Raw genomic sequence first — 57,671 nt, forward strand, 5'->3', positions numbered from 1 at the left:
AGTTTCGCCATCACCTCAAATCCGGTAATAAACGCGAGCAGCACGTTCTCTTCATCAACCGGATACGCCTGCGCCATCGCCAGCGCGGTAGACCAGCACGGTCCGCCCGGGTGTCCTGCACCGGCTGGGTGTGTGTCGTCGTAATCCGCCGCATGCGCCATGGTGGCATTCACCAGCGCAGCAAGCGCAGGGGTCGTGGTTCCCGACAGGAAGATGCGCGCATCACCGGCGGCGTTCCAGGTTTTTGCTACCTGGCGAACCGCGTGTACGGCATCGTCGTTGACCGCGCCAATCGCCACGCCGAGATAATCGATCAGGGCGCGTTTTGCTTCATGGCGTACGGCGGGGGGGACGGTGAGTTGATGAGCCTGGCTGATAAACTGGCTGAGCTGTTCTCCACGGGTTAATGCAACTTCTCTTTTTTTAGTCATCGTAAAACGAAGATCCCTGGTGTTGGCCTACAAATAAAAAAGCAGAAACTGTGTTTGTGTTTATTTGAATTCATTTGTATACAATGAATATAAAATAAACATAGCAGCCATTCCGTAAACGTCAAAAGATGTTTTTTAGATAAGCTAAGAACAAAAAAAGCATAGACGTAACCTATCCTGTGGCAAGATGTGCGACGGCAGGGTGCCAGCCTTTATCAGGGTCATCACACAGACAAACGGAGCTTAAACGTGAAATCGACGGGTCGCGACACAGGCTTAACGCCTTTTGAAATCTTGCTTTCCGCCATTGAAGCGGGGGAACTGCAGCCAGGGGAACGTTTGCAGGAAACACGACTGGCGGAACAGTTTGGAATTAGCCGTACACCTATCCGTGAAGCCCTTCACCGGCTGGAGACCCTCGGGCTTGCCGAGCCAGGCCCACAGCGTGGGCTGATCATTGCCCATATCAGTTATGAGCGGCTGCGCCAGCTGTTTGACGTTCGCGAAGGTCTGGAGCGTCTGGCTATGGATCTGGCGGTCACCGCCGCCTCCACCGAGGAGATTGCGCTGTTACAGGAGATGGTGGATATCGAAGCCACGCTGACCGACAGTAAAGCGCTGCACGACCATAACCGTGTGTTCCATCGTCAGATTTACCGCGCCACACACAACCCCTATCTGAATGAAATGCTGGATAACTTGCGTATTCACCTGTCGCTGCTGCGCAACACTACCTACGAGTTGCCGGAGCGCACCCTTGAAGCCAAACGTGAACACCAGGCGATTGTCGATGCGCTTACCCGTCGCGATCGTGCGGCGGCCCAGGACGCCGCCAGCCAGCATATTCGCAATGGCTATCGCGCACGGTTGAGTATTTTAAGCCAACGAGAACGCTAAAAGAATGGCCCTTAATTGACGGACGAGATTTTAACATTCTTGCTAGACTGGCGTGATGGCAGCATCTATGTAGATTTTGTGTGGGCATTCTGAGGGCAGCATTTCGTGTTAGCGACTTTGATTTACCGTAGCCGACTGAATCGAACAGTAGATCCCTCTCAACTGACTAACCTTGTCGAGCGAGCAAGCCTGCGTAATTCACAACTGCAGGTAACGGGCATCTTACTGTTCGACGGCGATCATTTTTTGCAGGTTCTTGAAGGGCCGCTGGCGTCTGTTAACGCCGTTTTTGAACGAATTAAACGGGATCATCGCCACGGTAATGTGGTGGAGCTCTTACGCGATTTCGCGCCACGCCGTCGCTTTGTCGATCGCGGCATGGTGCTGTTTGATTTACGCGTAATGAAGCCGGCAGCGGCGCTGCGCGCTATCCTGCGGTTTGGCACGCTGCGCTACCAGCTGGCCAGTATCGACCGGGTCTACAAATTTATCCGTAATTTTATCGCTTCGCAGAATAACAATGATCGGGTACGCAGTACGTCGCCGGAACACTGGTGCTTTGTCTGTAAGACTCCGCCGTTCACCAGCACTCACGCGCCGGTCTCCGGCGATCAACCGTGCCAGTTTGCGTTTCAGCCGATCATTGAGCCGCTGCGCGGGAATATTTCGTCTATCGAAGCGCTGATCCGCGGCCCAAACGGCGGCAGTCCGCTGGAGTATTTCTCCAGCATCGCGCCGGATAAACTGCATGAAGCCGATCTGGCGTCCAAAGCCTGGGCGCTGGCGATGGCCAGTCGTATGGGGATCGGCAACCATAAAGTGGCGATAAACCTGTTACCCATGTCGCTGGTCAAAATCCCCGGCGCGGTGGATATTTTGCTCAGTCAGATTACGCGTAACAATCTCAATCCCGGGCAGATTATCGTTGAAGTGACGGAAGACGAAGTGATCTCGGGTTACGAAGAGTTTACCTGGGCTATTCGCCAGCTTCGCGCAGCCGGTATTGGCCTGGCGATTGACGACTTCGGTTCCGGTTTCGCCGGGCTGTCGCTACTGGCGAAGTTCCAGCCGGACAAACTGAAAATCGACCGCACGATCGTGACCGATATCCATCTGCACGGCCCGAAACAGGCGATTGTCAAAGCCATCATTGACTGCTGCGCAGAGCTGCAAATCACCGTGGTGGCGGAAGGGGTCGAAAAAGTGGAAGAGTGGTGCTGGCTGGAAGCAGTCGGCATTGAACGTTTCCAGGGCTTTCTGTTCGCCCGCCCGGTGCTCAATGGTATCTCGCCGATTAACTGGCCGCTCAGAGTCACACGCTGACAGCGAAGTCATGCGCCCGTGTTGTCCGTTCGCACTTCCCCTGTGTAAGCAGGGGACATCCCCCCCCGCTTAACGCCGGTCCGGTGCAAATAACGCGCTTATTTGGCTTATAAATCATCGTGCTTCTATGCTTAACAGAATAACAGCGGATGTGGTTCCGGAGGGATAATGAAATTCAAGAAGAATGTGGCGCGTGCACTCGCGCTCAATTCATCTCTTGGCCGCAGTATCACTTTTTTTATGGCAGGGCTGCTGTTGGCTGGCATTGTCACCTGCGTCTGGACGCTGACGCGATCGTGGGACAAGACAGTACAGGACGCGGAGCGCAGCGCCATTAACCTCTCTGTCGCGCAGGCACGCCAGGCGGAAGACACCTTTTTGCAGGCGGAACTGGTCCTGCGTGAAGTACGCCGCAACATTCCGCAGGAGGGGCTGGCGTCGATCAATATTCCATCTTTCAACACCTATCTGGCCGAACTGAAAGACAGGGTCCCGCAGTTGCACGGGGTGATGGTTTTTGACACCCAGGGGACGATGCTGGCCACCTCGCTCGACAAACGCCCGCTGATGACCAACTACAGCGATCGCGAATACTTTATTTATCATCGCCGCAACAATCATGGCAGCCTGCATATTGGTCATGTGATCCGCAGCCGCTCCACCGGGGACATGGTGATTCCGGTCTCGTTACGTATCAACGATGCGGCAGGCGGTTTTGCCGGAGTAGCGCTGGCCACGGTAAAAGTGGAGTATTTCCGCCATTTCTATGGCTATTTCGAGCTTCAGGATCGTGACCTGCTGGCGTTATTGACCACCGACGGCACCACCTTATATGTGCGCCCATATGGCGATGAGACCATCAACCAAAATCTCTCATCCAGCCCCTTGTTCACCCGCGAATTGTCGCAAAAAGATCGCGGCCACGGCACCTGGGTGTCCACGCTGGATAACATCGAGCGTATTTATGGTTTTGCCCGCTCGGAGCGCTACCCGCTGGTGGTTGCCGCAGGCTACGATAAATCCGCCCTGTGGAATAGCTGGTTACGCGGCAGCCTGCCGGATATTGTGTTAAACGCCATGCTGCTGCTCGGCACGCTGCTCATGGGCGCAATCATTTTCCGTCAGGTCCGGCTTAACGTACGGAATCAGACGCAACTGGCGACGCTGCGGGATGAGCTGACCAGTATTAACCATACGCTGCAACTGATGGCGCTGGCCGATGGCCTGACCGGGCTCGCCAACCGCCGCCAGTTCGATCTGTTCTTGTCGCAAAGCCTGAAAAACTCGGCGCAAACGCAAAAACCGGTGTCGCTCATCATGATCGATATCGACTACTTCAAGCGGTATAACGATTTTTACGGCCATGTGGCCGGAGATAACTGTTTACGTCTGGTGGGCGATATTCTGCAAAAACTGCAACTGAACAAGAACGACCTGATTGCCCGTTACGGCGGTGAGGAGTTTGCCATCATCCTGCCGGATACCGGGCCAGAAGCGGCACTGTTTGTGGCGCGCCGCGCCGTCAGTATGGTGAGAGGGGCGAAAATCCCGCACTCACAGGCGGGCGGGCAACATGCGGTGGTAACCATCAGCGCGGGCTGTTACAGCGTGGTCGCCGATGCCGATTTTGACGATGCCATTCGCCTGAAGGAGGGCGCGGATAAAGCGCTGTATCAGGCGAAGATAGAAGGGCGTGACCGTGCGATGGCGACCAGCGATAGCTAAACCATCAGGTCGCTCCTTTAAAACGTTAAGTCCAGGCATCTTAATAAAAAAAAGCCCGATAACGCTACGGCTATCGGGCCTTCGCCAGGCAACAGTTTAGCGGCGTGCTTACAGTGTCTTCAGAAACGCCAGCAAATCGTCGTTCAACTGATCCTGATGGGTGACCGCAAAACCGTGCGGGCCGTTGTCATACACTTTCAGCTCCGCCCCGGCGATCAGCTCCGCCGACAGTTTGCCCGTCGCTTCAAACGGCACAATCTGGTCATTACTGCCATGAATAACCAGTGTGGGCACATCCACTTTCGCCACATCCGGACGGAAGTCGGTTTCAGAAAATGCAGTAACGCAGTCGAGCGTCCCTTTTAGCGATGCCAGCAGGGCAATATTCAGCGTTTGCGTCAGCACGCCGTCAGAAACCTTCTGCCCGGCGTTCAGACCATAGAACGGGGTGGCGAAATCGCTGATAAACTGCGCGCGATCTTTACGTAACCCCGCCAGGATACCGTCGAATACGCTCTTGTCCACGCCCTGCGGATGATCGGCGGTTTTGCCGAAAATCGGCGTCACCGCGCCCAGCAACACCAGGCCTGCAACGCGTGCGCTACCGTAACGGCCGATATAACGGGTCACATCGCCACCGCCCATCGAGAAGCCCACCAGGGTCACCTCATTGAGATCGAGCGTCGTGATCAGATCGTTAATGTCCGAGGCGAAAGTATCGTAGTTATAGCCGTTCCACGGCTGATCGGAACGCCCAAAACCACGGCGGTCAAAGGCAATAACGCGGTAACCACGCTCGGCGAGGAAATTGAGCTGGCTGTCCCACATGTCACCATCCAGCGGCCAGCCATGGCTGAACAGCACCGGCTTACCCGCGCCCCAGTCTTTGTAATAAATCTGAGTACCATCCTGCGTTTTAAATGTGCTCATCTGCTTACCTCATCGTTAAGTAGTGGGTGATTGCCATAAACTTACCGCTCACCGGGTGCTATCAGATAACGCATGACCGGCGAGACGCCGCCCCGGTGGAACGCCAGCACACGCTCCTGAATCAAACGGTCATTGACCGTATGACGCTCATGCTGACGCAAATGCTCAATCCACGATCCCATCAGCCAGGTTTCCACAAACACCCCCGGCTGACGGATATCCTCATACACCGCCCAACCCATCGCGCCAGTGCGTCGCCGCACGCGCCGCATCTCCTGGACGGCCAGCATAAAGTGCTGCGCCTCCTGCGGTTCAATCTGGTATTCGCAACTCACCAGCACCGGCCCGCGTTCATGGGCCACGGCCATCTCAACGATGCCGTCCGGTGGCCCGATAAGATCGAGGTTCAGCGCCGCATCTTTTTCCAGCCGCCAGCGTAAAACTGTAGCAGTCCCCAGCAACATTCCCATTGTCGCTGCACACAGCGCCCATGAAATGCCATACGCCGAGGCGAGTTTTCCCCAGAGAGCGCTGCCCAGCGTCATCGAACCGAAAAACACCGTCAGATAGACCGCCAGCGCCCGCGCTTTCACCCAGCGAGCCGCACTTCGCTGTGCGCCAACATTGAGCGTCGACAGCACGGCTATCCATGCAAATCCGGTGAAAAACTCAAACAGATTCAGTAGCCAGAAATAGCGGACAAAAGCCAGTGCCAGCATGGTCAGGGCAAACAACAAACTGGCCGACACCATCATCTGGTCGGCATTCAGCCGCTTACGCAGTGTCGGCAGCACCACCGCACCGCAAATCGCCCCCAGACCAATGCAGGCAAGCATAGTGCCGTAGCCGCCAGGTCCGAGCCCCAGCTCGCGACGCGCCACCAGCGGCAGCATTGCCCATCCGGCGCTGCCAAACAGGAAAAAAGCCACGGTGCGCGCCAGTACATTGCGCAACACCGGCGCGGCATGCACATAGCGCAGCCCGCCGCGAATAGCGGTAAAGAAGTGTTCAGGCGGCAGGCGTTGCAGTGTCGTTTGCGGTTTCCAGCGGTGCAGCACATAGCCGACGCCCAGCACGGACAGGGCGTTGAGCATAAACACCATCCACGGCCCGGCAAACGAGAGGATCAAACCGCCTAACGCGGGGCCGATGGCACGACTGATATTGATCCCCAGCGAATTGAGGGCAATCGCCGGGCTGAGCGCCTGTTTTTCCACCAGATCCGGCACGATGGCCTGAAAAGCAGGGGAACTGAGCGCCGCGCCGGTACTGAGTAAAAACGTGGCGGCCAGCAAAACTTCCGGCGTGACATTGCCGGTAAACGACAGCAGCGCCAGCCCTGCGGCGGCGCAGAACGTCCACACCTGCGAAAAAAGCAGGATCTTGCGACGCTCGACAATATCTGCGAGCACCCCGGCAGGCAGGACAAACAGGAACATCGGCAGACTGCTGGCAGCCTGTACCAGCGCCACCGCCAGCGGATCCGCACTCAGGGAGAGCATCGTCCAGTTCACGCCAATGTCGCTCATCCATGAGCCGATATTGGACACCACCGTCGCAATCCATAGCATGCGAAACACGCGCTGACGCAGCGGTTGCCAGGCCGATCCAGAGGGTTCCCCCGCAGAAGGTGGTAACACTGTCACTGCTGCATGCAGTTCGTTTTGTTGCGTCATGCAAGGGCTCCTCTGGCAGGCAGGCTGACGCGCCAGCGACCCGGCCCGGTCAGCAACAGGGTGGTAAAGATAATCAGCAACAACCAGCCGAATTGCCCCTCTGCCAGCGACCAGTCCGCATGCACCACCAGCATCGCCACCAGTAACACAACGATGATCGGCACACATGCCAGCCGCGTCCAGAGACCGGCAATGATGAACAGCGGGCAGACCACCTCGGCAAAAATGGCCGGTAACAGACTCATCCACGGACCAAAACCGAACGGATCTTCGATGTGCGCCAGTTGGTCGCTGAAATGGACGATTTTCGGCAGACCGTGCACATACAACAGCAGCAGGCTGCCCGTCAGGCGCAGGAATAACAGCCCCGTATCAATACGGGGCGCAGAGAGCGGAAACGTTGATGTTTTCATGATGTCAGAACGCAAAGCAGCTACAGCCAAGAACACCCCAGAACGCGTTCTCATCCGCTACCGGCACGGCGGATCCGCGAGCGATATCGTGCTGATGAACGTGAACCCCACACGGCCCGGAACAGTGATGCACGCCCGCTGCCTGACCCACACGCGCCGCCTGTGGCGGCGCGCTGCGGTAATGCCCGGGCACGTTCACCACCGGAGACCACTCCGGCAACACCGGGATCGCCGGCGGTGCTAACGGTCCGAAACGGCCTGCGGCATACACAATCTCGCCGCCCACCACCGTCAGTACCGACTCAATGCCTTTGATCTCTTCTTCCGGCACGCGGAAATAGTCTTTACTCAGCACCACGAGGTCTGCCAGTTGACCGGCTTTGATCTGGCCTTTTTTCCCCTGTTCACTGGAGAACCAGGCGCTGCCTTGCGTCCACAGCAACAGGGCGGTATCGCGATCGAGTCGCGCACTGCTTTCGTACATTTGCATACCGCCGACGGTACGCCCGGAGACCAGCCAGTAAAGCGCCGTCCACGGGTTATAGCTGGCCACGCGGGTGGCATCGGTGCCCAGACCCACCGGCAAACCCGCTGCCAGCATGCGCGCTACCGGCGGGGTGTGTTTCGTGGCTTGCTGACCGTAGCGCTCAGCGAAATACTCGCCCTGAAACGCCATCCGGTGTTGTACGGCAATGCCACCGCCCAGCGCTTTGACACGATCAATATTGGCTTCGGTAATGGTTTCCGCGTGGTCGAAGAACCAGTGCAGGCCATCAAAGGGGATTTCGCGGTTCACTTTTTCGAACACATCCAGCATCCGGCTGATGGATTCGTTATAGGTGGCATGCAGGCGGAACGGCCAACGGTGTTCGACCAGATGGCGCACCACGCGTTCCAGTTCCTCTTCCATACCTGGCGCCAGATCCGGGCGCGGTTCAAGGAAATCTTCAAAATCCGCCGCAGAGAACACCAGCATTTCACCCGCGCCATTATGGCGGAAGAAATCACTGCCCTGACCGGGCGTCAGCATGTCGGTCCATTTTTCAAAGTCTTCCAGCTCATGCCCCGGACGCTGGGTAAACAGGTTATAGGCAATACGCACCGTCATCTGTTTTTTGGCGTGCAGTTCGGCAATCACCTCGTAATCGTCCGGGTAGTTCTGGAAACCGCCGCCTGCATCAATGGCGCTGGTCAGGCCGAGGCGGTTCAGTTCGCGCATAAACTGGCGCGTGGAGTTAACCTGCTGCTCCAGCGGCAGTTTCGGGCCTTTCGCCAGCGTGGCGTAGAGGATCATCGCGTTCGGGCGGGCGATCAACATGCCGGTGGGGTTGCCATTGCTGTCACGCTGGATCTCGCCGCCGGGCGGGTTAGGGGTATCGCGGGTGTAACCAACTACCTTCAGCGCAGCGCGGTTAAGCAGGGCACGATCGTAAAGATGGAGGATAAAAACCGGGGTATCAGGTGCGGCCTCGTTGATCTCATCCAGCGTCGGCATGCGCCGCTCGGCAAACTGGAACTCTGTCCAGCCGCCCACCACGCGCACCCACTGCGGCGACGGCGTACGCAGCGCCTGTTCTTTCAGCATACGCAGCGCATCCGCCAGTGAAGGCACGCCTTCCCAGCGCAGTTCCAGGTTGTAGTTCAGCCCGCCACGAATCAGGTGCAGGTGCGAGTCATTAAGACCCGGAATCGCGGTCTGGCCCTGCAAATCGACCACCTTCGTGCGCTCGCCCTGCCAGGCCATCACCTCTGCGGCGCTGCCAACTTTGACAAATTTTCCGTCACGGATGGCAACAGCGTCGGCAAACGGGTTTTCGCGATCGACCGTGTGAAACTGGCCATTAAGCAATATCAGTTCTGCGTGTGTGAGCGAATCCATCATTCCTCCAGTCTGGGGCGGCGCATAGCGGCCGGTAAGCATCGGGAGGGATTATGGCGACGGGAATAAAGCGCAGGATAGTTGTACCAAAGTATAGGTATACGAAAGGATAGTTATACCATCAGATAATGGTTTTGCCGGGGCGGGATACCTACCATGCAGCCAACGATAGCGATGACCCGTCGTTTGCTGTCTGAACGTAGCGATCTTCACTTTAACCTCTATGGGTACTGATATGACAACCTCGAAGCTTGAAGTCCTGACCCCGGCTAACTGTCAGTTAATCTTTATCGATCACCAGCCACAGATGGCGTTCGGCGTGCAGTCCATTGACCGCCAGGTGCTGAAAAACAATACCGTCGCGCTGGCAAAAGCCGCGAAGGTCTTCACTATCCCGACAATCATTACCACCGTGGAAACCGAAAGCTTCTCCGGCAACACCTATCCTGAACTGCTGGATGTGTTCCCGGAGCAGGATATTCTGGAACGCACCTCCATGAACTCCTGGGACGACCAGAAAGTGCGCGATGCGCTGGCGGCTAACGGCAAACGCAAAGTGGTGGTCTCCGGATTGTGGACAGAAGTGTGCAACAACACCTTCTCACTGTGCGCCATGCTGGAAGGCGACTACGAAATCTATATGGTGGCGGACGCCTCTGGCGGTACGTCAAAAGAAGCGCACGACTACGCGATGCAGCGCATGATCCAGGCGGGCGTCATCCCGGTGACCTGGCAGCAGGTCATGCTGGAGTGGCAGCGCGACTGGGCGCACCGCGAAACCTACGACGCGGTCATGGCGATTGTGAAAGAGCACTCGGGCGCGTATGGCATGGGTGTGGATTACGCCTACACCATGGTGCACAAAGCGCCGTCCAGAGCCAAAGCCGGTCACCGCACGCTGGCCCCGGTTCCGGCGCGTTAAGCGCCTCGCTGGCCGGTACCCGCCGGTCAGCGCTCTTCGTTCGTTTATTCCCGGCAGGAGAAAATCATGAATATCGGCCTGATATCGTTCGCCGCAGGCGTGCTGATTGGTGTGATCTACGCGCTGCTGAAAGTGCGCTCTCCCGCACCGCCCGCTATTGCACTGGTCGGTTTGCTCGGCATGCTGCTGGGTGAGCAACTGATTGCCACGCTGATAACACACTCAAGCGCAGGGTAACTCTATGAAATCCTGGATTGTCTCACTCCTTGTCGGTGTTCTGGCAGGGGGGATTTATGCTTTACTGAAGGTTCACTCGCCCGCACCACCGGTGGTGGCGCTGTTCGGCTTGTTTGGCATGCTGGTGGGGGAGCAACTGGTTCCGGCCATTCGCAGGCTGATCGCCCGCGAACCCTTAACTCTGGCGTGGTTTCGCCATGAGTGCGTGCCCAAAATCAGCGGCGCGCCGCAGCCTGAACGTTCAGACTCGCCGCCGCATTAGCGATGCCCGATGCCCGAGGATAACGAATGACGCTTACACAGCGTGTTGCCATTGTTGATGATGAACCCTCCGTACGCAGCGGTTTGAGCAATTTGCTGCAATCCGATGGCTACGCCACGCTGACATTCGCTTCTGCCGAGGCATTTCTCAACGACATGCCGGCGCGTAACGACACCGCGCTGGTGATTGTCGACATAAAACTGAAAGGCATGAGCGGGGCGGCGCTGTTCGAGGCATTGCAGCAAAGCCCGACGCCGCCGCCGGTGATTTTTATCTCCGGTCATGACGAGGAAACCTGGCCACGGTACGCGGGACGCGCGGGTGCCGTGGCTTTTTTGCGCAAACCCATCGATATCGATATCCTGCTGGAACATATTCAGCGCGTGCTGACGCCGGGCGAGGATAAACCATGAGCGGGAAAGATCGGCTGCACCGGCAACCCACGGCGGGCGAAACCGACGAGGGCCAGCCGTTTACGCTTCAGGATGACGCCATCTACACGCCGCTGGCGCAGGAGGGATGCATTGTCTGGATGAACGTGCGCCAGCCACAGGCCGATGAGACATTTATTCTTGCCACTGCCGTCAGCGACGAGACGGAACCCCGCGCCAGCCAGCTCCTCAAAAATGAATTTGCCCTGCGCCCGTATCTCGACAGCCGCTGGGCGGTCAAACCCATCGCCAGCACGCAATACCATGGCCGTTATGCGCTGGTGTATCCCGCGTTCCCCTTTAAGCCGTTAAGCCGCATGGCGACCCAACCCCTGGTCCCGGTTGCCGACTGGCTGGCGCTGGCGGTACAGCTTTGCGCGCCGCTGCGCCAGATGCATCAACACCACCTGATCCACGGCGATATTAAGCCCGGTAATCTTTTTCTCGACGACGACGGCTGCCGGTTAGGCGGCTTCGGCCTGACCACGAGTCCTGCCGGAGAACTGGCCCAGAGCTGGTTGCCGCTTTCCGGCGGGACGCTGGCCTATATGTCGCCAGAGCACACCACCCGCACGCACCACGCGGTGGACAGCCGCAGCGACCTCTACAGTCTCGGCATTGTCTTTTATGCGCTGCTCACCGGCGTATTGCCCTTTGATCTCAGCGAAGGCGGGCAGGCGGAGTGGACATTGCACCATATTGCTTCCGAGCCCTCGCCGCCGCATACGGTGCGCGAAGACGTGCCGGAGATGCTGTCGCGGATTGTGTTGAAATTGCTCGCCAAATCGCCGGAAAAACGCTACCAGAGCATCGACGGGTTAATTGCCGATCTGCGCCGTTGCCAGGCGACGCTCACCGCCGATCACCGCATCGCACTGTTTACACCTGCTTTACAGGATCGCTCCCCGGCGCTGCACTTTGCCGACACGCTGTACCGTGACCATCCGCAGGCGGGTGAACTGGTCGCCGCGCTGGAAGAGGTGAATCAGCGCGGCGCACAAATGCTGGCGATCATTAGCGGCCCATCAGGCATGGGAAAATCCTCGCTGATGGCCTCGGCGTTGAAAGCCTTCCAGCGTCGTCCGACGCTGATTGCGCTCGGTAAGGCTGAGCAGTCGTCACACGTTGTACCACTGGGCGTACTGACGGCGGCGTTTCGCTCGCTGGCGCTGCATTTGCTGGGGTTACCGGCGGAAGAGGTGGCGCAATGGCAATCGCGGCTCTCCCGCGCGCTGCGTGGTTACGAAGCACTGGCAGCCAGCCTGGCGCCGGAGCTGGGTTTACTGATTGGCAACCCACCGGGATCGTTTGTCGACACCTTCTCACTGGATTCCCGCGCGCGCTTCAACCATATGGTGCTGTGCCTGGTGAACGTGTTCGCCACACCAGGCCGCCCGCTGGTGCTGCTGATCGACAATCTGCACTGGCTGGATGATGCCAGCCTGCAATTACTGGAATACCTGTTGCAAAACAGCAGCGGGTTACCGCTGTTGCTGGTGGTCTCACACCGGGATCTACCGTCGTTACAGGACAAGACGTTTGAGGCCGCGTTAACCCGGCTGCGCCATGCCGCCCGGCAAACGGTGGAGAGTGTGCCGCAGCCGCTCTCCGGCAAAGCGGTCTCCCGATGGCTGGCGACCCTCTTTCAGACACGCCCGGCGGCAACGGCGGATCTGGCGAAGATTATCCACGAAAAAACAGGCGGTAACCCGCTGTTTGTCCATGAGTTTTTTAAGCGCATTGCCGAAGACGGGTTGGTCAGCCATAACCCTTATCAGGGCAAATGGCAGTACGATCTCGAGGCTATCCGCGCCCGGCATTACAGTGAAAACGTGATAGGCCTGGTGCTACAGCAACTGGCGCATATGCCGGAAGAAACCCGCATATTGCTGGGTAGCATGGCCTGTCTGGGCACGACCGGGGAGATATCGCTGATTGGCCAGATACTGGGGATGTCACCAACCGATGTGCGCTACCGGCTGCACCCGGCTGTGTTGGTACAGTTGATTACCCTCGGTGCGGAAGAGTATGCGTTTCCTCATGAGCGCATTCAGGAGGCTGCCGCCGCGCTGCTGGATCCGGCAGCACGCAGTCAGTTGCACCTGACCGCCGCCACGCTGCTGGCGGAGACATCACGGCACGCCGCCGGGAATGACGTGTTATTCCGCGCGATTCACCATGTCACGGCGGCCATTGACTGCGTTCAGCCACCGCCGCAACGGCGGATGTTCAGTGAGCTGAGTGAACTCGCGGCCCGCCGGGCAAAGCGCACCGGTGATTACCGCTCCGCGTTGGGGTATTTACACACTGCGCGTATTCTCAGCCCCGACAACACCGCGCTGTTTGCCCTTGATCTGCAACAGGCGGAGTGCGAATTTCTGCTGGGGCGTCTCGCCACCGCCCGCAGTTTGTGTGAAAAGCTACTGGCAGCGCCGGGCGGGCTGACAGAAAAAGCGCTGGCGGCCAACCTGCTGGCAGAAGTGCATATCCGCCAGTCCAGCTATCCGCTGGCGCTGGAGACCACGCTGTGCTGGCTGTCGGTATTCGGTATTCACCTGAACCGCTGGCCCGATGCGGAAGAGTGCGATGATGCCTGGCAGAGCATGCATGCGCGGGTGGGGGAACATCCCGCCAGCCTGTTTATGGCGCTGCCGCGCATGAACCACCGCGAAACCGATGCGTTAATGAACCTGCTGGCGAGCGCCAGTCTGTACGCCAGTTTTATCTGCCCGCGTCTGCATTTTTTGCTGCTCTGCCAGATGCTGCAATTGACACTGGAGCGTGGTCTGACAGGGGCATCCACTTCCGCGCTGGCGTGGTTTGGCGTGCTGATTGGCGAACGTTATGGCGAATATCATCTGGGGCTGAAATACGGCACGCTGGCGCACGATCTGGTCACGCGACACGCTTTACACGAATACGCCGCCAAAACATTGATGCCGCTGGGCCGGATCAGCGTCTGGACGCAGCCCTTATCGCGCAGCGTGGAGTATGCAAAAGCCTGTTTCAGCGCAGCCGTAGCCCATGGCGATCTCACCATTGCCTGTTTTGCCACCTTCCGCCAGGTGAGCAACAGCCTGAGTCGCGGCGATCACCTCGACAGCGTCCTGAGCACCATTGAGCGCGGGCTGGCGTTTGTGCGGGAAACCCGTTATCAGGATATGGATACGGTTCTGGAGTTACAACGTCACTTTGTCGAGTTTCTGCGGCAACCGGAAGGCGTGTTCAGCGGTAAAGCGGTGCTCCCGGCGTCACTACTGCCGCAGACGCCACCTGCGACCATGCTGTTCTGGTTCTGGCTCTACCGCGGGATGGCGCACTTCTTTGCCGGTGAGTACGCCCAGGCCGGGCAGGCGCTGCCCGAAGCGGAGAAACATGCCTGGTCCGCACCGGGACATATCAATCTGCTGGATCTCCACCTTTACAGCGCATTGTCGCTGTCGATGCAACTGACGCCGGATACCTTTTCCGCCGAACACCGTCTGCGCCTGAACACGCACTACAACAAAATAGCCCACTGGGCACGGGTGAACCCCGGCACGTTCAGCGATAAAGAAGCGCTGGTGTATGCCGAGATCGTGCGTCTCGATGGCATGAACAGCATCGCACTGGCGCAGTACGAAAAAGCCATCAGGCTCTCTCGCGAAGCGGGATTTAACCCCAGCAATGCGCTCTCCCATGAACTGGCCGGGCGTTTTGCGCTGGCCTGCGGCTACCACACCACGGCGGATGCGCACTTCCGTGGGGCGATAGCCGCCTGGGCCCGAACCGGGGCGCGGGCGAAAGTCCGCCAGCTTGAACAGGAGCACCCGCATCTGGTGGCACCGGCGGAAAGTACGCCTTACGACACCATTGCCTTTGCGCAAAATGAAGAGATTCGCGATCTGCAAAGCATCATTAAAGCCTCCCGCGCGCTGTCGGAAGAGATTAACCTGGAACGGTTGATGCACATTCTGCTGACCATGCTGCTGGAACGGGCGGGCGCGCAGCGGGGGTTACTGATCCGCGTGCTCAACGACAATATCCCGGAAATTGAAGCCAGCGCGCATACCAGCAACGACGGCGTGCGCGTGCGGGTGATGAAAGAGATGCCGATGGCGACCGATATGCCGTTGTCGGTGCTGGCGGCAGTGATCCGCACCGGGCAGGAGATCCGTACCGGCAGGCCGGAAGAGTACAGCCCGTTCAGTCAGGATCCCTATCTGCTCACTTCCGGCGCGGCGGTGATGTGCGTGCCGATGTTCAAGCAGGCGCGGCTGGTGGGGGTGTTATATCTGGAAAATCGCCTGATGCCGGAGGTGTTTACCGCTGAACACTCCCGCGTGGTAAACCTGCTGGGTGCGCATGCCGCCGTTTCGCTGGAAACCGCGCGTTTGTATGCCGAGCTGCTGGAAGAGAACGTTCAGCGCCGTCGGGTAGAGAAAGAGCTGCGCGCCAGCCAGACGTCGCTGATGCTCGGCGAGCAAATCAGCCATACCGGAACGTGGCGCTGGGAGCTGGAGCAGGATCTGATGCACATGTCCGAAGAGTATGCACGCATCCTCGGTCTGCCGGAGAAGCAGAAACTGATTTCGATGGCGGAGTTTCTCACGTTTGTGCACCCGGACGATCACCCGCATATCAGCGAACTGGTCACCCGCAGCGTTGCAGATGGCCTGACGATGCAGGCTGAGTTCCGTATTATCCGCGCCGATGGCGAGTGTCGGTACATTCTGGGTATCGGCGATCCGGTTGGCGCAGGTCACGCGGTGTATGAGTATTTCGGCACCATCACCGACATTACCGCGCAGCGGCAAAGCGAGGACGCCGTGCGCGTTGCACAGGCAGAACTGGCGCGGGTTTCACGGGCCACCACGGTCGGGCAACTGACGTCCTCCATTGCCCATGAAATCAATCAGCCGCTGATGTCGATTGTCGCCAATGCGGGCGCCAGTCTGCGCTGGCTGAATCGCGACCCGATACCGGTAGCGAATGTGCGCGCCGGGCTGGCGGAGATCATCAGTGAAGGTCAGCGCGCAGGTGAAGTGATCCGCAGCCTGCAATCCCTGACGCGGCGGCAGACACCTGTTTTGGAACGCGTCGATTTGCACGTGTTGCTCCGCCATATTATGACCCTGTCGCGCAGCGAACTGGAGCGCCGACGTATTACCGTTGAATACGTTCTACAAGCGGGTAACAGTCTCGTTTATGGCGACAGTGTGCAGATTCAGCAGGTGCTGCTGAACCTGGTGATGAACGCCATTGAAGCGATGAGCGATGTGGATTCGCGCCCTCGGATCCTGACGCTGCACACGCAAAACCCGCAACCGGAAACCGTCAGTTGCCAGATTGCCGACACCGGGAGCGGAATGGATGCGGATGTGCAGGCGCGGCTGTTTGAATCGTTCTATACCACCAAACCGCAGGGAATGGGGATGGGGTTAACCATCAGCCATGCGATCATTGAACGTCATCAGGGCAAACTTCACGCGCAGGCAAGGCAACCGTTCGGCAGCCTGTTTACCTTCGAATTACCCGTAGCGGGGGATTAGCGGCTACGGGATTTGGCAATGTGCAGGGTGCCCGCAGCGTGAACCAGATCGGCGAGAGAGCGGGCCTGCATTTTCTCCATTACCCGGCGGCGATGCACTTTGACGGTGATTTCGCTGACCCCAAGCTCGGCGGCGATCTGCTTATTCAGCAGGCCGCTAATGGCCAGCTCAAACACTTCCTGCTCACGCGGCGTCAGGGAGAGGTGGCGCTGCCTGAGGGCGAAATGCTCCTGCTGTTGTGCAAATTCTTTCTCTGCCACGTTCAGCGCCTCGGCAACCGCAGACAACAGCCGTTCCGGCTCCACCGGTTTGGTCAAAAACTCCCGCGCACCGGCTTTCATCGCCCGTACCGTTAGCGGAATGGTGCCGTACCCGGTGAGAAAGATAATGGGCAGATCGCGCCCGCGATCTTTCAGTACCCCCGCCACGTCAAAACCGTCGGCAACCGGCATATTCAGATCGAGGATCAGGCACGAAGGCACAGAAGGGGCGGAAACCAGAGGATCGGCGAAAAAGGACTCCGCGGAAGGAAAATCGACAGCGGGGTAACCCTCCGACGCCAGCAACCGGACGAGCGATTGCCTGACGGCATGATCATCATCGACAACATAAACGATAGATTCCATTATCAGCCTCTGTATGGGTTGGAATGCGGATAAAGCACCCCGTCAAAGATGAGGGGGAATACTGATAACACAAAAACTAACCCGATGAAATATCTGCGCTTTCCCACACTAACCGTGCGTTTTTTTCCTCAGTTTGTGCATCCTGAGCGCCTGGCAATACGGATGCGCCATTCACGTCCAACTTTCGAATGAAATGTACCTTAAAAGGGTGAATGTTGCATGAACTTTAATCAATCATCTCTTATTTGTTATTTTGCCAACCCCTTTCAGACCGACAGCGTTGATCGTTTTGAGTGAAAAAAATCAGAAGAGTTGCAGGTAGGAAGCCGCCCGGTTGATGATAAAACAGGGATAACAGAGTGAGATGTCAATAATGGCGACGCCAGGAGAATAACGATGACCGGTATCAAAACGCTGACCACCACGGAAATTTACCGCAATAAATGGATGCGTCTGCGTGAAGACCGGATCCTGCGGGCTGATGGCAACGAAGGGATCTACTCGGTGGTTGAGAAAGCCGATTTTGTGGTGATTATCGCCAGAGAGGGCGACTCACTTTATGTCGTGGAGCAGTTCCGCTATCCGCTAAAGCAGCAGACGATCGAGCTGCCGCAAGGTGCCTGGGAGTGCAATCCTGATGCCGATCCCGGCGAGGTTGCCGCCGGTGAATTACGGGAAGAAACCGGGCTGGTGGCCGGAACAATGCGCCATGTTGGTTACCAGAAACTGGCGCAGGGATACTCAAGCCAGGGCTACCATATTTTCCTCGCAGAAAATCTGCACTATGACCAGCAGTCGCTGGATCCGGAAGAGGTTGGACTGACCGCCCGCAAAATGCCCATACGCGAGTTTGAAGCGCTGATCCGCGACGGCGTCATCAGCGATGCCACGTCGGTGGCGGCGTATCTGCTGGCTAAACTTAAAGGGATGATGGATTGAGCGGACCGAAACCCGCGCGTAGTCTGTTAAGCGGACTCTTTTACGCAGCCTGCAACAAAAAATATTGCAGGCTGCGTACAGTCCGCTAATACTTTTATTTGATCATCTGAATCACGATACGCCGGAAAGAGGCATATAGGCCATTCCCTGGCGGGCTATTTCTTTACGCTTTTTTATTGTTATTTATCTTTTTCGTGCCCGCTGTCTGCGGCCAAAACCATGGTGGCCCGACCTTATATAATATATTTCGGCGGGCTTCAGTTCCGGTAAATAATCGTGGGAACGAATATGCATATTGACGTGGTTGTGCCCGTTTTTAATCAAATGGAAAAAACGATACTCTTCATTAACTCGTTAACCGGGCAAATAGCTAACCGCCTTATTATTATTGATAACGGCAGTGATGAAACTATGCGGCGATACCTGAGAAATCTGGACGCTACGCTTATCACTAATGAGCGCAATCTTGGCTACACCACCGGTATGAATCAAGGGTTATCACGGGTGGAGAACGAATTTGTGCTCTTTGCTAATAATGATGTCATCCTGCCCGCAAACGTATTGCAACGCATGCTTGCCCATTTAAATACCTATGACATCGTTGCCCCATTGACTAACAGAGCGTTTGCCTCAACCGATTGCACCAATCCGCTGCTGGTTGATTTTGATTCTCTTACCAGTGATATCGAACAGTTTTCCGCAGAACTCTATGAGAAAAATAAACACCGCTCACAACCCATAGCCAGCGCATACGGCCACTGTTTATTAATGAAACGCGATGTCCTCGACAGGGTCGGATTGCTGGATGAGTCTTTTGATTCGGGTTATTACACGGATGACGATTTTTGCCGCCGGGCGATTCAATTACAGATGAAAATAGGGCTGGCGCTGGATTGCTTTGTTTTCCATTTTTGCCACACAACGCTTCGCGCAATGGGTATTGATCCTCATGCAGAAATTGAAAAAGCACGACGTGTTTTTGAGGACAAATGCCAATGATCTTTATTGAAGGGCTGCCCTGTGCGGGGAAGAGTTTGTTGATTAACGCACTGGCGGCGCAGGGCGAGGCAGTCTGCTTCGAGCTGGGGAAAGTGCTCAAAAGGGAGGACTTCCCCGGTAATGGACGTACGCTTGAAGAGGTCGAATACATCAATAACTGGTTTATCGAACACGAAAGTCAGCGTATGCAGGACAAGGCTTTTCGCTTCTTTGACCGCTCGTATTTAACCCATCTCTGCTATGCCTGGGCCTATAGCCGTCTGACCTCACTTGATATGTTTGAAAGCACCGTGCGCAAATATCACAAAAAAATCGCGGACGGCAGTTTGCCTTTGCCCACACGGGTGATTTATGTCGATATCGTCAGTAGCGAATCGATCGCCCGGCAGAATAACAAGATAGTCAGCGGTATCTCTCGCGGGTTACCGGCATTCTGGCGTGATACACAGTTTTTAGACGATACGCGTTACGCCTATCAACAATTGTTTGCTTCTTTCACCCATATTCCGGTGCTTTCTATTACGGGTCAATTAACCACCGATGAAAAGGTTAAACAGGTGAATCACTGGCTGAATGACGCGACGCAACAGGGGAGTGCGGGTATTGACTGTGACCTGTACATTAAATACGCCAAAAAGGGTTAAAGCACATGACAATAATATATGGCGCGCTTACTTTTCTGGTTTTTATATTTATCGCTGTCAATATCAGACAATATCGAAATATACGAACCAGTATCGCGTTTATTACCCATGAAACCCGTAAGCCGCTACGGGGTAAAAGGCAAAAAAGATTTATCTTTCTGATTCCCGTGCTGGATGAACACACGATTATCCAGGAAACCATTGCGTGTTTTAACCGTATTCTTGCCGCGCACCCCACAAGCCGGCTGGTGTTTATCACCACGCAGAGAGAGGGGAGCGCGACGGAGAATAAAACCTGGCAGCAAATCCAGCCGCATCTGTCGGAGCAGATCGGGTTGATTCATTATCCGTTGCTGACCGGCAACAAAGCGCATCAGATCAATTATGCCGTGGCGCAGTTGCAAGCCGAAACAGGAGAGGGCGGATTACCTGTCTATTATGCTATTTTCGATGCCGATTCTCGCCCCGACATACGCGGGTGTGAGTATATTGCGCAAGACACGCATGACGAAAAGATCTACCAGATGCTGCCAGTCTATTCGACCAACTTTGCCAGACTCTCTCTGCTGGGGAAAGCCTCGGCCATTTTCCAGACCCGCTGGATGATGAGCCATGAATTGCCGTCATTGTTAGAAAACCACCGGCGGCAACGCGCGGTGAATTTGTCATATTGCGTTGGTCACGGCTTGTTTATTGAAGCGCGCTACTTTGCCCAACACCCTCTACCCACCGAAACGGTCACCGAGGATCTGTTATTCGGCTACCAGGCGGTGATGAATCATGTCTACGCAAGGCCAACGCCTTACTTCGATTACTGCTCTACCGTTGCCCTTTTTCCTGTCAGCGTGCGGCAGGCAGCACGCTGGCATGCAGGGGATATCACTTCGCTGCTGAAGCTGATGCGCGAGAAAAACACCGATCCACGTTTGCGGCTCTTGCAGGTCAGGCGCCTGTTTCAGATGTTGCAATGGCCTTTTGGCCCCCTGCTAACGGTGGCCGCGCTGTGCTGTCTGCTGGTGCTTAACTGCTGGCCCGCCGTCCTTCTTATGCTGGTGCTGATCGGCTGCTATGTCTGTGTATTGCATTGCCCGGTTATGAAGCTTTTTTTTCGCCGTGGCGGCAACCCGCTGGGGCTGTATAGCGCGTTATTGTTAAAGAGCGCCGTTAACTGTACGGGGGCGCTGTACAGCTATTTTCTGCGCGTTAACCCGAACGTGGACTTCTGGTTTAAGACGCCGCGCTGAAGCTGTTTTGTCGCAAAGAAGACAGGTAATCACCTATGCAGACGGTAGTGAATAGCCGGGTAAAAGAGGGGTTAACAGTGACCCCATTTGAATACCAACAACTGAAACGCCTCGGTCTGGCACTGCTTGATAAGGTCGCGCCATTCTGGCCGGTTATTTTTGTGGGCATTGGGCGTTCGCCAACTCCGTTAATGGCGTTTCTTGAATGCTATTTAGGCCCCGGGTCGGTCATTATTTTGCCCCTGAGCGGCTTTCGCCATAATTATCCGGGCGAAGCGGTCCCGCTGCTAAGAACACCGTTATCCGCGGAGCAGTACACGGCATTTCAGCACCATCTTCAGCGCTTTATCCCGACCGAAAACAGGCCTGCAGAGAGCACCTGGCTGGTGGTCGATTTCGTTGACTCGGGGGCTTCGCTTGCCGCCGCCACGCACTATCTGCGCCATTATCTCCGCCAGCAGGGCCATTCCGGCCCGGTTTTCGCCGCCGCGTTACCGGACGCCGTCGTACCGGATTGTTTCACCGCCACCATGCAGCAACTGGGCCTCGACTATCTGGAACTTCCCCTTCATGAAAGCGACAGCGCGTCCGAACCGCCGTTCAGAATGGGGCGCGGGGCTTATTATGATCCCATCGCGCCCGTGAAACGCACCTTCAAAATCGCCGAAGGGCATGTCACTGGGATGCTAAGCGTAGACAGCGCCGCCTATGATGATTACCGGCAACAACTGGCCGGGTTTATGTTCAACGATAGCGACATCGAAACCCCGCTGCATGGACGCATACACACCGTGATTCAGCCGACAGCCTGTGTCACCAAGACCTGCCATCTGGTCACCGACGCTAACGCGCTGCATCGCCAGTTTTGCAGTTTTCCCCGACATGTACGCAGCCAGTTACAGGGCAATACCCTCCGTTACCCGTTTGTTGCGGGTGAAACGCTGGAGAACTGCCTGCTGGCAAAAGAGGCGCATGCGTCATCGTTAATGGTGCAACTCGCTGATGTGCTGGGACAGGTTCACTGGAACGCCGTTATCACGATTGAACATTACGAGGCGATATGCGCCGCAAGACGGCAAACGCCGCCAGGAAAGCGCAATGAAGCCACCTACGGCTATTTCACCCGTATTCACGGGGATCTCCATTTACGCAATCTGCTGGTGACGCCGGAGCATGCGCTGGTGTTTATCGACCGCATGCGCTATTGCGGCGATATGCTCTATGACTTCCCGTTTATGCTTTCTTTGCTCTGTTTTGAATGTCGCTATCGGGATGGCTATTTTCACCATCTGGCGGTGACGTTTTTCCGTCACTATGAACGGTATATCGATGAGCCGCATAATTTTTATCGCGCCTTTCTGGTTAATTTTATCAACTATGCGCACATCGCTTATGAAACACATCACCATGCCACGCCGCCTTTCCACGAATGGAAGCATGCCGGGGCGTTAGCCAGCGCCGCGGCGGGCTATGACGATTTTAAAACGTTTTTACTCAGATTTAGCCTGAGCGAGACGGATGCGGCTCAGGCTGAAAAGGATAGCGAGTACGGTAGCCACTGCGGCGAGCCATAACCCCAGGCGGATGGCGGACGCATCCTGAGCTGACGCGCCAGAGCGCGAGCAGACGGCAAAAATCACGCCGACAAAGGCCGCGCCAAGACACTGGCCGAAGGTGCGCATGATCGCCAGGATACCGGAGGCGTAACCACTCTGTTGCCGTGGGGCATTGGCCATCATTTCGCGGTTGTTCGGGCTTTGAAAACAGCCAAAACCGATACCGCAGACCAGCCCGCGCCAGCTGATATCCCACATCTGCGCCCGATCGGGCAGCAGGGCCAGCAGCGTCAGCCCGACGGCGAACAGGCATAAGCCGACCGTCGAGATGATCGCTGGCGCATAACGATCCGCCAGCCGTCCGGCATGTGGCGCGACGAGGATGATCCCCACCGGCCAGGCGGTGAACAGCAGTGCGGCGGTAAACGCACTGTAGCCATACACGTTCTGGAATAAAAAAGGCAGTACGATGAAGGTGATCCCCTGACTGATAAACGAAGCCAGGGAGGTCAGCGCTGCCAGGGAAAAACGCGGTTCCGCAAACAAGGTCAGCGGCAGAAGCGGTTGTGGCGCGCGCTGCTGGCGGCGGATAAACGCCAGCCCGGCAAACACGGCGATAGCGGCATACGCAACAGCGTCGAGTAGCGCATCCGGTCGCGAAAAGGCGTCTGCCGCCATGATCACCGCGCCCAGCATGGCTGCGGACAGTACCGCGCCCGCCACATCAAACGGGCCAGTCGTAAAGTGCGATTTACCGGGCAGCACACGCAGCGTCAACATGATGGCGATCAATCCCAGCGGGATATTTATCGCGAACAGCCATTGCCAGCCCACTGTCGCCAGCAACGCACCGCCGATCACCGGCGAGAGTGCCGTTACTGTTGCAATCAATAATGCATTGATGCCGAGAATGCGTCCCAGCAGGCGGGTGGGGAAGACAGAACGCAAGATAGCGGGCGCTATGCTCAGTGTCGCCGCGCCGCCCATTCCCTGCAAAATGCGCATGGCAACCAGCATCTCCAGCGACGCCGACGCCGCACACCCCAGCGAGGCCAGCGTAAACAGCCCCAGTCCGGCAGCAAACAGGACGCGAAAGCCTGTTCTTACCGCCAGCGCCGCAAAGATGGCCAGCGTCATGGCGGTGGAAAGCAAATACGCGTTAACCACCCACACCGCATTGCCCGCTGTCACATTAAGCAGCCGGGCTATCTGCGGCAGGGCAATATTCACCATCGCGCCATCAAACACCGCCATGGTGGTGCTCATCATCACCGCGATCATCGCCAGCGCGCGTTGACACCCCGGTAAGCCTTCATCGCCGGGTTTATCGGTAAATAATTCCATCTCGACCTCTCTGAATTTGTGCTTGCGATAACCTTAAATGCGCGCAAGATAAGGCGGAAGACGCAGCAGTTGCATTAATAACATGCAGCAAACGCCACATCTGATAATCATCGATGAGAAACCAACTGTGATGACCGAACCCGATCTCAATTTGCTGTTTGCGCTGGATGTTCTGCTCGCTGAGCGAAGCGTTGCATCCGCCGCGCGTCGCCTGGGGCTGAGCGCGTCGGCCATGAGCCGCACGTTAAGCCGTTTGCGGGAGACGACTGGCGATCCGTTACTGGTGCGGGCAGGGCGCAACATGGTGCTCACCCCGTACGCGGAAGGGATCCGTGAGCGGACACAAAATGCGGTCTTTGAAGCCCGTTCGGTATTGCGCCCGGCGTTACCCGGCATGAATGTGGCGCATCTGGAGCAGGTATTTACCCTGCGCGCCAACGACGGTTTTGTGGAAGCCTTCGGCCCGACGCTGATTGCAGAAGCGGCAGCCATCGCACCGGGCGTGCTGCTGCGCTTTCTGCCAAAAGCGGAAAAGAGCGCCAGACCGCTGCGCGAAGGGCTTGTCGATCTGGAAATCGGCGTTCTGGGGGAGATGGGGCCGGAGATCCGCGTCCAGGCGTTATTTCGGGATCGGTTTGTTGGGGTTGTGCGAAAAACGCACCCGCTGGCGCAGCTTAACGCCGTCACACCACAAGCGTATGTGGCCTGGGGTCATGTTGTCGCTTCCCGGCGCGGTTTGCTGAGCGGCCCGGTGGATGACGGGCTGGCGGAACACGGATTAACGCGCAACATTGCGGCTGTCGTACCGGGTTTTCCCGCTGCGCTGGCCGTTGCGCGCTCAAGCGATCTGGTGGCGTTGATCCCGGCCTCTTTTCTGATTAGCCCGGCGACAGAAGATATCTTTCATGTGTTCGAACTGCCGGTGAAAACTCACCGGATCACCGTATCGCAGCTGTGGCATCCGCGTTCAGAAGTGGATCCGGCGCAGCGCTGGTTGCGCCAGTTTGTGCGCGAGGTGTGCCAGCGGTTAATGCCGGAATAAGTGCTATCCGTGTTTTCGCGCGACTCTCCGCCGCTCTTTTTGCTGTGCACGTTTGAGCTGCCCGCGCCATAGATGGTTATGCAGGCAATACGCCGTCGTGCGGTAAAACATCACGCTGTTGAGGCATATAACGGCGCAGCCACTGAATATCACTGCCAGCACAGCGGTAACGAGATGGGTAGTGTGGCTCGTCGTGCCTGTCAGCCAGGGGGAAACAGCCGCGATGAAATTGATCAGCGTGCCCAATGCGGTCAGCAAAATAAGGATCAGAAAAAATCTAAACGCGCGCAGAAAACCCTTGGCGGTAAACAGCGCCGCAGCATAGAGCAGCAGGAGATATACCATTGCCGCCGGCAATATTCCGGCAAAGAGTTTAAATTCCGGCCAGCCAAACCAGCGAAATAGCGCCATCCATAATGGAACCTGCCACATCATATAGCTAAACATCGTGAGAAGCGTGCTGCCGGACAGCGGTAGCGCCATCGTGTGTAAACCAACCGGCCCGCCAGCTCTGTCCAGCAGGCGATCCCGCAGAGAATCGAGTTGATCGTCATTGAGGGTCCGCTTTTTTTTGTCGACTATCATGCTGAGCACGAGGCTTTTTTTGATATTTTTCATCATTGCGGTAGGGGTTATGTCCGGTAAATAAGCAGTCAGTGTAATATCGCCGTCGGATAAATGGGGACATCCTGTCCCCATCTTACCTTTATCAATGGACTATTTTTACGTTTTTCGACAACGGTTCAATCACGGTGGTCACGAGAATAAAGCACAGCACACAGAAGCCGGTCATCGTCATGAAAACGGCATTCCAGTGCCATGTATCCAGGATCACCCCAACCAGCAATGGCATACACATCCCGCCCAACTGACCGCCCATATTGATCACGCTGTACGCCACCGGATAAATCTCTTTATTGGTGCGCCCCATCGCGTAGACCGAATAGGCGGAATAACCAAGCGACAGCATTAATCCCAGCAAAAACAGCATCAGTGAAAGTACGATTTTGCTTTCCGGGGCATACACCAGTGAATACATGGTGAAAATTGTCGCACCAGCGCTGAGAAGCATCAAAGGCTTACGTCTTTTATTCAGCACCCTGTCAGATAATACGCCGCCAAAGAAATTGCCTAATACCGTGCCAAGGAAAGGTGCAGCTGCCAGCACCGCCGAACTGGTTAAATCGAAACCGCGTTCAGTGATGAGATACTTCGGCAGCCAGGACATCAACACGCTGACAATGCCAACCATGGAAAAATAGCCAAGGGCAACGCCATAGATGTCCCAGCAGCGGAATACCTGCTTTGAAGAGGACAGTTCTTCTACCTGTTTCGTGCGAATCAATTTGTCCAGCCAGCAATATTTAAACTCACTGCTACGCTGAATAGACGCCGCATCTTGCCCTGTGGAAGGTTGCGCTTCGCGGATGTATGCCGCTTCATGCGCATTCACGAAACGGCTCTCCTCCGGTTTGTTGCGTACCATCAGATACCAGAAAACAGACAACAACAAACCGGGTATTGCAAAGAAGACGAAAATGTAACGCCAGCCCCAGGTCATGATGATCCATGCACAGAGCGGGGGAACAATTAATGGGCCAAATTTTGAGCCAGCAAGGAACAGACCCGTCGCCGTGCCTTTTTCCTTCGACGGAAACCACTGATTAATGGTGGCAGTGGAACCGATTACCACCGGCGCTTCACTCACGCCCACCAGTAAACGCAGCAGTTTTAGAATGAAGACGTTATTCACGATCCCCATCAACCCGGTAAGTATAGATGTCAGCAACATGCCGATACTAAAGGTGGTACGCATGCCGAACTTTCTGATCAAATAACCCGCGGGTATCTGGAAAAAAGCGTAACCAGCAAAGAATAAACTGATCAACAACCCCGCCATAGTATTGGACATCTGAAATTCTTGCTGAATAAAAGGAATAGCAAAACCGATATTGGCGCGATCGGCATTAGCTACCGTGTAAATAACAAAAATAAAACTCATCACCCACCATCTGTAATGGGTCATTTTGGGCTTTCCGCTATTTTCCATATTTTATGCTTCCGTGATCGTTGTCAGGCATGGCATGTGCGCTATCAAAATTGAATTCACTGTACGTTCTGGCCCGCGATAAGCTGCTCAGCAGATTGGGGTCAATTGTCTCTTTTATTAGCGCCGATACGCGCAACACGCCCTCAAGGGAAATGGCTGAATCAAACCCCATGCGATTAAACATATTGACGGCATCTTCCGTTGCCGCATTACCGGCAGCGCCTGGTGCAAACGGGCAGCCCCCTAAACCTCCTACGGCAGTTTCAAAGCGGGTAATGCCAGACTGTAAACCTGCGGCCATCGAGGCAAGCGCCATCCCATGGGTGTTATGCATATGCAACCCCACGTCTATCGACGGAAAGGCTTGCTGAATAACGCGAAGAATGCGCAACGTCTGTAACGGTGTGGCGACACCAATGGTGTCGCAAAGCGTGATCTTGCCAATGCCATGCTCGTCGGCAAATTTAATGATATCCAGCATGACATTCACATCTGTCGCCCCGATAAAAGGACAGCCAAACACCGTAGCCAGCGACAAAGTAATATCCAGTTCGGGTAAGTTTTGACGAATAGAATACAAATCATCAAGGGATTGCTGGTGAGTCCTGTTGATATTCGCCTGATTGTGCAGCGGGCTGACGGATATAACATAATTTACATGCGTTATATGATTATCTGCGGCTAACTGCGCACCTTTAACATTAGGAACCAATACGTAAGGGGTGATTTGGGGATGCGTATGCAGAACGTGTTTAATGACCTCACGGGCATCCGCCATTTGTGGTATCGCTTTTGGACTGACCATCGACGTAATTTCAAGGTGTTTAATCCCGGCAGCAACAAGATTATCGATAATATTCATCTTCAACGTTGTCGGAATAGGGTCCTGAATATTTTGAAAACCATCGCGTGGGCCTACTTCCGTTATCTGAATCAATTTAGTCATACCAATAACCTCAAAGTACGCCAGCGTCAGTCAGTTGTTGGATTTTTTCGTCTGAATAATTCAGCAATTCTTGCAGTACTTCATGGTTGTGCTGCCCGAGAGTTGGCGCAGGGGTTCTGATAGCGACTTTTTTATTGGTGAACTTCACCTGGTTCCCGGTCATGGTAATTTTCCCGGCAACCGGGTGTTCAATATCAACAAACATCTCACGAGCAACCGCAATATGTGGATCTTTGGTAACGCGATCGATGGTGTTAATTGGGGCAGAAGGAATGCCCGCAGCAAGCAGTATTTCCACAATCTGATCGATAGGGCGATCGCGGGTCCAGCCTTCGATAATGGTTTTGAGTTCCGCATGGTGCGCGACACGATTGATATTCGAGTCAAACTTCTCATCTTCGAGCGCATTAATGCCAATGGTGTGTTTTAACAGGCCAAACAGCTTGTCGTTACCACAAGCAATAATGACGTAGCCGTCTTTCGCCTGAAAAGAGTCGTAGGGATAAATGGCTTCGTAACGATTGCCGATACGCGTTGGAACACGGCCGGTGTTGAGGTAAATAATATTGATGATTTCCAGCGCAGAGACCATTGAGTCAACCAGTGCAACATCTACTTTTTCGCCGATACCGGTTATCAGCCGATTGGCGTAGGCGGCAAGCACGCCGATGGCACAGCTCATTCCCCCAACAACGTCGGCGATGGCGGTGCCGGTACGGGTAGGGGGCGTGTCAGACCAGCCGGTCGTACTCATCAGCCCGCTCATTGCCTGGCCAATAATGTCGTAGCCGGCACGCTTTGCGTAGGGACCGGTATGACCAAACCCGGACACTGCGCCGTAAATAATCGCGGGATTCACTTTGCGTAAATCCTCATAACCGAGGCCCAGTTTTTCCATCACCCCCGGGCGGTAATTTTCAAGGACAATGTCGCTATTGCGAACCATTTCAAGAAAAATACCGCGCCCTTCATCTGATTTTAGATTGAGTGTAATTCCGCGTTTATTTCGGTTGAGGTTCATAAAATAAGCGCTTTCGCCATTTATTTGTGGCGCATTCGCCCTTGAATCATCACCTTTGCCGGGCAATTCGATTTTAATGACATCGGCACCAAAGTCCGCCAACATCATTCCACAATAAGGCCCGGCCAGAACACGGGTTAAATCAAGCACACGAACACCATTTAATACACCAGATTGATTATTCACACTCATTCCTTATGAAATAGATATATTTATCGACAGAAACAACGCGCCTCTGTCTGATAAGGTGTTAATCAATTCCCATGCCAGAAATGTATTCGTTCTTTATCAAAGGATAAACACTTGAATTGTAAAGGTACAAAATCAAATCATATTAATCATTCACTCTGAGGAACAAATATCAATTGTGTTAAAAATATCAGTTATGATATTAATTTAATAAACCAGCAACGTTGTACAGGTAAATTATGCCACTTAATTCATTACCTAATCTTGCACTCATTACGCCTTATCCGGGACTGGAAGAAATAGTAATAGAACATTGTACAGGTTTGTTTAACTGCCACGTCTACCATGGCAGTCTTGAACAAGCGGCCAATATTGCCCGTAACCTGGATGATGATTATTATGATGTTATTTTGAGCCGTGGTGGCACCGCCGAATACATAAAAAGAGCGACAACTATCCCCGTCGTTTGCGTTCTCACATCGGCGTCGGATTTATTAAAATCGCTGTTGTCATTTAGCAATACGCCGCAAAGAATTGCCTTTTTTAATTACAAGGTCACTTTGCCTGATGTCGCTCTTATCGCGATTGCGTTGAAGATCTCCATCGACGAATTTGTTTTCACATCAGAACCGGATATGAAAAATAAGTTAAAATATTGCGCGAGTAAGAATTATAAAATAATAACGGGTGGTTTTCCTGTTACGGCTTCGGCACGACTCTCAGCTATGCAGGGTGTACTGGTTGAAAACGGTGTGGAATCAGTTAACAGTGCGCTCAGGGAAGCGCTGGCAATTGTTGAAACCAGTAAACGCAAATTTCAGGATATGGCCCGGTTGGAGATCATTCTGTCATCCATTACTGAGGGGATTATTGTTACTAATGAAAATAATGCTATTCAGGTGTTCAATAAAGCCGCGCAGGCGATTTTTGGCCTGAGCGAGAAAGCGGTAATCGGTAAGCCGGTTGACACGGTGATAAAAAATACCCGTATTAATCAAGTGCTACAAACCGGCGCGCCAGAAGTGCGCGAGCTGCAGGAGTTGGAGAATACCTCTATTATTACCAGCCGGGTTCCCATATTTATGGGCACCCGGTGCATCGGCGTAGTGTGCTCATTTACTGATACCCCACAGATACAAAAAGTTGAGCGTATTATTCGCGGAAAGATGGTCAAAAAAGGGTTTAACGCCCGTTATACTTTTGATCACATCCTCACCGCAACCGACCAGATGAAGGCGGTGAAAAAACTGGCGGAAGTTTACGCTACAACACAATCTCCGGTGATGATTTATGGCGAATCGGGTACCGGAAAAGAACTATTTGCACAGAGTATTCACAACCACAGCAATCGGCGAGGCGGCCCGTTTGTTGCTATTAACTGCGCGGCGATCCCGGAAAACCTGCTCGAAAGCGAACTGTTTGGTTATGAAGGAGGCTCATTCACCGGGGCCAGACGGGAAGGAAAAGCGGGGCTGATTGAACTGGCGCATCAGGGAACACTTTTTCTTGATGAGATCGGCGAGTTGCCCCTTTCTATTCAGAGCCGTTTGTTGCGCGTCCTGCAAGAGTACGAAATTATGCGCATCGGCGGTAAGGATATCATTCCGGTGGATGTCCGCATCGTGGGTGCGACCAACCGTACTCTGGAAACGCTGTCCCGGGAGGGCGCGTTTCGCAGCGATTTATATTATCGCCTGAATGTACTGCCGTTGACCGTTCCTCCTTTGCGCGAACGTGCTGGCGATGTTCGTTATCTGGCCGGTAAGCTGTTCGCAGAAATGCACGCAGAGCATTTGATTACTCAGTTTCTTGACCTTTTTGCGTTGTATCACTGGCCGGGAAATGTACGTGAATTGCGGTTTATGATTGAGCGACTGGGATTGCTGTCGGCCAGCTTTCCACGCTATTCGCTGCACGAAATTTTAACCCTGACCGGGTTTACGCTTTTCACCGTCGACAAGACGCGCTGCGAACGCGAACCGGTTTTCGTTAATCTGAATAAAGGTCAATTAAAAGAGATCATCAGAGATGTCGAACGCCAGGTTATCACGTTTTATCTGAATCTCTATCATCAGGACCAGCAGCAGGTGTCCGCCCGGCTCGGGATCAGTAAAATGAGTCTGTGGCGCAAGTTGAAGCAGGACTAACCCTGTCAAAATAAAAGGCATAACAATTGAATATAAATAAATGGGTTACAACTGTTGGCATGCTAAGTGGCCTGGCTATTTTATCTTGCCCGGCAGCGGAGACCATCCCGGATGTGGTAAATCAGTTGATGGTGTCGCCTGTGCGTAATCTCAGCCAGGCAGACAACGATGCAGAGGGCACGGCACGTTGGGTCGCCTGGGAACAGGGAACGCCGGATGCCCGCACGTCACATTTGGCGCTGTTTGAAAAACAGAATAACGGCAACATTCAGTCTGTATGGTCAACGGCATGGCCGGATGCCTGGGCCCCGTCACTGTTGATGCTCCAGGAGTGGCGCTGGCACGATCGTCCGCTGCTGGCCGTCACGGTGCAATTTGGCGCCGCGGCTGAACAAATCGATATTTACGGGCTGAATGAAAATAACCGTCCGCAGCGCCTGACAGGAAAAACTGCCGCCAGCATCAGTTGGAAGATCAATACATCCGGACAGCGGTTACTGGTTCTGTATGAGACGAAACCGACGGTGCTGAAAGCAACCTGTTACGGCTGGCAGGAAAACAAACTGGCGGTGAAATCCTGCGACGACTAATGCAATAAAGGGGAGGGTGCATAATGCGGCTGGCTTCTTATAACGTTGAGAACTTGTTTGATCGTGCAAAGGCCATGAACCAGAGCGACTGGGCTGAGGGCAAACCGATTCTGGAGAAGTTTGCCGCGTTAAATGCACTGCTTGGCGAGTTAACGTATACCGCTGAAATAAAGAGAAAAATGGTGGTATTGATGAACGAGCTGGGGTTGAAGAAGTCTGATACCGGCCCGTTCGTGATTCTGCGTCGTAACCGTGGAAAACTGCTAACCCGGCCCAAAGATGGCGGTGAAATCAGCATTACCGCTGAAGGCCGCGCAGACTGGGTCGGTTCGCTGGAACTGCGATCCGCCCCGGTGGATGAAACCGCCATGCTCCTTACCGCGCAGGTCATGATCGATCTACGCGCCGATATTCTTGCCGTTGTGGAGGCGGAAAGCCGACCCGCGTTACAGGCATTCAACAGCGAAATCCTGCCAGCGCGCAAAGGCGCGCCTTTCGAACATGTCATGGTCATCGACGGTAACGATGAGCGGGGCATTGACGTCGGTTTGATGACGGCCAACGCCTTTCCGATCGATACCATTCGCAGTCATGTTGACGATAAAGACCGCACAGGCGCACTGATTTTCTCCCGCGACTGCCCGGAATTTGCCATCCCGTTGAACAATGGCGAAACGCTGTATGTGTTAGTTAATCACCTGAAAAGTAAAGGTTATGGCAGCAAAGACAGCTCCGATGCCCGTCGTAAAGCGCAGGCGGAGCGGGTGAAGGCGATTTATCAGCAGCGGGTGAAAGACGGTGAAACGCTTATCGCCATTATGGGGGATTTTAACGACACACCAGACAGCCAGACGCTGGCACCGTTGCTTAAAGAGACGGATTTGCGTGACATCTTTACCCATGAAAAATTTGATAACGGCGGTTACCCTGGCACCTGGGGAAGTTGTACCGCCAGCAACAAGATTGACTATATTTTGTTGTCGCCCGCTTTATGGGAAAAAGTGATGCAGGGCGGCGTGTACCGCAAAGGAATGTGGCCTGGTGTGCGTCCGGCAAAGTGGGAAACCTATGCGGAACTGAAAAAACCGGTCAATGCAGGCTCAGATCATGCTGCGGTTTGGGTTGAGCTGGATATCTGACAGATTGCAGAAGCCAGGCTAAACCCTGGCTTCTGTGTTCCCTGGCATGCTTATGCGTTCAGTTTTTTCAACAATCTTACCGCAGCCTCTTCTGAGCTGGCCGGGTTCTGACCAGTGACCAGGTTGCCATCTTCCACAACAAACGGCATCCAGTCCGCGCCTTTCACATAATGCGCACCCGAAGCGATAAACTCATCTTCAATCAGGAAAGGGACGACATCCGTTAATTCGACCGCCGCTTCTTCACCATTCGTAAAGCCCGTCACTGTGCGTCCTTTGATTAACAGGTCGCCGTTTGTCGTTTTTACGTGGCGCAGCACACCTGGCGCATGGCAAACAAAGGCGATCGGTTTACCTGCCCGGTTAAACGACTCAATCAACTGGATCGACGTCCGGGATTCAGCCAAATCCCACAAAGGACCGTGGCCACCCGGATAGAAAACGGCGTCGAAATCGTCATGGGTAACAGTCTCCAGTTTGACGGTCGATGCCAATGCGTGTTGCGCAGCGTTATCGGATTTGAAACGGGTCGTGAGCGCGGTCTGGAATTCCGGCAAATCGCTTTTAGGATCGAGCGGAGGCTGACCGCCAGCAGGAGAGGCCAACACAATATCGGCGCCAGCATCTTTGAAAACGTAGTAGGGCGCAGCAAACTCCTCGAGCCAGAAACCTGTCTTTTTACCGGTGTTACCGAGTTCATCATGCGATGTCAGAACCATCAAAATTTTCATCAGTAATCCTTAATTTTTAGTCTGTTTGTCGTTTACTTCGTGAGTAATGCTTCGTTTTAAGCAGAGTAACCCGTGTAGAAATTCATGGCTAACAAGGTTATTTTAGCAGGGGTATAAATAAATTTATGAGGTGACGATGTCTCTGGTTCGGTTACGCACGTTTATGGAAGTTTATCGCCAGCGGTCCATTTCCCGCGCGGCGCGGGCGCTGAATCTTACTCAACCCGCGGTTTCTCAGCATATAAGCGGACTGGAAGTTGCTATTGGGCGGCCTCTTTTTGAACGTCTGGCGCACGGTGTTCAGCCTACGGCTGCAGCAGATGATCTGGCGGCGGATATTGGTAATAAACTGGATGACGCCGAATCCGCACTGGCGTCGGCAAGGGCGCGTTCAATGGATGTAGCAGGAACGCTTCAGTTAATTGGCCATGCTGATTTTATGGCCGAGAAGCTGGCAGGCGAATTGCTTCCGCTGCTTGAAAGCGGCATCCGGATCCATATGCACACCGGCGATGGTCCGGTCGTGACGCAAATGGTGGCGGAAGGTCATTGCGACCTGGGACTGACGGCGCATCCTGTAACGGATCCACGCCTGAAAGGTGACGTCATTTTCACCGATCGCGTTATCGCCGTTGCGTCACCAGCGCTGGCAGCCCGGTTGGCACACAGCAACGATTTTGCCCACGATTTACTGAAAGAGCCACTGCTGGCATATAACCTTGAACTTTCGCTTATCGATCACTGGCTGGATAAAAACGGAATGAAATGTCATGGATTGCGTCCTGCATTGGTTGGGCAGGATTTACGCGGGTTGCGAAGTTTGCTATGCCGGGGATTTGGCTGGACGGTGATGCCAGCGTTTCTGTGCGAGCGACAGATTGCCAGTGGTGAAATGGTAAAACTGAATGCACCAACAGGCGACACCGAAATCCGTTATAACCTGGTATGGTTACCCGGTGCATTGCGTCAGCCACGCATTGCGCATGCCCGGCAGGTTTTGTTGCAAAGGCTGGGTACTGAGAAGAACGCCAGGAATAGCACAAATGTAATAACACGAGCAGCACAACCATGACCGCAAACAGCCGGATTTCGCCCGAATACACCATGTCAAAACTAAGTTCAGATGTCCGGGGTAGGGCAAAGTTCAAATGTCCTCCAATACTCAGTAGTTTGCAGGAGTAAATTCATGTGGAGACAGCCTATAACCTAATGGTAAAATGAGCCTTTAGCTGGTAGAAGAGGGATGCTATGGCTCTTACGGTGACTGCTGCGTTTAACGAGTTTCAGCGAAATATAGTAAATCTAGACAGCTCTCAAACTAATCAAGCCAGAGCCAGTAGAGATTGGTTGCTGGGTAGAATGAACACTTTTCCAAATAATGATGTTTATTTTCCCATAATATACCCTGATATACATACAGGTTTTGGTTCTTTTGCTAGACGTACAAAAATCCGCCCTTTAGATGATATAGATCTTATGTTTGGTCTCGATGGTGATGATTGTGTATACATCGAGAGTGATGGAAAAATATTAATCACTGCGCGTGAAGGAACAGTTCGCTTAAAATACTATAAGCATGATGGTTCAAATTTTATTAACTCTCGAAAAATAATAAATAGTTTTATCTCAAGCCTAAATCAAATTCCGCAATATGATAAGGCAGATGTAAAAAGAAATCAGGAAGCAGCTACTCTTAAGCTAAAATCCTATGACTGGAATTTTGATATAGTTCCTGCATTCATTACTAATCCAGATTCATTCGGCAAGACATATTATTTAATACCAGATGGCAATGGTCATTGGAAGAAGACAGACCCACGAATTGACAAGCAAAAAGTCACAGATCTTAATGTTAAACTTTCAGGAAACATGTTAAATGTCATTCGTGTAATAAAATATTGGCAAAAACGTCCTACTATGCCTTCAATGAGTAGTTACTTGTTAGAGACCATGTTACTTAACTACTTCAACGGTCGCTCAGAATGTTATCAATGGGTCGATTTAGAGATTGTCAGTGTTTTAGGTTACTTAGCCTCTGCTATATTTAGTCCAGTATACGATCACAAAGGCATACAAGGGAACATAAACAACCTTAGTGATGATGAGAAATTAAAGATATCCATCCGCTGTTATCTTGACCAAGGAAAAGCAACTGAAGCCCGTAATTACGAAAGCCAAAATAACCACAGAGCGTCCATTAACAAATGGCAGGATGTTTTTGGTGTAAACTTCCCATCATACGGATGAAAAATGAGTCAAATATTTTTGCGCCAAAATGATAGTAAAAACATCGAGTTGCTGATGGCAATGAGGCGGATCTACTCACAGGTAAAATTTGTTAACTGGGTAGTATTTTTTCTTAGTGTCGTAATATCTGTCGCTATTGTAATATTTACTACAGTGATAAAGAAAATGGGGTTGTTCCCTCATTTGACTATAGCTCCTTACCTCGGTTATTACGGTATAATTGTGCTGCTCATCACAATTGTTTTTTCTACAGTGATTTCCTCAATGAAAAAATGTGCAGCCACTATTCAGGAAATGTTTGACTGCGATGTTTTACACATTCCATGGAGTGAATTAAAAGTAGGTAAGCCGGTTGGTAGAGAAGATATTTTTAAGTCTTCAAGGTATTACAAAAAAAGAAACAAAAAGGATGAGTTCCTTAACTGGTATCTAAATAAGGACTACGATGCCAATGAAAACGTCATGGCATTATTATGTCATGCTAAAAATTTCGGTTGGGATAAGTCACAACGTGATGTTATGAGTAAAATCTATTTTATCACTATGTTAGTTTCCTTTTTGATACTTCTGGCATATGGTTTGTGGTCTAAATCTTCACTGGAAGATTTTTTGTTTTATATTGTTTTTACGCTTCCTTTCTTTAGACATGTGATAATGTTATACGTTGAAAACAAAAAATCAATCAGTCGAATTATTCGCGTCAAAGATTTTATTGAGAAAAAAATACAGAGCATAAAGATAAGTGGCATGATAAACAATGATATCTTATCTCATGAATTAAGGGCGATTCAGGATGAGGTTTACGCCCATAGATCGACCTCTAATCCTGTTCCCAATTGTCTCCACAGATTCATGCGGAAGAATAATGAGGCGATTTATGATGATTATTTTGAAGATAACTTAAAAATCTTACCACAGTAGAGATGTCCGTATACCAGAAAAGTTGAAATGGCCGCTGAGGAAATATCTTCCACAGCGGTCTTTTTAGTTAAATGTTGATGAGTAAGTAAATTCATATTGAAATGAAAAATTCCTCTTCATTTCTTTTTTTATAATCATCATCCCATATGAGTTTTATCCGGTATTTGGTTTTACTACCGAAACTTAGCCCCGCAATAATCTCAATTCCGTGTTGCGGATGCAGTATCTCATATGGGAATTTTTCTTCTACATCCGATATTACAAGGTATTCATCACCATCATTGTCAGGGAAATGAATTTCTATATTTCTAGCTTCAACTTTGCCTCTGTTAAATACTTTTAACCTATAATTATTTCTGGCTATTTTTACCAAGCGAGCACCAAGTTCAGCCTTCATATCATTGATGGCGGACTTTGTTTCTTTTTCCAGAAGCAACTTACGTAACCTATCTTGCTCATCTTTGATAACCTTTTGTTCTCTTGCATTTTTCCCTGATCTAATCTCGGATGATATGATGGTGTAGATTGATACTGCAAGCGCACCTAAAGCGATGACGTCACTTGTCGTCATTATTTTATCCTTATATTTTTACTTCCCTTAAATGCTTTCTTCAGTATGTCGTTAAATTGCTTCTGTATATCCTTCGATAACTCATCTTTTACTTCATTAACATGTGAATCAATACTTACGCCATTCTCTTGTATTAACTCATCGTTAGTGAATTTTTTTCCGCATCCTAAGCATTTGACGTCCTCTAACTCTTCGGTATGCTCCATTTCTGCCCCTCCGCATACAGGGCATAATAGAGTAATTTTTCTATTGTATTTATCAGGATTCAATTTCATATATTTCCACCTTTCTTATATGCCATTTTTAGGGATGCTATGGACTTAAAAATTGAGGGGGCACTTAATTTATCCTTACTTATCATAACACTGAAGCTATTACCTTGTACCGAAGATTTCCTCAGAACGTGACTGTAATGTCTTCAACGCATCGAGCATATCGTCTCCGTCCAGGGAGCGCTGTGATTTCTTCTCTGTGGGTTTCCTGCGCCGCCGCGAGGGGCCATCTCCGGCAGGAAGAGCCTGAGATCGGTTATTGTCGCGTTTGTCCTGAACCAACTTAATAAACTCAAGTGTCCGCCCGAGGCGCTTGTTGTCCACGATAGCACCCTGGTCAATTTCCTGAAGACGATCATAAGTGGAGTAGGGAAGGACGACTCCGTTTAGCCGGAGTTCTTTCCGGCCATCCAGGTAATGCCAGACCTCAATGTACTTCCCAATAGATCTGCGGCTTAACTCATTATCTTCAATCAGATAGAGTACTTTGTCATACTGCACCGTCAGGGATTTTGAAACACGGCGCTGTTCCCGCCATGTGAAAAATGCGGCCAGATCATCGTCATTCTCAAGTGGTCGATGCACATCAAAGTCATGCCGGGGCGCTTTCGCAAAACGCCGGTTGTAATCAGTCATAAACTCATCAGCAAAATGATTGGCTGCATCCACTGAAGAAATGCCCCTGAGCCTGAGTTCCTTTACGAGGCGATCCTGAAGCGTCAGATGGGCGCGCTCCACGCGGCCTTTGGCTGAGCTGGTATTGGCGCAGATAGTCTGGATGTTCAGCTCGTGCATCGCACGGCCAAACTGGGTATAACCATCGCCGCCGGTGGCATTTTTATTGTTAATTCTGAAGACGCTGGCTTTGTCGCTATACAATGCCAGTGGTTTGCCATGCTTTTCCAGATAGCCCCTGGTGGCTTCAAAATAGGTGAAGGTTGATTCCGATTTCACGAAACGAAGCTGCATCAGGCGACTCGTTGCATCGTCGACGTAGACCAGTGCGGTACAGGCGGGCGCACGGTTCTCGAACCAGCGATGGTCACAACCATCAATCTGTATCAGTTCGCCGCAGCAGGCCCGTCGATAACGTGGTTGCTGAACTTTTGGCGCACGTTGTTTGCGGGGGATCCAGAGACCAGCTTTGACCATGAGTGAACGGACAGTTTCTTTGGAAAGGTGAATATCGTGCAGTTCTGCGAGTTTCTCGCACGCAAGCGTAGGCCCAAAATCGGTATAGCGTTCGCGGATAATATTGAGTGCGTACCGGGCAAGACCATCAGGTAGTTGGTTATTGCTGGGTTTTCCACGACGTCGGCTAGCCATACCCAGTGGGCCAGATTCACGGTAACGCGACAGAAGGCGTCGGCACTGACGATCGGAAATACCAAGGCGCTGCGCGGCCATCAGTGTGGTCAGACGCCGGTCGACAACGTCCTGAATGATTTTGAGTCGGTTAACTTCGTCCAAAGTGAAAAACTCCGCTGCGTGTGCCGTCATCAGAATCCCTCGATGGTGAATCTACGTGACGGACATCTTAACTTAGCCCAGAACGGACATTACAACTTTGCTGTTACACACATAAGTACGCATAATGTATATTATGTTAAATTGAATCTGGCACTGAACAGGACCATTGTTGGGCATTCATTCCCGGCCAATCAGCAAGTTGCCAGGCTTACCTCTCCTGTCGTTTCTTACTTGCCTGCGATCTGTCCGTCCTGCATCGCGTTGTGTTGCGACTTTTATGCAGGACGGTTTGACCTTACTGTGACTGGCGCTATCCCTTCCGCCACTACTCGTTCTGACAACATATCGGTGCTGGCGTTATGATGCAGAGCGCAATACCCATTCAATCGTTTCTTTAAGTGGCCCTGTAATTTGCCCCTGATTAAAGCGTTTATAAGCATCGTTCAGAAGCTGGATGTTGATATCCCAATTAATACCAATCGTTTGATTGACGCCTGAGCCAACACTCAGGTTTGTTTTCCCATTTGAAAATATATGAACATGTGGATATTTTGTCGCATCAGGAGGATTACCGATAAAAGTGCCCTTATCGTTGTCCGCTTTAACACAACCATTTTCTTTTGCCGCTTTTGCAAAATCGGCAGTACTAATATCTTCATCTGGATTGTACATATTTCACCTTTAAATCTTTAAATTGAAAATGCCCGAATGCAGAAAAATTACTGTTATCACTTCTGTATTTCGGGCGTGTATTAACATCAGGGAGAGTTGAAAAAAACTGCTTTTATTTATCAACTCGGTGTAACTGTCCACGTTCCATCGATGTTATAAGCAACGTCAAAGGTAGTTTCGCCTCCGGTCGCATCACAGAATGCTGCGGTCAATGATGAACTGGTGAAATTCATCACTGTTCCCGCCTGATATGACCCGGTCTGAATGTAATATTTAAGGATCGGCTGACAATCCAGATTCTGATTGGGAAGCACGGTGGTAAAGTTAGATAATACTACCGAACCATCCCCTAATTGTACCGCGGATCCCGCGTTGATATTGTTCAGACTCGGGTTAAACACCGGCGAAACAATGCGGAATGACCCCGCCTGCGCCGTGGTATCAGCCACCGGCACACTGAGCCCAAACGGGCTCAACGAAAGCGTTGTCGAGTTATTTTGCGCGTCACTGGTTGTCGCAGGAGTCAGGTCGACAGGCCGAATTGCGGACAAATATCCGGACTGCTGCCCCACTACCGGCGGGGTATTGCTTTGTTGTGCGCCAGCATAAAACTGCATATTAATCATAAAAGTGTAAGTACTACTACTGGAAGAATAAGGCGCCAGAGAAATATTCTGAATGCTGTTTGAATAAACATTACTTCCGCCGATATATACCGCAGGCTCCTGAAAGAAGAAAAAATCCTGCAGGGTATTGCTCTGATTTGTCAGATTAAATCTAATTAAAGTACTCATAATGTAATTCCTTATTGCTTAGGTAGTTTAATTCGAAAATAACTTGAATATTGAATATAAAATATATTTAATTTTTTTCACACCATAGGCTTACCCCCTTATTATGGAAAGGATATATCCTTGCTACGTTAAAAATAAAATGAAGACGGTTATTTTGCAGACAATTTAAATTAATAGTCACATTAGAATACAACACAAACTAATTTATAGATCGTTACGATCAATAGGGCTAATCAGCAATATATACGCACGCCGATATAAAATTCAAAAAGCCTCCCCTGCCCCGCCAGGAGTCCCGAAAAATCAGTGATTTTATGCCGAAGAAGGATTTTGGTCGTACAGAAAAGAGTGGATTATCGATGTTGTTGGCTCTGACTGTTCACCCTGATGAATGGGATCCTTAGGATCCATTCACCCGAGTTGGCGTCAATTTCCCAGGAATTCAGGATTGATGACATGCGCAGTGTCGCCATCAAAAAAACGCACGACGTTATCGAACGCGGCCTTGAAATAGAGTGCGTAACTCTCCTTTTCCACATAGCCTAAATGTGGCGTGCACAACACGTTGGGCAGCTTTAAAAAAGGATTGTCGGGATCGTAAACAGGTTCCTGCTCATAGACATCGAGTGCCGCGAAACCGGGTCGCCCTTCAATCAAGGCATCATAAAGCGCACCTTCGCGGACAAGTTCGGCACGGCTGGTATTTACAAACAACGCATCCGGTTTCATCAATGACAAATCCGCACGGGTAATGTTGCCCTCGGTTTCCGCCACCAACCGTTGATGCACGGTTAACACATCGCAGGAAGCGAAGAATTGCTCCCGGCTTTCGGGTACTTGCAACCCGGCAGATCGCGCCTCTTCCTGCGCACGTTTGCTCCCCCACACCTGCACGTTCATACCAAATGCCGCTGCATAGGTAGCAACGCGTTTACCAATTTTCCCGTAGCCCAGAATACCCAGCGTCTGGTTATTCACCGCGCGGCCAATTTCGGTTTGCCAGCGACCAGCCGCCATGGCGTTTACTGAGGGGATTAATTTTCTTCGCGATGCCATGATCAACAACCAGGTTAATTCTGCTGGAGCAACCGGTGAACCCGTGCCCTCAACGATCGCAACACCGGCTCTTGTGCAAGCGGCAATATCAATATTCCGCGCCAGCTTACCGGTCTGGCTGATCACTTTAAGGTTAGGCGCACGATGCAGAAATGCCGCATCAATCACCGTCCTTTCGCGGATCAGGATTAATGCTTCGGCAACCGCCAATTGCGTATTCGCGCCCGGATCTTTACTCATATCACCCAGCGCAACGCAATGGAACCGCGCATTCTGATGTAAAAAATCGAGTTGTGCCGTTGCGAACTGATAGTCATCGGGGATTAAAATAGTGATAGCCATCTGGTAAAGATTCTCCTTAAATGTATGGATAATCAATGTTGTCAATTATCGTGCGACAAATAAGGATTTAATTCAATACAAATTAACCAAATACCTCACCTTCCCTGCAAAATAATGCAGGAAAGGATCGGCTAAAAAAATATGACTTATCTTGCATGAGCTTATTTATTTAACCAGAATGACTATGGCGTTGGCGCGTATACTGTTTTCACATCATGACCATAATCATAATCCTGGAGTGGCGTCCAACCTTCAGGCTGAAGGTGATAGTCTCCTACGATCACCACGAAATACGTTTGTGATTTCGTCGCCGAAAAACTATTCACAAAGAAGTTAATATTCTTCGCTTGCCCATTCTGTCTTTTCGTCGAGGTTGGCCCGCCTTCAGCATCAAAACCGTATGCCTTGTCGCTGGCATGCCATACAGCTTTAAGTGTTGTTGCATCTTCACCTTCAGGCTTATCTTCGAGGATAGTATCCAGATCCTCCGCAGTTATCCCATTTTTATCGTCAAATGGCACCTCCAGCAACAGGACAAACTTCGCTTTACCTATGCTTTTCGAAACCGACTTCCAGCCGGTGGTTATCCATCCATCTGTGTCGTGATCATCGCCTATGAAAAATATTGTCTTTCCCATTTTCTTTTCCTTATTCACCTATTATCGACCAGACCTTTAATTTTTTAATTAAAGGTTATCTAATTTCAGGTTATTCACTGAAATTTTCATAAACTTTAGCTATAGCGTCCCGAACGACATTCAGGAAATATTTATCCTGATGTTATTCACAGGATGCGGATAAAGAGTTATGGCAGGAAAAGCTTATTACGCATGGTAAAAATTAGTCTGACTCCTGAGAAATCTCAATTTCATTAAGGATCTTTTTTGTAAATATCAACGAATCCACGGGCATAGGAAAATAATGAAAATACCTAATTCTCACTACAGGATATATTTTGAAGCGGGGGTAAACTCTAATCTCTCTTTTTACGCCCTTAGCCCATCTACATGGCATAAAAAAAGCCGACAACATCGCTGTTGTCGGCTTTTATCATTTACTGGAGCGATCAGGCGTGCAATTGCATCCCGCACGCTGTCACACTGGCCAGCAGAACTTTCACGTCTTCCAGGCAAACCGTCGGGTTCAGCAACGTCAGTTTCAGGCAAGTGACGCCATCCGCTTCCGTGACACCCACGTTCGCACTGCCAGACGCCAGCAGCGCATCGCCGATGCGCTGGTTCAGTAACGCAACGGCAGAAATATCCAGGTTTTCCGGGCGGAAACGGAACAGTACGCTGGCCAGTTGCGGCTGCATAACCAGTTCCAGCAGCGGCTGTTCAGCCACAAACTGCGCAACCTGCTGCGCCAGCGTCACACCGTTATCAATGATTTCGGCGTACTGCTTTTTACCCAATGCTTCGAGACCCATCCACAATTTCAGGGCATCAAAACGACGCGTTGTTTGCAGTGACTTCGATACCAGGTTCGGTACGCCGTGCTCTTCATCAAAGTCAGAGTTCAGGTACGCGGCCTGGTAGCGCATCAGTTGGTAATGACGGGCATCTTTCAGCAAGAATGCGCCACAGCTGATGGTCTGGAAGAACTGTTTGTGGAAGTCCAGGGTGACGGAATCCGCTAACTCCAGACCATTCAGGAAGTGACGATACTTCTCAGAGAGCAGTAACGCCCCACCCCATGCGGCATCAACGTGCATCCAGATCTGCTGTTCGGCCGCCAGCGCGGCGATCTGTGCTAACGGATCGATCGCACCTGCGTCGGTGGTCCCGGCGGTAGCAACGATCGCCATCACCTGCTCACCGTTAGCTTTCGCCTCTGCCAGCTTCGCCGCCAGATCGTTAACATCCATGCGCGAGAAAGCATCGGTTTTCACCAGCGTCACGGACTGATAACCCAGTCCCATCAGCGCCATGTTCTTCTGCACCGAGAAGTGGGCATGTTCAGAACACAGTACTTTGATTTTGCTGAGATTACCGGTCAGGCCATGCTGCTGAACCGAGTGGCCCTGACGCGCAAAAAACGCATCGCGCGCCAGCATCAGCCCCATCAGGTTGCTCTGAGTACCACCGCTGGTGAAGACCCCGGCATCGCCCGCCTGATAACCGACCTGCTCACGCAGCCACTCAATCAGCTTGATCTCAATGATCGTAGCCGAAGGGCTTTGATCCCACGAATCCATGCTCTGGTTAGTGGCGTTGATCAACACTTCCGCCGCCTGGCTGATCACCAGGCTCGGACAATGCAGGTGCGCCACGCATTGCGGATGGTGAACAGACAGGCTGTCTTTGAGGAAATACTCAACAGCGCGCTCAATGGCGGCTTGGTTGCCCAGGCCCTGAGCGGTAAACGCTAAATTGATGCGCTCACGCAACTGCTCAACACTTTTGCCCTGGTACATCTCAGGTTGTTGCAGCCACTGAACCACCGCTTTGGTGCTTTGTTCAATGGCGTCCTGATAGGCGGCAATACTCTGCGCAGAACCGGACAGAATCGGATTTAAATCAGACATGCCATCTCCGATTAAACAGGCTTAACGCCAGCGCCCAGCAGTGCGCTTTCAAATTTATCGAGGAACACTTCCAGCTCTGCATTGGTGATCAGCAGCGATGGCAGCAGACGCAGCACGCAACCATTACGGCCGCCGCGTTCCAGAATCAGGCCCGCTTCAAAGCATTTTTTCTGCAGCAGTGCGGAAAGTTCGCCGTCAGCCGGATAGCAACCCAGTTGATCCTTCGCTTCGTTCGGTTTAACGATCTCAATACCAATCATTAAGCCCAAACCACGGATGTGGCCCATCACCGGGAAACGTTTTTGCAGTTCCGCCAGTTTGCCTTTCAGCCACTCGCCCTGAACGGCAACTTTATCGGCAATACGCTCTTCTTTCAGGATCTTCAGCGTGGTCAGACCGGTGGCCATGGCCAGTTGGTTGCCACGGAAAGTACCGGTGTGGTGACCCGGAGCCCAGGCATCGAACTGTTTTTTGATACCCAGAACGGCCAGCGGTAAACCGCCGCCAACGGCTTTGGACATCACGATGATGTCCGGCTCAATACCGGCATGCTCGAAAGCAAACAGTTTACCGGTACGGGCAAAACCAGCCTGCACTTCGTCGATGATCAGCATAATGCCGTGCTCTTGCGTCACCTTACGGATACGCTGCAGCCACTCTGCCGGCGCCGGGTTCACACCACCCTCGCCCTGCACCGCTTCGAGGATCACCGCCGCCGGTTTGCGTACGCCGCTTTCAACGTCGTTGATCAGGTTTTCGAAGTAGTAAGTTAATGCTTTAACGCCGGCTTCACCGCCAATGCCCAGCGGGCAACGGTACTGGTGCGGGTAAGGCATAAACTGCACTTCCGGCATCATGCCGTTGACCGCTTCTTTCGGCGACAGGTTGCCGGTAACGGAAAGCGCGCCGTGCGTCATACCGTGATAGCCACCAGAGAAGCTAATCACGCCAGAACGGCCAGTCACTTTTTTCGCCAGCTTCAGTGCCGCTTCAACGGCGTCCGCACCGGACGGACCGGTAAACTGCAGGCAGTACTCTTTGCCCTGACCTGGCAGCAATGACAGCAGATAAGAGGAGAACTCATCTTTCAGCGGGGTGGTCAGATCGAGCGTATGTAACGGTAAGCCACTGGTAATGACACTTTGAATGCTTTGAAGCACCTCAGGATGATTATGACCAAGCGCCAGAGTCCCTGCGCCCGCCAGGCAGTCAAGATACTGCTTATTCTCAACATCGGTGATCCAGACGCCCTGCGCTTTGGCAATAGCCAGCGGCAGCTTGCGTGGATAGCTCCTGACGTTAGATTCAAACTCAGCTTGTCTTGCTAAAAAGGTTTCATTGCTCTGCGGTAATGAATTAGCACTCAAAGTATCAATACGGACTTTATCCGTCATCATATCACTCCTACAACCGGGAGTATCTTTAACACCGGGTTGAATAAAAGGTTTAATGGGGGCTTACAAAAAGCGCGGCTAATATATGTTGTTTTAGCAACGGACTCAATATTTTATTTTTATAAATTCTTTCACAAAATTTCTCTTTAAAATCAACATATAACAACAAACATGATTGCCTGAAATATTTTTTTTCATTGGTTACAGGCAAATCGTAAGGAAAATATCGATTCAGCGAGTTAAATCACTTACTATGCCCGCGGTAAATTCCCCGCACGGTGAAACAAAAGGAAACAAACAATTTAAGTTAAGCCACTCATACGCATCATCCCGGTAACTTGTCACAGGCCAGACAGGTTATTGACAACAGGAGCCAGGCTCCTGGGTTGTAATCAGAAATGTTCGCGGGCGGACATTTCATAAGGCGTAAGTTGCTGTATCAATGGGTTTTTCCATCCAGACAGTCAACTGCCCTTATGCCGAAATGAAAATTTTCATGCCATTAATTGATGGCGCCCTGATATGAGATTGTTATGACACGCATTTATCCACACATCGTCGTTGCCAAATTTGGCGGCACCAGCGTAGCCGACTTTGACGCGATGAACCGTAGTGCCGCCATTATTCTTGCCGATCACCATGTCCGTCTGGTTGTGTTGTCTGCTTCTGCAGGTGTGACCAACCTGTTAGTCGAACTTGCCGCAGGCCTCGAAAGCCGCGACCGCCAGGACAAAATTGAAACCCTGCGCGCTATCCAGCACAACATTATTTCTCGCCTGAAGCAGCCTGAGGCTATCGGCCAGGAAATCGACCATCTGCTTGAGAACATCAGCCGCCTTGCGGAAACGGCCGCGAGCGCGCCGTCCGCCGCACTGAGTGATGCGCTGGTGAGCCATGGGGAGCTGATGTCTTCCCTGCTGTTTGTTGAGGTCCTGCGTGAACGTGGTGTTGAAACAGAGTGGTTCGACGCGCGCAAAGTCATCCGTACCAACGATCATTTCGGCTGCGCCGAACCGGTGATTGGTGCTACCGCGGAACTGGCAGAGAAGCAATTGCGCCCGCGTATTGAGCAGGCATTAATCATCACCCAGGGGTTTATTGGCAGTGATGCCGCCGGACATACGACCACCCTGGGCCGCGGCGGCAGCGATTACACTGCGTCGTTACTTGGCGAAGCCTTGCAGGCTGACCGTGTGGATATCTGGACCGACGTTGCGGGGATCTATACCACCGACCCGAGGATTGTCCCTCAGGCGCAGCGTATCGATGAAATCTCATTTTCCGAAGCCAGCGAAATGGCAACATTTGGCGCCAAAGTTCTGCACCCGGCAACCTTACTGCCGGCAATGCGTAAAAACATCCCGGTGTTTGTCGGTTCCAGTAAAGATCCGTCTGCGGGCGGAACCCGTGTCTGCTGCAACGCCGAGAATCCGCCGCGTTATCGCGCTCTTGCCGTTCGTCGCAAACAAACGCTGTTGAAATTACACAGTGTGAATGCACAACCCGCCCACGCTTTTTTGGCCGACATGTTTGCGATTTTATCGCGCCATCATGTGGCGATGGATTTAGTGACCACGTCCGAAACAAGTATCGCACTGATCCTGAACTCAACCGGCGCCACGTCCGGCGAAGCAGACACGCTGACCACCTCGTTGCTGACTGAACTCTCATCACATTGTCGTGTTGATGTAGAAGCCGACCTGGCGTTAGTCACCCTGATTGGTAATACGCTCTCACACACCGCAGGGATCTGCCAGCCGGTCTTCGCCGGCATGGAACACCACCCGGTGCGGATGATTTGTCATGGCGCGTCCAGTCACAATCTCTGTTTCCTGCTTCCGGCAGACGCCGCAGACAGCGCAATAAAGACGCTGCACCGCAGTCTGTTTGAATAACACCCCACGGCAACGGGCGGGTTGATTAACCGCCCGTTGCCGGGCATTCTGCTTTCTTGTAACCTTCCGGCGACAAGCCTGTTATCACACTCTGACATGACCGGATTCCACATGGCAGCTCACGCTTCAAAAGATCCTTTGCATGGCGTCACGCTTGAAATGCAAGTCAATGCGCTGGTAGCCCGTTTCGGCTGGCTCGCGTTAAGTAAACGGATCAATATCAATTGCTTTAAGAACGAACCCAGCGTTAAATCCAGTTTGAAGTTTTTGCGTCGGACTCCCTGGGCACGCGCCGAAGTTGAAGCGCTGTATCTTGAATCCCTGGAAGATATCGTCCCCGAAAAAGCGGATGAGCCCACATTTAACCCATGGGCCAACAGTCGCATAAAGAAGAGTTAATACTCAGATGTCGCTACAAAAGTCAGGCGTACTGATTGCCACCGCGCTGTTACTGGCCAGTTGCGCCTCCCGTCCTCCCAAATCGCTCATCACCCCGCTTCCTCCGGTGGCAAAACAACCGCTACCGACCCAAACGAAAAAAAGCCACGAAACGGTGCGCGGTGTCTGGCTGACAACCGTTTCCCGTCTCGACTGGCCGCCGTTAACCTCGGTCAATGGCAGCGCCGCCGCCGTTCGCATCCGCCAGCAGCAGGATGCCCTGAAACAGAAGCTGGACAAACTGAAAGAGCTTGGCATTAACACGGTGTTCTTCCAGGTCAAACCGGATGGCACCGCCTTGTGGCCTTCAAAAATCTTGCCCTGGTCAGATATGCTGACCGGCAGCATTGGCGCGGATCCCGGTTATGATCCGCTGCAATTTATGTTGGATGAAGCCCACAAACGCGGCATGAAAGTGCATGCGTGGTTTAACCCTTATCGCGTTTCGGTGAACACCAAACCCGGCACCATCGCCGAACTCAACCGCACATTGCCACTGCACCCCGCCAGCGTTTTCGTTCTGCACCGTGACTGGATCCGCACGGCGGGCGATCGCTTCGTTCTCGATCCTGGCCTTCCGGAAGCGCGGGACTGGATCACCAGTATCGTTGCCGAAGTGGTGTCGCATTATCCGGTGGATGGCGTGCAGTTCGATGACTATTTCTATACAGAAACCCCGGGCTCAACGCTGAATGACAATGACACCTTCAGGAGATACGGTCAGGGTTTTGCGTCCAAAGCGGACTGGCGACGGAATAATACGCAACAGTTAATTGAGCAGGTCTCGCGCACAATCAAACAACTGAACCCCAATGTCGAGTTTGGTGTCAGCCCTGCGGGCGTTTGGCGCAACCGCTCGTTCGACCCGGCCGGTTCCGACACGCGAGGCGCAGCCGCATACGATGAATCGTTTGCCGACACACGCCGCTGGGTGCAACTGGGCCTGCTGGATTATATTGCCCCACAGCTGTACTGGCCGTTCTCGCGTGATGCCGCCCGTTATGACGTGCTGGCAGAATGGTGGGCGGATGTGGTGAAACCGACCAACACGCGTCTTTATATTGGCGTGGCGCTGTATAAAGTCGGCGAACCGTCGGCAAAAGAGCCGGACTGGACGGTGCAAGGCGGCGTTCCGGAGCTGAAAAAACAGCTCGATTTGAACGAAACCGTGCCGCAAATTAACGGCACGATCCTGTTCCGGGAAGATTTTCTTAACCAGCCGCAAACCCAGCAAGCCGTCAATTACATCAAAAGCCGCTGGGGCGGTTAAGGTATTTGTTCCGTTAACTTTCCATCAGTTCATCATAGAGATTACGTAGCCGTGTTCGCAGATAGAGCACGGCTTTATGCTTGCGGGATAACAGCGTCTGGACACTGACGCCGGTTTCTTCCGCCAACGCTTTATAGCTGTAGCCCTGCAATTCCGTTTGCTCAAAGACGTCCCGCTGTTCCGGTGTCAACTCACTCAACGCCGTGTTCAGTTCTGCCCATAACACGGTTTTGAGATACTCCTCTTCCGGTGTTTGCGCCACGCCGAACAGGGTTTCCGCAATTTCATCCTCCGGAAAATCGTTATCCTCATCGTCAGTAAAAAAGCCGGATAGCGGAAGCTCCCGTTTTTTGCGCGCACGATCGGTCATCTCGTTGCGCGCCGCGCGAAACAACCAGGCGGCAACGTTCTCCACCGGTTGTTCAACATTGATTAATTGCAGGGTAATTTCCTGCAAAATATCGTCAGCATCATCGCGCCCGGCGGTGCGCCCGCGGATGAACGCACTCAGGCGCGATCGGCAGGCGCTGAGCGCCGACATCAGCAACGACTCCCTCGCGATGCCGTTTTTCATCACATTCACTCGGCATCCGGCGTGTTGGGGTTAGTGGCTTGAGGTTTTTCGTCATCCTGTTCGCGCCCGCGCCAGCCGCAATGACCACGATGACCGTGACGACCAAATCCCTCACGACGGGTACGAATAAATTCTTCACGCTGTTCCGGCGTCATTTGCATCCAGCGTTCATGCATCCGACGGTGCCGGCCAAACATCCCCGGGCGAAAACCCAAACCACCAAACAGAATGCGGCACAGCACCAACAACCCGAGTGCCTGCCAGAAGCCTATCGTTTTCACCCCGACAATCGCCGGAAGAACCGCATTCCAGAGCGACATCACCACCAGGCCGAGCACGACCAGTAACACAACGCCAATCACCAGCGGTTTAGCAAATCGGTGACCACCAAACCGGTGGCCGCAATGATGCCCACGCATATCAAACTCTCTCATTGTATGTTTACCTCATAACAGTAGCGAAAAATGACCTGTGATGAAGTAGACGAATGAGCCGGAGAAATATTGCCGGAGAAAAATAAAAAAACAGGCGGAAGATAAAAACATTCACCAGGGCGTGCCCTTTCCACCTAAGTACCTATCCAGTAAGCCAGTGGAATACCCGCTCAGGGTAAGGATGTCCATACAGCGTTCAGCAAATTCATCCGCATTGCTCGTCGCGCCGCTACAGAGCTCCGTGAACTGTTCTACGGGCGCGTAAAGTCTGTCCCGGTAGGCAGGGTACTCGTCAAAAAAAGTACGTTCATCAATCACCTGATTGATCAAATCGGCAATATTGTTTAACAAGTCAGTAAAAGGATCGGCTTCGCGCCGGGTCCTTTTCGTTTTCACACGTTTATATAGCCCCAATAGCCGGTTCCAGAAATCATGATTACGACTGCTCTGGTTGATGATTTTAGTCCGCTCTGCAAGGGATAAATCAGCCGGGACATAGGTTCTGGCGCGGGCAAGAATAGACGGGTTTTCACGCAGTTGTATGCTGAAACGAAACGGGTAAGCAACCACCTTTTTATCCAATAAACAGGCAAGCGCTTTACCCGTTGGAACTAAACCAAACGCACCGTAACAGGATTCCAGCTTTATTTCCCGTATCCCGGCCAGGTTCAGCGGTGGAGTTTCCCGAAGCGCCAGCCCTTTGATCACTTCCGATAATTCGTAGGCATCCATATAGTTAACATTAGACGCCGCGCCATGAAGTCTGACCGTGAGTTTGGGACCTTCCGCAAAGAAGCTGGCATCCCGCCCCAGCAACGATGTCAGGCGCAGATTGCTGAGTGAGATGTCGCCCGCCTGTATACCATATTTGCTGAAAAGCTCTTCCGGAAACTGACTCGCTTTCACCATCGCATTGTTGCTGGTCAGCCGCGGATCTAAACGGGAAGGATTCACCATCATAAACTCGCCCTCGCCCAGGCTGTACATCAGGTGATGCGCAGAGAAAGAGTGACCGCCAGAATCACCGAATATCACCAGTTTGCCTTTTGGCAAGGCCCCCAGCTCCGCACTGTTGGCCACGTTTTGAGGCGTAACAAAAAATTGCTTTACCGAGCGGGTGATCTCACCGCCCGTCCGCTGAGTACTGAACTTGAAGAGAGGTGCCAACGCGGCTTGCAGTGCCAGCACCTGCTCTGGCGCCAATTCACCCGACTGTCGTAAAAGTTCAGCAAACTTGCGAAGCACTTCGGTGGGATCTGTAGCGATTTCTACCACCTCCTCTGCCAGTGCTTTCAGCGTTGCACCTTCCTCCCTGAGGATGTCTTTGGGTTCCGCCGCAATAAGCTTTATATCACGAGTGTCACCGCCTCTGCGCTTAAAGGTGGTTCCAGTAAATTCACCCAACTGTTCGGCGGTGATGATCTGCTTACCCTCTCCTAACGCAGGATCAAGCACATTATTCTTCACCCCGGCAAACCGGCCATTACCCAGACTGACCATAATATGGACTGGCCTGGCCTCCATAGCCGACAAAGCAGGGTCGGTTGCCATAAATAACAACACATCACCCTGCCGCACCCGTAACAGACTTTCCATACTGTCGACAGGCTGGGTACGGGCAAATAGCGATTGCACATTCACAAACTCCGGTTCACCTGTCGCCTGTTTCAGACCCTTACGTAAAGCAGACCCGGGCCCCCGACCGAGAAGTTGCGCATTTTCCAGCAAATCGACGGCGTAGTCCCAACTGACATCAGAGACAACTTCGCTCAGCCTGCTACGTCTTGCAGCCTCGCGCACCGGGTTGGAAAAACCCAGTCCAATCACAGGCATTTTCTTTTGCGCACCCGCAACCGTATCCGCAACCTGGGTGGCAGGGTAATACCAGCTCGGCCGCAACAGTACTTTGGCATCCGGAATAAGTGAATTCGGGCCATAGTAAAAATACTTGCTAAACGGCCCGAAATCGGTAATTGCCGCCGCCCGGGTCGGGTAGTCGCCGTATTTAATCAAACTTCGGCTGGTGAGATTGGCATATTTTTGCGCCCATAACTCTTCCGGCAAAATGATCGGACCATTCAACTCATCATACACACCACTAAATTGACCAGCGGTAAGATCGAAAACATAGTCACCGCCCTTTTCACCTTTACGCGCGACAACGACGTAATGATTTAGCGGCTTTCTATCGGATCCATTAATGAAAAACGCCATGGCGCGGTAACGAATTTCTTCAAAACCATTCCTGGCGAGATAAGCGGCGACATAAGAAGAGACATATTCACATTTCTCTTTTGGATAATTGATCGACTGTGATATTTCACCAACCTCTCTCATTTTTGTCAGATATTCTTGCGCATCAAATTCTTTCGCACCATTCAAATTCTCCAGAACTTTTTCTTTTTTTAATCCTTCGCGCATCTGTTGGATCTCCATCACTACGTCATTTCTGCTTATTGTATTTTTTCCTCCCCCACGCAAGCCTCCGTACGCGATGTTTATTTTCCATTTACCATTTTCAAAAACAATAGGTTCACCATAGGCAAACCGCCCCGGATTTTTCGGGTCGACCGTACGCCATGTATAGGATGCATCATCCCAGCGTATCTGAAAGGTGCTGTCGTCAACACGAATGTAATACTCTTTATTCTGGTTATTGATAGTGGCAGGAACATAGACCTCAGCATCTTTTACTTTCTTTTTATACATTTCCCATATATCCACATCCGTGCGTGCATATTTTTTATTAATCCCCCGAATCTGGGCAATCGGAGTTTCCTCAGGCACCAGTAGACGAAGATTTTTTGTTTTACTAATACGATGAATGGTGAAGCGGGTGATCTCTTTAATTGCTAACGGATCTATCATATCAATCAACGCCATCATACTAATTTTGGTTATTTTAAGCGCACTAAATGCAGCGTCCTTCGCCATTTCCTTAAGGACATACAGTTGCAGTGATTTACCGGCAAGACCGTTTTTTAATCCCTGCTGCAGAAAAACGGAAATCCCTTTCATCCGGTTAATGACCGATGCTATCTGTACACCAGCACTGACGGCAATAAATACTACACCAATGGTATCAAGCAGTACGGATTCCATATCAATTTCGTATTCTTCATTTGTCGTGTAGTGATAAATTTCACGATAAAAAGGAATCATGACAAAAGCGATCTTTTGCAATATTGATGGTGTATAAAGCTCTTTCCTTTTAACCTCAGCAGAACTACTCAGCACTGAACGAATGCTAGTATTTAGCAAAGAAATCACATTGTCACCAGGCTGTCTGGCATTAGTATTTCGATGATAAATAATGCCATAATCACTATTATCTGAGAACGGAGAAGGATATTCCACACCGACGTCCTGTCTGTACAGGATAGCTTTTATCAAATATTTTTCAGTGACCTTCCAACGCTCTCTGAAAAGGCCCATTCCCATTCCGCCATGTTGCTTAAGGAAAGTATTAGAGTAAAGTTCCAGATATTCATCAAAACTAAATTTTGCGCTGGGGTTAACTTCTGAAATTTCTTTCAAAAAAACATAATCATTCATCTGATTAGCGCTAAAAACCCGACTAAACATGGCGCCAGGAAATAACGAAAAGAAGATCCAGCGATTGTCATACAACTGGATAAAAAGCATTTCCCCGGGCATGCGGTTAGCATCTGTATCGGTAACCTTCACTTCAAAACGTAACCTTTTTTTGGTTTTTTTGAGAAGATCTGCTAACGATAACCCGGAAAATAACAAAAGATTTTTAGCCAGTTCACTGGCATCGTAAGTGCTGTATTTTTCCTTATAAACCCTGAATTGTTCATTGTAATCTGATTGATTTTCAAAATACTCACTGCTGAGTACACCTGAAAGTGAAGTATAACCTTCTGGTATTTTAGTGATCTGGGTTAAAGGATTAAGATGATAAACATCAGTATAGTAATCATCGACTATTTTGGTAATATCCTGACCTTGTAACTCACTGATTGCTCTGTTATTTTTTAAAATCCAATAAAGGATTGGTGCGAGGAAAAAGGAATCCTCTGTATTTTCATTAAACTGAAAGTTATTTTTATTTATTTTTTCTGCTTGCTCATTTACCCAAACAATATCTGTATAATCATTTGCCAGCGGATGTTTTTCAATACCAATGGCAGTTAAGCGGTTCACCAGTGAATTGAAAGTACTTTGTTGTTCTGACATTCTGATCACTAAATCTCTGGCAATCCGTATCGTTTTCAACTCCTGAAGTTCTTTCTCGCTGTATGCTTCCCTCTCTTTTACCAACATTTTGACTTCCTGGAGGGCAAGGGTAATAATTGCTTCTTCTGTAGCCAGCGACGTGCTGTTTTGATCTGTGGAGTGTGTCAGATTTGTACCGAGTGTATTTTTTGCAAGGATAACACCCTGATCATAATCCGAATATTTTTCACTATGCAGTTTTATCTGCTTATCATATCGGGTAGTTTTTTCCAGAATATTTTCAGCGATTTTCTGGAGTTGTTTTTTTTCTGCGAGTAATATTTTTATTTTTTCTTTTTCTTCATTGGCCCGAGTGATTTCCATATTACCCTCTGGTGCATTAAACTGTTTTTTAATGTTGCGCATGTGAATCTGTCTTCGATTATCCGCTTCGGCTATTTTTTTGCTTACCTCTGAAATCTTAAGATCAACATTATAGCTCTCCAACAAATTTTTCTTTTTTTTAATATCCTGTACGACCAGGCGAGAATGCCAGGCAGCGTAGATTTCTGTCGTATCGACAAGTCCGGTCGAGAAAGCATGATAATAGGCATTCAGTAATGGTTCATTCCATTCATTTTTTTTCGCAGCAGGAAGCAACTGTTCTGTATAGTGCATTTGCTGTTGCCTGCGTGCCAGTTTGTTTTTTAGTATTAAAACCTTGCTCAGTTTTTCATTATCTGGTTCTGTATAAAGACGGTAGAACTCCTGGTCAATAATCTGTGACAGTAATTGCAAAAGTGTATTCCAGCTAACATAATCATGCCCGGATAAGGCATTAAACAAAACATGGCGTGTCTCCCTGGCGAGATCGGTATTCGTCAGTAAATTATCGAGTAAATCGCCAATAACCGTAGGCGCTTCCACTGTGCTTTCTCCGGCATATTCCCACATACCGTTGTAATTATGAACAATAATATTCACCGTTGCGTCTTTTTTCTTAACAGAAATAACCCCCACATTGCCACCAGTGAAAACAAACGGCCACCAGGCTTTATGCAGAAAAATATAGAGATCGCCATTAGGCTGACGGTAAATCCCCCCATCGCCCTCCAAAGAGGCCGGGAAACCCACCGTGCGGGTATCATAACTCCATAGCCTGGCCTCTTCTGTTAACCACGGCGACGCGGTGGTATTTTCCGGTCTTTTCCTGGTTCCGGTGGTCGGCGTTTGATTCTCATCTTCCCACTGTTGGCTCTGACGGTCTTTATAGATATTGACGATTTTTGCCGTACTGTCATTGCGCTTTTCATAAATCGTCGCCTTGTCATACACGGTCGACGAGGCGGTTGTTTTAGTGAGTGTAACCGGCCAGAAATGGGTGGCAGCGTAAATAAACGTTTCACCGGATGCTGACTCGTAAATACCAGGCTCTTTCTGGGTTTCAAAATCGCCAGGTGAAGGTTGCATGGCATTACGCGGGTCAAACTCTTTTTCAATCCTCTCATCGATATCCCGTGAGACAACAGACACACCGGGCATAACCATCGGTCTGATGGTGGTTGCCGTATCCCATATATTTTCTTTGCGCAGGACATAGACTTTACTTGCGCCGGTGACAATCGCCCCCACTTCATTGCTGACAAAGTTAAACGGCCAGTATTTCCCCTGCAGACAGATATACAATTTATCATCCTGATAAATCGCGCCCTCATGACCCGTCACCATTTCAATATACTGAAAAGCATTACCCGAGCCCCAACTTCCGGCAAGCTGAATCAGCGACGCAGAAGCTAACGTCAGCCCGGTTTGATCCTTCTCATCAGGCGGTAACGTGGTTACCGCCTCTTGCGGTGGTTCCTCCGCAGAGTCATCAAGGAACCATTTACGGGTGTCATGTTTATAAATAACAGGCAGAGAGAGATTATCGTTATCGAACAGTGAAGCGGTGGCATAAACCCGCGCGGTAATCCCCGCCTGGGTATTCAAATATAAATCGATATAGCGGTAGTTACCGGCCACAAACAGGTAGTTCAGGCCCTCCGACGAATAAATTTTTTCATCGCTCATTGCCAGTCTGAAATCTGCAACAGCACCGCCAGGTTTTGCGGGAGGAAACGTTTCGCGCACGGCCCTTTCCAGTGCGGCATCGACAACCGTATTTCGCGGTAAAGGCGGGAAGTTCTCTGGCCACCGCGCCGGTGCCAGCGTGGTGCTTTCTTCGGCCAATAATCTTCGCCCCCCGGCCCGGCGCACCTGCTCAAGTTTTTCCGGCTCAGTAATGTCAATGACTATCTGGTAGTCCCTCTGCGCCAGCACCGCCTGCAACGCCGTCAAATCCTCCCCGGTCAGGCTATCCTGCTCCGGGTTTTGCAACAGCCACCGTAAATACGCCGCACTGGAGATCGCCCCCAGCGCGGTCATACCCAGCGGTACGCGATAGCGCCGCCCCAGCGCGGTAGCGCGCTGCCAGCGGCCCAAGGTTGCGTCTGTCTGCGGTGGCTCATCCATCTCCACCGCTGTCTCTGCAACGGGTGGGTTCAGCAACCGCGCGGCGGCCTCATGCGACGGGGGTTGCGCAGGCGGAGCTTCCTGTGGCGCAGCTCGGTAAGAGGCTGGCGGCTGGTGGTAGCTGCGCCAGAACGCATACAACGTGCCCAGCCACCAGATCCCCAGCCCCACCCCCGTCGCGACTTTTGCCACCCGCTGTGTCTCTTCTGAAGCCAGCCAGTCCATGTCATCCTGGCTCAG

General features: G+C 51.9%; 47 protein-coding genes (2 of these 47 only partly in view). 23 read left to right on the forward strand and 24 right to left on the reverse strand.

Annotated elements, in window-relative coordinates; genetic code table 11:
* A protein-coding gene (locus ACQ3G7_RS12905; protein ID WP_430890092.1) for an MmgE/PrpD family protein crosses the window boundary here: on the reverse strand, window positions 1-431 show its 5' portion. Its footprint begins 934 nt before the window's first position; only the first 431 of its 1,365 coding nucleotides appear in the window; it begins with the start codon at window positions 429-431; its stop codon lies beyond the left edge, outside the window.
* Window positions 432-680: 249 nt separating this feature from the next.
* Here ACQ3G7_RS12905 and ACQ3G7_RS12910 point away from each other — a divergent pair, with 249 nt between their 5' ends.
* The 3 genes from ACQ3G7_RS12910 (at window position 681) to ACQ3G7_RS12920 (ending at window position 4,376) form a co-directional block, all read left to right on the forward strand.
* Window positions 681-1,328 (forward strand): GntR family transcriptional regulator, encoded by a 648-nt coding sequence (locus ACQ3G7_RS12910; RefSeq protein WP_263096595.1) that lies wholly within the window; start codon window positions 681-683, stop codon window positions 1,326-1,328.
* Between the two features lie 105 nt (window positions 1,329-1,433).
* The gene (locus ACQ3G7_RS12915) at window positions 1,434-2,651 is read left to right on the forward strand and encodes a diguanylate phosphodiesterase (protein ID WP_430890093.1); all 1,218 of its coding nucleotides are present in this window, start codon (window positions 1,434-1,436) and stop codon (window positions 2,649-2,651) included.
* Between the two features lie 168 nt (window positions 2,652-2,819).
* Complete coding sequence (locus ACQ3G7_RS12920) at window positions 2,820-4,376, forward strand: sensor domain-containing diguanylate cyclase (RefSeq protein ID WP_430890094.1); 1,557 nt, start codon at window positions 2,820-2,822, stop codon at window positions 4,374-4,376.
* A gap of 108 nt (window positions 4,377-4,484) precedes the next feature.
* Here the strand turns inward: ACQ3G7_RS12920 and ACQ3G7_RS12925 are convergent, their stop codons facing one another.
* From ACQ3G7_RS12925 to ACQ3G7_RS12940, 4 genes are read right to left on the reverse strand one after another with little or no spacing between them, the layout of a single operon-like run.
* The gene (locus ACQ3G7_RS12925) at window positions 4,485-5,306 is read right to left on the reverse strand and encodes an alpha/beta fold hydrolase (protein WP_430890095.1); all 822 of its coding nucleotides are present in this window, start codon (window positions 5,304-5,306) and stop codon (window positions 4,485-4,487) included.
* 41 nt (window positions 5,307-5,347) lie between these two features.
* Window positions 5,348-6,982: an MFS transporter gene (locus tag ACQ3G7_RS12930; protein WP_430890096.1), complete on the reverse strand. Its 1,635-nt coding sequence runs from the start codon at window positions 6,980-6,982 to the stop codon at window positions 5,348-5,350.
* Window positions 6,979-7,395, reverse strand: coding sequence for a DoxX family protein (locus ACQ3G7_RS12935; protein WP_430890140.1), 417 nt, complete (start codon window positions 7,393-7,395; stop codon window positions 6,979-6,981). Before ACQ3G7_RS12935 ends, ACQ3G7_RS12930 begins: the two co-directional genes overlap by 4 nt.
* 4 nt (window positions 7,396-7,399) lie before the next feature.
* The gene (locus tag ACQ3G7_RS12940) at window positions 7,400-9,274 is read right to left on the reverse strand and encodes an amidohydrolase (RefSeq protein ID WP_430890141.1); all 1,875 of its coding nucleotides are present in this window, start codon (window positions 9,272-9,274) and stop codon (window positions 7,400-7,402) included.
* 235 nt (window positions 9,275-9,509) lie between these two features.
* On the opposite strand from ACQ3G7_RS12940, the gene ACQ3G7_RS12945 reads away from it, so the two are divergent.
* The 5 genes from ACQ3G7_RS12945 to ACQ3G7_RS12965 all read left to right on the forward strand — a co-directional run bounded on the left by ACQ3G7_RS12945 (window position 9,510) and on the right by ACQ3G7_RS12965 (window position 16,657).
* A complete protein-coding gene (locus ACQ3G7_RS12945; protein WP_430890097.1) occupies window positions 9,510-10,196 on the forward strand; it encodes a hydrolase in 687 nt (228 codons plus the stop codon).
* Between the two features lie 66 nt (window positions 10,197-10,262).
* Window positions 10,263-10,433: a DUF1427 family protein gene (locus tag ACQ3G7_RS12950; protein ID WP_430890098.1), complete on the forward strand. Its 171-nt coding sequence runs from the start codon at window positions 10,263-10,265 to the stop codon at window positions 10,431-10,433.
* A gap of 4 nt (window positions 10,434-10,437) precedes the next feature.
* Window positions 10,438-10,695, forward strand: coding sequence for a DUF1427 family protein (locus tag ACQ3G7_RS12955; protein WP_061495830.1), 258 nt, complete (start codon window positions 10,438-10,440; stop codon window positions 10,693-10,695).
* A gap of 26 nt (window positions 10,696-10,721) precedes the next feature.
* Window positions 10,722-11,108 carry a response regulator transcription factor gene (locus ACQ3G7_RS12960; RefSeq protein WP_430890099.1) on the forward strand — a complete coding sequence of 129 codons (387 nt, stop codon included), beginning with the start codon at window positions 10,722-10,724 and terminating at the stop codon, window positions 11,106-11,108.
* A complete protein-coding gene (locus ACQ3G7_RS12965) occupies window positions 11,105-16,657 on the forward strand; it encodes a trifunctional serine/threonine-protein kinase/ATP-binding protein/sensor histidine kinase (protein ID WP_430890100.1) in 5,553 nt (1,850 codons plus the stop codon). Before ACQ3G7_RS12960 ends, ACQ3G7_RS12965 begins: the two co-directional genes overlap by 4 nt.
* Here the strand turns inward: ACQ3G7_RS12965 and ACQ3G7_RS12970 are convergent.
* Window positions 16,654-17,283, reverse strand: a complete 630-nt coding sequence (locus ACQ3G7_RS12970) for a response regulator transcription factor (RefSeq protein WP_263096609.1) — start codon at window positions 17,281-17,283, stop codon at window positions 16,654-16,656. The genes ACQ3G7_RS12965 and ACQ3G7_RS12970 overlap by 4 nt on opposite strands.
* 396 nt (window positions 17,284-17,679) lie before the next feature.
* On the opposite strand from ACQ3G7_RS12970, the gene ACQ3G7_RS12975 reads away from it, so the two are divergent.
* From ACQ3G7_RS12975 to ACQ3G7_RS12995, 5 genes are all read left to right on the forward strand, one after another.
* A complete protein-coding gene (locus ACQ3G7_RS12975) occupies window positions 17,680-18,222 on the forward strand; it encodes an NUDIX domain-containing protein (protein WP_263096610.1) in 543 nt (180 codons plus the stop codon).
* 288 nt (window positions 18,223-18,510) lie between these two features.
* The gene (locus tag ACQ3G7_RS12980; RefSeq protein WP_430890101.1) at window positions 18,511-19,221 is read left to right on the forward strand and encodes a glycosyltransferase family 2 protein; all 711 of its coding nucleotides are present in this window, start codon (window positions 18,511-18,513) and stop codon (window positions 19,219-19,221) included.
* A complete protein-coding gene (locus ACQ3G7_RS12985; RefSeq protein WP_430890102.1) occupies window positions 19,218-19,865 on the forward strand; it encodes an AAA family ATPase in 648 nt (215 codons plus the stop codon). Before ACQ3G7_RS12980 ends, ACQ3G7_RS12985 begins: the two co-directional genes overlap by 4 nt.
* 167 nt (window positions 19,866-20,032) lie before the next feature.
* Window positions 20,033-21,109: a glycosyltransferase family protein gene (locus tag ACQ3G7_RS12990; RefSeq protein ID WP_430890103.1), complete on the forward strand. Its 1,077-nt coding sequence runs from the start codon at window positions 20,033-20,035 to the stop codon at window positions 21,107-21,109.
* Window positions 21,110-21,144: 35 nt separating this feature from the next.
* On the forward strand, window positions 21,145-22,683 hold the full coding sequence (locus ACQ3G7_RS12995) for a phosphotransferase (protein ID WP_430890104.1): 1,539 nt from the start codon (window positions 21,145-21,147) through the stop codon (window positions 22,681-22,683).
* Here the strand turns inward: ACQ3G7_RS12995 and ACQ3G7_RS13000 are convergent.
* Window positions 22,600-24,009 carry an MFS transporter gene (locus ACQ3G7_RS13000; RefSeq protein ID WP_430890105.1) on the reverse strand — a complete coding sequence of 470 codons (1,410 nt, stop codon included), beginning with the start codon at window positions 24,007-24,009 and terminating at the stop codon, window positions 22,600-22,602. The two genes, ACQ3G7_RS12995 and ACQ3G7_RS13000, sit on opposite strands and share 84 nt — an antisense overlap.
* Window positions 24,010-24,139: 130 nt before the next feature.
* On the opposite strand from ACQ3G7_RS13000, the gene ACQ3G7_RS13005 reads away from it, so the two are divergent.
* Window positions 24,140-25,051, forward strand: a complete 912-nt coding sequence (locus tag ACQ3G7_RS13005) for a LysR family transcriptional regulator (protein ID WP_263100900.1) — start codon at window positions 24,140-24,142, stop codon at window positions 25,049-25,051.
* A 3-nt stretch (window positions 25,052-25,054) separates the two neighbouring features.
* On the opposite strand, the gene ACQ3G7_RS13010 is transcribed toward ACQ3G7_RS13005, so the two are convergent.
* The 4 genes from ACQ3G7_RS13010 to ACQ3G7_RS13025 all read right to left on the reverse strand — a co-directional run bounded on the left by ACQ3G7_RS13010 (window position 25,055) and on the right by ACQ3G7_RS13025 (window position 29,254).
* Window positions 25,055-25,672: a hypothetical protein gene (locus tag ACQ3G7_RS13010; RefSeq protein WP_430890106.1), complete on the reverse strand. Its 618-nt coding sequence runs from the start codon at window positions 25,670-25,672 to the stop codon at window positions 25,055-25,057.
* A gap of 88 nt (window positions 25,673-25,760) precedes the next feature.
* Window positions 25,761-27,077 (reverse strand): MFS transporter, encoded by a 1,317-nt coding sequence (locus tag ACQ3G7_RS13015; protein ID WP_496353814.1) that lies wholly within the window; start codon window positions 27,075-27,077, stop codon window positions 25,761-25,763.
* A 13-nt stretch (window positions 27,078-27,090) separates the two neighbouring features.
* The gene (locus tag ACQ3G7_RS13020; protein WP_430890107.1) at window positions 27,091-28,047 is read right to left on the reverse strand and encodes a hydroxymethylglutaryl-CoA lyase; all 957 of its coding nucleotides are present in this window, start codon (window positions 28,045-28,047) and stop codon (window positions 27,091-27,093) included.
* Between the two features lie 10 nt (window positions 28,048-28,057).
* On the reverse strand, window positions 28,058-29,254 hold the full coding sequence (locus ACQ3G7_RS13025) for a CaiB/BaiF CoA transferase family protein (RefSeq protein WP_430890108.1): 1,197 nt from the start codon (window positions 29,252-29,254) through the stop codon (window positions 28,058-28,060).
* Window positions 29,255-29,496: 242 nt separating this feature from the next.
* Between ACQ3G7_RS13025 and ACQ3G7_RS13030 the strand changes: the two genes are divergently transcribed.
* From ACQ3G7_RS13030 to ACQ3G7_RS13040, 3 genes are read left to right on the forward strand one after another with little or no spacing between them, the layout of a single operon-like run.
* Window positions 29,497-31,404, forward strand: a complete 1,908-nt coding sequence (locus ACQ3G7_RS13030; protein WP_430890109.1) for a sigma 54-interacting transcriptional regulator — start codon at window positions 29,497-29,499, stop codon at window positions 31,402-31,404.
* A 26-nt stretch (window positions 31,405-31,430) separates the two neighbouring features.
* Window positions 31,431-31,994 carry a hypothetical protein gene (locus ACQ3G7_RS13035; RefSeq protein ID WP_430890110.1) on the forward strand — a complete coding sequence of 188 codons (564 nt, stop codon included), beginning with the start codon at window positions 31,431-31,433 and terminating at the stop codon, window positions 31,992-31,994.
* Between the two features lie 23 nt (window positions 31,995-32,017).
* Window positions 32,018-33,133 carry an endonuclease/exonuclease/phosphatase family protein gene (locus ACQ3G7_RS13040; protein WP_430890111.1) on the forward strand — a complete coding sequence of 372 codons (1,116 nt, stop codon included), beginning with the start codon at window positions 32,018-32,020 and terminating at the stop codon, window positions 33,131-33,133.
* Window positions 33,134-33,183: 50 nt separating this feature from the next.
* Here ACQ3G7_RS13040 and ACQ3G7_RS13045 read toward each other — a convergent pair whose 3' ends face one another.
* Window positions 33,184-33,864, reverse strand: coding sequence for a type 1 glutamine amidotransferase domain-containing protein (locus ACQ3G7_RS13045; RefSeq protein ID WP_430890112.1), 681 nt, complete (start codon window positions 33,862-33,864; stop codon window positions 33,184-33,186).
* 136 nt (window positions 33,865-34,000) lie between these two features.
* Between ACQ3G7_RS13045 and ACQ3G7_RS13050 the strand changes: the two genes are divergently transcribed.
* The 3 genes from ACQ3G7_RS13050 (at window position 34,001) to ACQ3G7_RS13060 (ending at window position 37,032) form a co-directional block, all read left to right on the forward strand.
* Window positions 34,001-34,936, forward strand: a complete 936-nt coding sequence (locus tag ACQ3G7_RS13050) for a LysR family transcriptional regulator (protein WP_430890113.1) — start codon at window positions 34,001-34,003, stop codon at window positions 34,934-34,936.
* Window positions 34,937-35,112: 176 nt separating this feature from the next.
* Window positions 35,113-36,111 carry an SMODS domain-containing nucleotidyltransferase gene (locus ACQ3G7_RS13055; protein ID WP_430890114.1) on the forward strand — a complete coding sequence of 333 codons (999 nt, stop codon included), beginning with the start codon at window positions 35,113-35,115 and terminating at the stop codon, window positions 36,109-36,111.
* 3 nt (window positions 36,112-36,114) lie between these two features.
* The gene (locus tag ACQ3G7_RS13060) at window positions 36,115-37,032 is read left to right on the forward strand and encodes an S-4TM family putative pore-forming effector (RefSeq protein ID WP_234277053.1); all 918 of its coding nucleotides are present in this window, start codon (window positions 36,115-36,117) and stop codon (window positions 37,030-37,032) included.
* 91 nt (window positions 37,033-37,123) lie between these two features.
* On the opposite strand, the gene ACQ3G7_RS13065 is transcribed toward ACQ3G7_RS13060, so the two are convergent.
* The 9 genes from ACQ3G7_RS13065 to ACQ3G7_RS13105 form a co-directional block, all read right to left on the reverse strand.
* Window positions 37,124-37,603, reverse strand: a complete 480-nt coding sequence (locus ACQ3G7_RS13065) for a hypothetical protein (RefSeq protein WP_208557574.1) — start codon at window positions 37,601-37,603, stop codon at window positions 37,124-37,126.
* A complete protein-coding gene (locus tag ACQ3G7_RS13070; protein ID WP_234277054.1) occupies window positions 37,603-37,878 on the reverse strand; it encodes an ECs_2282 family putative zinc-binding protein in 276 nt (91 codons plus the stop codon). The genes ACQ3G7_RS13065 and ACQ3G7_RS13070 overlap by 1 nt, the downstream gene beginning before the upstream one ends.
* Window positions 37,879-37,977: 99 nt before the next feature.
* Window positions 37,978-39,375: an ISNCY family transposase gene (locus ACQ3G7_RS13075; protein ID WP_430890115.1), complete on the reverse strand. Its 1,398-nt coding sequence runs from the start codon at window positions 39,373-39,375 to the stop codon at window positions 37,978-37,980.
* A 327-nt stretch (window positions 39,376-39,702) separates the two neighbouring features.
* Window positions 39,703-40,017, reverse strand: a complete 315-nt coding sequence (locus tag ACQ3G7_RS13080) for a hypothetical protein (protein ID WP_430890116.1) — start codon at window positions 40,015-40,017, stop codon at window positions 39,703-39,705.
* Window positions 40,018-40,136: 119 nt separating this feature from the next.
* Window positions 40,137-40,811, reverse strand: a complete 675-nt coding sequence (locus ACQ3G7_RS13085) for a hypothetical protein (RefSeq protein WP_430890117.1) — start codon at window positions 40,809-40,811, stop codon at window positions 40,137-40,139.
* 426 nt (window positions 40,812-41,237) lie between these two features.
* Window positions 41,238-42,209: a D-2-hydroxyacid dehydrogenase family protein gene (locus tag ACQ3G7_RS13090; protein ID WP_430890118.1), complete on the reverse strand. Its 972-nt coding sequence runs from the start codon at window positions 42,207-42,209 to the stop codon at window positions 41,238-41,240.
* 182 nt (window positions 42,210-42,391) lie between these two features.
* Window positions 42,392-42,847, reverse strand: coding sequence for a hypothetical protein (locus ACQ3G7_RS13095; protein ID WP_430890119.1), 456 nt, complete (start codon window positions 42,845-42,847; stop codon window positions 42,392-42,394).
* Between the two features lie 428 nt (window positions 42,848-43,275).
* Entirely contained in the window at window positions 43,276-44,736 is a 1,461-nt protein-coding gene (locus tag ACQ3G7_RS13100) for a pyridoxal phosphate-dependent decarboxylase family protein (RefSeq protein ID WP_263096631.1), read from the reverse strand.
* 11 nt (window positions 44,737-44,747) lie between these two features.
* Window positions 44,748-46,133 (reverse strand): diaminobutyrate--2-oxoglutarate transaminase, encoded by a 1,386-nt coding sequence (locus ACQ3G7_RS13105; RefSeq protein WP_263096632.1) that lies wholly within the window; start codon window positions 46,131-46,133, stop codon window positions 44,748-44,750.
* 530 nt (window positions 46,134-46,663) lie between these two features.
* On the opposite strand from ACQ3G7_RS13105, the gene lysC reads away from it, so the two are divergent.
* The 3 genes from lysC (at window position 46,664) to ACQ3G7_RS13120 (ending at window position 49,733) form a co-directional block, all read left to right on the forward strand.
* Entirely contained in the window at window positions 46,664-48,025 is a 1,362-nt protein-coding gene (gene lysC, locus ACQ3G7_RS13110; RefSeq protein ID WP_430890120.1) for a lysine-sensitive aspartokinase 3, read from the forward strand.
* A 111-nt stretch (window positions 48,026-48,136) separates the two neighbouring features.
* Window positions 48,137-48,424: a VF530 family protein gene (locus ACQ3G7_RS13115; protein ID WP_061495766.1), complete on the forward strand. Its 288-nt coding sequence runs from the start codon at window positions 48,137-48,139 to the stop codon at window positions 48,422-48,424.
* A 7-nt stretch (window positions 48,425-48,431) separates the two neighbouring features.
* A complete protein-coding gene (locus ACQ3G7_RS13120) occupies window positions 48,432-49,733 on the forward strand; it encodes a glycoside hydrolase family 10-like protein (protein WP_430890121.1) in 1,302 nt (433 codons plus the stop codon).
* A gap of 13 nt (window positions 49,734-49,746) precedes the next feature.
* Here the strand turns inward: ACQ3G7_RS13120 and ACQ3G7_RS13125 are convergent, their stop codons facing one another.
* From ACQ3G7_RS13125 to ACQ3G7_RS13135, 3 genes are all read right to left on the reverse strand, one after another.
* A complete protein-coding gene (locus ACQ3G7_RS13125) occupies window positions 49,747-50,307 on the reverse strand; it encodes an RNA polymerase sigma factor (RefSeq protein WP_430890143.1) in 561 nt (186 codons plus the stop codon).
* Between the two features lie 5 nt (window positions 50,308-50,312).
* Complete coding sequence (locus tag ACQ3G7_RS13130; RefSeq protein ID WP_430890122.1) at window positions 50,313-50,741, reverse strand: hypothetical protein; 429 nt, start codon at window positions 50,739-50,741, stop codon at window positions 50,313-50,315.
* A 111-nt stretch (window positions 50,742-50,852) separates the two neighbouring features.
* Window positions 50,853-57,671: the 3' portion of a hypothetical protein gene (locus ACQ3G7_RS13135; protein WP_430890123.1), read on the reverse strand. The gene runs 2,616 nt beyond the window's last position; only the last 6,819 of its 9,435 coding nucleotides appear in the window; its start codon lies beyond the right edge, outside the window; the stop codon is at window positions 50,853-50,855.

It is taken from the genome of Kosakonia sp. N21 (assembly GCF_050587465.1).
Classification (GTDB): Bacteria; Pseudomonadota; Gammaproteobacteria; order Enterobacterales; family Enterobacteriaceae.

What these genes read in the sequence shown, in the direction of transcription:
- ACQ3G7_RS12920 (WP_430890094.1), top strand. Translation starts at nt 2,820, where the DNA reads ATGAAATTCAAGAAGAATGTGGCGCGTGCACTCGCGCTCAATTCATCT.
- ACQ3G7_RS12925 (WP_430890095.1), bottom strand. Translation starts at nt 5,306, where the DNA reads ATGAGCACATTTAAAACGCAGGATGGTACTCAGATTTATTACAAAGAC.
- ACQ3G7_RS12930 (WP_430890096.1), bottom strand. Translation starts at nt 6,982, where the DNA reads ATGACGCAACAAAACGAACTGCATGCAGCAGTGACAGTGTTACCACCT.
- ACQ3G7_RS12935 (WP_430890140.1), bottom strand. Translation starts at nt 7,395, where the DNA reads ATGAAAACATCAACGTTTCCGCTCTCTGCGCCCCGTATTGATACGGGG.
- ACQ3G7_RS12940 (WP_430890141.1), bottom strand. Translation starts at nt 9,274, where the DNA reads ATGGATTCGCTCACACACGCAGAACTGATATTGCTTAATGGCCAGTTT.
- ACQ3G7_RS12945 (WP_430890097.1), top strand. Translation starts at nt 9,510, where the DNA reads ATGACAACCTCGAAGCTTGAAGTCCTGACCCCGGCTAACTGTCAGTTA.
- ACQ3G7_RS12950 (WP_430890098.1), top strand. Translation starts at nt 10,263, where the DNA reads ATGAATATCGGCCTGATATCGTTCGCCGCAGGCGTGCTGATTGGTGTG.
- ACQ3G7_RS12955 (WP_061495830.1), top strand. Translation starts at nt 10,438, where the DNA reads ATGAAATCCTGGATTGTCTCACTCCTTGTCGGTGTTCTGGCAGGGGGG.
- ACQ3G7_RS12960 (WP_430890099.1), top strand. Translation starts at nt 10,722, where the DNA reads ATGACGCTTACACAGCGTGTTGCCATTGTTGATGATGAACCCTCCGTA.
- ACQ3G7_RS12965 (WP_430890100.1), top strand. Translation starts at nt 11,105, where the DNA reads ATGAGCGGGAAAGATCGGCTGCACCGGCAACCCACGGCGGGCGAAACC.
- ACQ3G7_RS12970 (WP_263096609.1), bottom strand. Translation starts at nt 17,283, where the DNA reads ATGGAATCTATCGTTTATGTTGTCGATGATGATCATGCCGTCAGGCAA.
- ACQ3G7_RS12975 (WP_263096610.1), top strand. Translation starts at nt 17,680, where the DNA reads ATGACCGGTATCAAAACGCTGACCACCACGGAAATTTACCGCAATAAA.
- ACQ3G7_RS12980 (WP_430890101.1), top strand. Translation starts at nt 18,511, where the DNA reads ATGCATATTGACGTGGTTGTGCCCGTTTTTAATCAAATGGAAAAAACG.
- ACQ3G7_RS12985 (WP_430890102.1), top strand. Translation starts at nt 19,218, where the DNA reads ATGATCTTTATTGAAGGGCTGCCCTGTGCGGGGAAGAGTTTGTTGATT.
- ACQ3G7_RS12995 (WP_430890104.1), top strand. Translation starts at nt 21,145, where the DNA reads ATGCAGACGGTAGTGAATAGCCGGGTAAAAGAGGGGTTAACAGTGACC.
- ACQ3G7_RS13000 (WP_430890105.1), bottom strand. Translation starts at nt 24,009, where the DNA reads ATGGAATTATTTACCGATAAACCCGGCGATGAAGGCTTACCGGGGTGT.
- ACQ3G7_RS13005 (WP_263100900.1), top strand. Translation starts at nt 24,140, where the DNA reads ATGACCGAACCCGATCTCAATTTGCTGTTTGCGCTGGATGTTCTGCTC.
- ACQ3G7_RS13010 (WP_430890106.1), bottom strand. Translation starts at nt 25,672, where the DNA reads ATGATGAAAAATATCAAAAAAAGCCTCGTGCTCAGCATGATAGTCGAC.
- ACQ3G7_RS13015 (WP_496353814.1), bottom strand. Translation starts at nt 27,077, where the DNA reads ATGACCCATTACAGATGGTGGGTGATGAGTTTTATTTTTGTTATTTAC.
- ACQ3G7_RS13020 (WP_430890107.1), bottom strand. Translation starts at nt 28,047, where the DNA reads ATGACTAAATTGATTCAGATAACGGAAGTAGGCCCACGCGATGGTTTT.
- ACQ3G7_RS13030 (WP_430890109.1), top strand. Translation starts at nt 29,497, where the DNA reads ATGCCACTTAATTCATTACCTAATCTTGCACTCATTACGCCTTATCCG.
- ACQ3G7_RS13040 (WP_430890111.1), top strand. Translation starts at nt 32,018, where the DNA reads ATGCGGCTGGCTTCTTATAACGTTGAGAACTTGTTTGATCGTGCAAAG.
- ACQ3G7_RS13045 (WP_430890112.1), bottom strand. Translation starts at nt 33,864, where the DNA reads ATGAAAATTTTGATGGTTCTGACATCGCATGATGAACTCGGTAACACC.
- ACQ3G7_RS13050 (WP_430890113.1), top strand. Translation starts at nt 34,001, where the DNA reads ATGTCTCTGGTTCGGTTACGCACGTTTATGGAAGTTTATCGCCAGCGG.
- ACQ3G7_RS13055 (WP_430890114.1), top strand. Translation starts at nt 35,113, where the DNA reads ATGGCTCTTACGGTGACTGCTGCGTTTAACGAGTTTCAGCGAAATATA.
- ACQ3G7_RS13060 (WP_234277053.1), top strand. Translation starts at nt 36,115, where the DNA reads ATGAGTCAAATATTTTTGCGCCAAAATGATAGTAAAAACATCGAGTTG.
- ACQ3G7_RS13065 (WP_208557574.1), bottom strand. Translation starts at nt 37,603, where the DNA reads ATGACGACAAGTGACGTCATCGCTTTAGGTGCGCTTGCAGTATCAATC.
- ACQ3G7_RS13070 (WP_234277054.1), bottom strand. Translation starts at nt 37,878, where the DNA reads ATGAAATTGAATCCTGATAAATACAATAGAAAAATTACTCTATTATGC.
- ACQ3G7_RS13075 (WP_430890115.1), bottom strand. Translation starts at nt 39,375, where the DNA reads ATGACGGCACACGCAGCGGAGTTTTTCACTTTGGACGAAGTTAACCGA.
- ACQ3G7_RS13080 (WP_430890116.1), bottom strand. Translation starts at nt 40,017, where the DNA reads ATGTACAATCCAGATGAAGATATTAGTACTGCCGATTTTGCAAAAGCG.
- ACQ3G7_RS13085 (WP_430890117.1), bottom strand. Translation starts at nt 40,811, where the DNA reads ATGAGTACTTTAATTAGATTTAATCTGACAAATCAGAGCAATACCCTG.
- ACQ3G7_RS13090 (WP_430890118.1), bottom strand. Translation starts at nt 42,209, where the DNA reads ATGGCTATCACTATTTTAATCCCCGATGACTATCAGTTCGCAACGGCA.
- ACQ3G7_RS13095 (WP_430890119.1), bottom strand. Translation starts at nt 42,847, where the DNA reads ATGGGAAAGACAATATTTTTCATAGGCGATGATCACGACACAGATGGA.
- ACQ3G7_RS13100 (WP_263096631.1), bottom strand. Translation starts at nt 44,736, where the DNA reads ATGTCTGATTTAAATCCGATTCTGTCCGGTTCTGCGCAGAGTATTGCC.
- ACQ3G7_RS13105 (WP_263096632.1), bottom strand. Translation starts at nt 46,133, where the DNA reads ATGATGACGGATAAAGTCCGTATTGATACTTTGAGTGCTAATTCATTA.
- lysC (WP_430890120.1), top strand. Translation starts at nt 46,664, where the DNA reads ATGACACGCATTTATCCACACATCGTCGTTGCCAAATTTGGCGGCACC.
- ACQ3G7_RS13115 (WP_061495766.1), top strand. Translation starts at nt 48,137, where the DNA reads ATGGCAGCTCACGCTTCAAAAGATCCTTTGCATGGCGTCACGCTTGAA.
- ACQ3G7_RS13120 (WP_430890121.1), top strand. Translation starts at nt 48,432, where the DNA reads ATGTCGCTACAAAAGTCAGGCGTACTGATTGCCACCGCGCTGTTACTG.
- ACQ3G7_RS13125 (WP_430890143.1), bottom strand. Translation starts at nt 50,307, where the DNA reads ATGAAAAACGGCATCGCGAGGGAGTCGTTGCTGATGTCGGCGCTCAGC.
- ACQ3G7_RS13130 (WP_430890122.1), bottom strand. Translation starts at nt 50,741, where the DNA reads ATGAGAGAGTTTGATATGCGTGGGCATCATTGCGGCCACCGGTTTGGT.